Origin of the sequence: Primorskyibacter sp. S187A (assembly GCF_049800955.1) — a bacterium.
GTDB lineage: Bacteria > Pseudomonadota > Alphaproteobacteria > Rhodobacterales > Rhodobacteraceae > JAKVBH01.
On sequence record NZ_JBNAGA010000002.1, the window covers coordinates 114705 to 169001 of the forward strand.

58 protein-coding genes (2 of these 58 running past the window's edge) are annotated in these 54297 nt (G+C 60.9%); 25 read left to right on the forward strand and 33 right to left on the reverse strand.

Going from position 1 to position 54297, the window contains the following annotated elements; all coding sequences use genetic code 11:
* The 4 genes in view from ACP15S_RS11525 to recR are tightly spaced (at most 60 nt apart) and all read left to right on the forward strand, a layout consistent with a single transcriptional unit that may run on beyond the window.
* Window positions 1–177, forward strand: partial view of a DNA polymerase III subunit gamma/tau gene (locus ACP15S_RS11525; RefSeq protein ID WP_425039788.1) — the 3' end only. The gene continues 1578 nt to the left of window position 1, outside the view; the window shows 177 of its 1755 coding nt (coding positions 1579–1755); its start codon lies off the left edge, out of view; the stop codon is at window positions 175–177.
* Window positions 174–569, forward strand: a complete 396-nt coding sequence (locus ACP15S_RS11530) for a hypothetical protein (RefSeq protein ID WP_425039789.1) — start codon at window positions 174–176, stop codon at window positions 567–569. The genes ACP15S_RS11525 and ACP15S_RS11530 overlap by 4 nt, the downstream gene beginning before the upstream one ends.
* Window positions 570–586: 17 nt before the next feature.
* On the forward strand, window positions 587–931 hold the full coding sequence (locus ACP15S_RS11535; RefSeq protein WP_425039790.1) for a YbaB/EbfC family nucleoid-associated protein: 345 nt from the start codon (window positions 587–589) through the stop codon (window positions 929–931).
* A gap of 60 nt (window positions 932–991) precedes the next feature.
* Window positions 992–1585: a recombination mediator RecR gene (gene recR / locus ACP15S_RS11540; protein WP_425039791.1), complete on the forward strand. Its 594-nt coding sequence runs from the start codon at window positions 992–994 to the stop codon at window positions 1583–1585.
* A 53-nt stretch (window positions 1586–1638) separates the two neighbouring features.
* On the opposite strand, the gene ACP15S_RS11545 is transcribed toward recR, so the two are convergent.
* A complete protein-coding gene (locus tag ACP15S_RS11545; protein ID WP_425039792.1) occupies window positions 1639–2394 on the reverse strand; it encodes a DUF1013 domain-containing protein in 756 nt (251 codons plus the stop codon).
* Window positions 2395–2533: 139 nt separating this feature from the next.
* Between ACP15S_RS11545 and ACP15S_RS11550 the strand changes: the two genes are divergently transcribed.
* Window positions 2534–3166 carry a ribonuclease T2 family protein gene (locus tag ACP15S_RS11550; RefSeq protein WP_425039793.1) on the forward strand — a complete coding sequence of 211 codons (633 nt, stop codon included), beginning with the start codon at window positions 2534–2536 and terminating at the stop codon, window positions 3164–3166.
* On the opposite strand, the gene ACP15S_RS11555 is transcribed toward ACP15S_RS11550, so the two are convergent.
* The 3 genes from ACP15S_RS11555 to ACP15S_RS11565 form a co-directional block, all read right to left on the reverse strand.
* On the reverse strand, window positions 3163–3837 hold the full coding sequence (locus ACP15S_RS11555) for a class I SAM-dependent methyltransferase (RefSeq protein WP_425039794.1): 675 nt from the start codon (window positions 3835–3837) through the stop codon (window positions 3163–3165). The genes ACP15S_RS11550 and ACP15S_RS11555 overlap by 4 nt on opposite strands.
* Window positions 3834–4805, reverse strand: coding sequence for an NAD(P)H-quinone oxidoreductase (locus tag ACP15S_RS11560; protein WP_425039795.1), 972 nt, complete (start codon window positions 4803–4805; stop codon window positions 3834–3836). The genes ACP15S_RS11555 and ACP15S_RS11560 overlap by 4 nt, the downstream gene beginning before the upstream one ends.
* A 110-nt stretch (window positions 4806–4915) precedes the next feature.
* Entirely contained in the window at window positions 4916–5602 is a 687-nt protein-coding gene (locus ACP15S_RS11565; RefSeq protein ID WP_425039796.1) for a COQ9 family protein, read from the reverse strand.
* Between the two features lie 111 nt (window positions 5603–5713).
* Between ACP15S_RS11565 and rpsU the strand changes: the two genes are divergently transcribed.
* Complete coding sequence (gene rpsU / locus ACP15S_RS11570) at window positions 5714–5920, forward strand: 30S ribosomal protein S21 (RefSeq protein WP_007818122.1); 207 nt, start codon at window positions 5714–5716, stop codon at window positions 5918–5920.
* A 76-nt stretch (window positions 5921–5996) separates the two neighbouring features.
* Here the strand turns inward: rpsU and ACP15S_RS11575 are convergent, their stop codons facing one another.
* The 3 genes from ACP15S_RS11575 to ACP15S_RS11585 form a co-directional block, all read right to left on the reverse strand.
* Window positions 5997–6407: a DUF1801 domain-containing protein gene (locus ACP15S_RS11575; RefSeq protein ID WP_425039797.1), complete on the reverse strand. Its 411-nt coding sequence runs from the start codon at window positions 6405–6407 to the stop codon at window positions 5997–5999.
* A 55-nt stretch (window positions 6408–6462) separates the two neighbouring features.
* Window positions 6463–7209 carry an N-acetyltransferase gene (locus ACP15S_RS11580; RefSeq protein WP_425039798.1) on the reverse strand — a complete coding sequence of 249 codons (747 nt, stop codon included), beginning with the start codon at window positions 7207–7209 and terminating at the stop codon, window positions 6463–6465.
* A 199-nt stretch (window positions 7210–7408) separates the two neighbouring features.
* On the reverse strand, window positions 7409–7885 hold the full coding sequence (locus tag ACP15S_RS11585) for an Lrp/AsnC family transcriptional regulator (RefSeq protein ID WP_425039799.1): 477 nt from the start codon (window positions 7883–7885) through the stop codon (window positions 7409–7411).
* Between the two features lie 114 nt (window positions 7886–7999).
* Between ACP15S_RS11585 and ald the strand changes: the two genes are divergently transcribed.
* Entirely contained in the window at window positions 8000–9115 is a 1116-nt protein-coding gene (ald, locus tag ACP15S_RS11590; protein ID WP_425039800.1) for an alanine dehydrogenase, read from the forward strand.
* On the opposite strand, the gene ACP15S_RS11595 is transcribed toward ald, so the two are convergent.
* Window positions 9108–10277: an MFS transporter gene (locus tag ACP15S_RS11595; protein WP_425039801.1), complete on the reverse strand. Its 1170-nt coding sequence runs from the start codon at window positions 10275–10277 to the stop codon at window positions 9108–9110. The genes ald and ACP15S_RS11595 overlap by 8 nt on opposite strands.
* Window positions 10278–10369: 92 nt before the next feature.
* Window positions 10370–10798, reverse strand: coding sequence for a large conductance mechanosensitive channel protein MscL (gene mscL, locus ACP15S_RS11600; RefSeq protein WP_425039802.1), 429 nt, complete (start codon window positions 10796–10798; stop codon window positions 10370–10372).
* Window positions 10799–10965: 167 nt separating this feature from the next.
* On the opposite strand from mscL, the gene ACP15S_RS11605 reads away from it, so the two are divergent.
* Entirely contained in the window at window positions 10966–11664 is a 699-nt protein-coding gene (locus ACP15S_RS11605; RefSeq protein ID WP_425039803.1) for a glutathione S-transferase N-terminal domain-containing protein, read from the forward strand.
* A 71-nt stretch (window positions 11665–11735) separates the two neighbouring features.
* Here the strand turns inward: ACP15S_RS11605 and ACP15S_RS11610 are convergent, their stop codons facing one another.
* The 7 genes from ACP15S_RS11610 to ACP15S_RS11640 all read right to left on the reverse strand — a co-directional run bounded on the left by ACP15S_RS11610 (window position 11736) and on the right by ACP15S_RS11640 (window position 18338).
* The gene (locus ACP15S_RS11610) at window positions 11736–12182 is read right to left on the reverse strand and encodes a YtoQ family protein (RefSeq protein ID WP_425039804.1); all 447 of its coding nucleotides are present in this window, start codon (window positions 12180–12182) and stop codon (window positions 11736–11738) included.
* Window positions 12183–12282: 100 nt separating this feature from the next.
* Window positions 12283–14682 carry a phenylalanine--tRNA ligase subunit beta gene (gene pheT / locus ACP15S_RS11615; RefSeq protein ID WP_425039805.1) on the reverse strand — a complete coding sequence of 800 codons (2400 nt, stop codon included), beginning with the start codon at window positions 14680–14682 and terminating at the stop codon, window positions 12283–12285.
* Window positions 14683–14780: 98 nt separating this feature from the next.
* On the reverse strand, window positions 14781–15404 hold the full coding sequence (locus ACP15S_RS11620) for a hypothetical protein (protein ID WP_425039806.1): 624 nt from the start codon (window positions 15402–15404) through the stop codon (window positions 14781–14783).
* Window positions 15352–15849, reverse strand: a complete 498-nt coding sequence (locus ACP15S_RS11625; RefSeq protein ID WP_425039807.1) for a hypothetical protein — start codon at window positions 15847–15849, stop codon at window positions 15352–15354. The genes ACP15S_RS11620 and ACP15S_RS11625 overlap by 53 nt, the downstream gene beginning before the upstream one ends.
* 105 nt (window positions 15850–15954) lie before the next feature.
* Window positions 15955–16686: an amino acid ABC transporter ATP-binding protein gene (locus tag ACP15S_RS11630; RefSeq protein ID WP_425039808.1), complete on the reverse strand. Its 732-nt coding sequence runs from the start codon at window positions 16684–16686 to the stop codon at window positions 15955–15957.
* On the reverse strand, window positions 16686–17519 hold the full coding sequence (locus ACP15S_RS11635) for an amino acid ABC transporter permease (RefSeq protein WP_425039809.1): 834 nt from the start codon (window positions 17517–17519) through the stop codon (window positions 16686–16688). Before ACP15S_RS11635 ends, ACP15S_RS11630 begins: the two co-directional genes overlap by 1 nt.
* Before the next feature lie 3 nt (window positions 17520–17522).
* Window positions 17523–18338 carry an ABC transporter substrate-binding protein gene (locus ACP15S_RS11640; RefSeq protein WP_425039810.1) on the reverse strand — a complete coding sequence of 272 codons (816 nt, stop codon included), beginning with the start codon at window positions 18336–18338 and terminating at the stop codon, window positions 17523–17525.
* Between the two features lie 189 nt (window positions 18339–18527).
* On the opposite strand from ACP15S_RS11640, the gene ACP15S_RS11645 reads away from it, so the two are divergent.
* The gene (locus ACP15S_RS11645; protein ID WP_425039811.1) at window positions 18528–19097 is read left to right on the forward strand and encodes a hypothetical protein; all 570 of its coding nucleotides are present in this window, start codon (window positions 18528–18530) and stop codon (window positions 19095–19097) included.
* Between the two features lie 3 nt (window positions 19098–19100).
* Here the strand turns inward: ACP15S_RS11645 and ACP15S_RS11650 are convergent, their stop codons facing one another.
* The 3 genes from ACP15S_RS11650 to ACP15S_RS11660 form a co-directional block, all read right to left on the reverse strand.
* Window positions 19101–22115 carry a DNA translocase FtsK gene (locus ACP15S_RS11650; protein WP_425040885.1) on the reverse strand — a complete coding sequence of 1005 codons (3015 nt, stop codon included), beginning with the start codon at window positions 22113–22115 and terminating at the stop codon, window positions 19101–19103.
* 7 nt (window positions 22116–22122) lie between these two features.
* Entirely contained in the window at window positions 22123–23322 is a 1200-nt protein-coding gene (locus tag ACP15S_RS11655) for an aminotransferase class I/II-fold pyridoxal phosphate-dependent enzyme (protein ID WP_425039812.1), read from the reverse strand.
* A gap of 222 nt (window positions 23323–23544) precedes the next feature.
* Window positions 23545–24864, reverse strand: a complete 1320-nt coding sequence (locus tag ACP15S_RS11660; protein ID WP_425040886.1) for an amidase — start codon at window positions 24862–24864, stop codon at window positions 23545–23547.
* A 46-nt stretch (window positions 24865–24910) separates the two neighbouring features.
* On the opposite strand from ACP15S_RS11660, the gene ACP15S_RS11665 reads away from it, so the two are divergent.
* Both ACP15S_RS11665 and ACP15S_RS11670 read left to right on the forward strand, forming a co-directional pair.
* A complete protein-coding gene (locus ACP15S_RS11665; RefSeq protein ID WP_425039813.1) occupies window positions 24911–26170 on the forward strand; it encodes an FAD-dependent monooxygenase in 1260 nt (419 codons plus the stop codon).
* A gap of 282 nt (window positions 26171–26452) precedes the next feature.
* Window positions 26453–27010, forward strand: coding sequence for a VPLPA-CTERM sorting domain-containing protein (locus tag ACP15S_RS11670; RefSeq protein WP_425039814.1), 558 nt, complete (start codon window positions 26453–26455; stop codon window positions 27008–27010).
* Here ACP15S_RS11670 and zapE read toward each other — a convergent pair.
* The gene (gene zapE, locus ACP15S_RS11675; RefSeq protein ID WP_425039815.1) at window positions 27007–28068 is read right to left on the reverse strand and encodes a cell division protein ZapE; all 1062 of its coding nucleotides are present in this window, start codon (window positions 28066–28068) and stop codon (window positions 27007–27009) included. The two genes, ACP15S_RS11670 and zapE, sit on opposite strands and share 4 nt — an antisense overlap.
* 118 nt (window positions 28069–28186) lie before the next feature.
* Between zapE and ACP15S_RS11680 the strand changes: the two genes are divergently transcribed.
* On the forward strand, window positions 28187–29422 hold the full coding sequence (locus ACP15S_RS11680; protein WP_425039816.1) for an MFS transporter: 1236 nt from the start codon (window positions 28187–28189) through the stop codon (window positions 29420–29422).
* 16 nt (window positions 29423–29438) lie between these two features.
* On the opposite strand, the gene ACP15S_RS11685 is transcribed toward ACP15S_RS11680, so the two are convergent.
* Genes ACP15S_RS11685 through ACP15S_RS11700 form a run of 4 tightly spaced genes read right to left on the reverse strand, consistent with a single transcriptional unit; the run spans window position 29439 to window position 32858 of the window.
* Complete coding sequence (locus ACP15S_RS11685) at window positions 29439–30347, reverse strand: alpha/beta hydrolase (RefSeq protein ID WP_425039817.1); 909 nt, start codon at window positions 30345–30347, stop codon at window positions 29439–29441.
* The gene (locus ACP15S_RS11690; protein WP_425039818.1) at window positions 30338–31240 is read right to left on the reverse strand and encodes an ornithine cyclodeaminase family protein; all 903 of its coding nucleotides are present in this window, start codon (window positions 31238–31240) and stop codon (window positions 30338–30340) included. The genes ACP15S_RS11685 and ACP15S_RS11690 overlap by 10 nt, the downstream gene beginning before the upstream one ends.
* On the reverse strand, window positions 31237–31857 hold the full coding sequence (locus ACP15S_RS11695; RefSeq protein WP_425039819.1) for an HAD family hydrolase: 621 nt from the start codon (window positions 31855–31857) through the stop codon (window positions 31237–31239). Before ACP15S_RS11695 ends, ACP15S_RS11690 begins: the two co-directional genes overlap by 4 nt.
* The gene (locus tag ACP15S_RS11700) at window positions 31854–32858 is read right to left on the reverse strand and encodes an asparaginase (RefSeq protein ID WP_425039820.1); all 1005 of its coding nucleotides are present in this window, start codon (window positions 32856–32858) and stop codon (window positions 31854–31856) included. The genes ACP15S_RS11695 and ACP15S_RS11700 overlap by 4 nt, the downstream gene beginning before the upstream one ends.
* A gap of 168 nt (window positions 32859–33026) precedes the next feature.
* Between ACP15S_RS11700 and ACP15S_RS11705 the strand changes: the two genes are divergently transcribed.
* The 3 genes from ACP15S_RS11705 (at window position 33027) to ACP15S_RS11715 (ending at window position 36338) form a co-directional block, all read left to right on the forward strand.
* A complete protein-coding gene (locus ACP15S_RS11705) occupies window positions 33027–33554 on the forward strand; it encodes an invasion associated locus B family protein (RefSeq protein WP_425039821.1) in 528 nt (175 codons plus the stop codon).
* A gap of 204 nt (window positions 33555–33758) precedes the next feature.
* Window positions 33759–34931, forward strand: coding sequence for a 23S rRNA (adenine(2503)-C(2))-methyltransferase RlmN (gene rlmN / locus ACP15S_RS11710; protein WP_425039822.1), 1173 nt, complete (start codon window positions 33759–33761; stop codon window positions 34929–34931).
* A gap of 147 nt (window positions 34932–35078) precedes the next feature.
* Complete coding sequence (locus tag ACP15S_RS11715; RefSeq protein ID WP_425039823.1) at window positions 35079–36338, forward strand: DUF2254 domain-containing protein; 1260 nt, start codon at window positions 35079–35081, stop codon at window positions 36336–36338.
* A gap of 125 nt (window positions 36339–36463) precedes the next feature.
* On the opposite strand, the gene pnp is transcribed toward ACP15S_RS11715, so the two are convergent.
* On the reverse strand, window positions 36464–38596 hold the full coding sequence (gene pnp, locus ACP15S_RS11720; protein WP_425039824.1) for a polyribonucleotide nucleotidyltransferase: 2133 nt from the start codon (window positions 38594–38596) through the stop codon (window positions 36464–36466).
* A gap of 456 nt (window positions 38597–39052) precedes the next feature.
* Here pnp and ACP15S_RS11725 point away from each other — a divergent pair, with 456 nt between their 5' ends.
* Together ACP15S_RS11725 and ACP15S_RS11730 are read left to right on the forward strand one after the other, a co-directional pair.
* A complete protein-coding gene (locus ACP15S_RS11725) occupies window positions 39053–39871 on the forward strand; it encodes a spondin domain-containing protein (protein ID WP_425039825.1) in 819 nt (272 codons plus the stop codon).
* A 169-nt stretch (window positions 39872–40040) separates the two neighbouring features.
* On the forward strand, window positions 40041–41105 hold the full coding sequence (locus tag ACP15S_RS11730; RefSeq protein WP_425039826.1) for a sodium-dependent bicarbonate transport family permease: 1065 nt from the start codon (window positions 40041–40043) through the stop codon (window positions 41103–41105).
* A 39-nt stretch (window positions 41106–41144) separates the two neighbouring features.
* Here ACP15S_RS11730 and ACP15S_RS11735 read toward each other — a convergent pair whose 3' ends face one another.
* From ACP15S_RS11735 to rbfA, 7 genes are all read right to left on the reverse strand, one after another.
* Window positions 41145–41417: a DUF5665 domain-containing protein gene (locus ACP15S_RS11735; RefSeq protein ID WP_425039827.1), complete on the reverse strand. Its 273-nt coding sequence runs from the start codon at window positions 41415–41417 to the stop codon at window positions 41145–41147.
* Window positions 41418–41530: 113 nt separating this feature from the next.
* Window positions 41531–41800, reverse strand: a complete 270-nt coding sequence (gene rpsO, locus ACP15S_RS11740) for a 30S ribosomal protein S15 (protein ID WP_425039828.1) — start codon at window positions 41798–41800, stop codon at window positions 41531–41533.
* A 168-nt stretch (window positions 41801–41968) separates the two neighbouring features.
* Window positions 41969–42970, reverse strand: coding sequence for a calcium-binding protein (locus ACP15S_RS11745; protein ID WP_425039829.1), 1002 nt, complete (start codon window positions 42968–42970; stop codon window positions 41969–41971).
* 73 nt (window positions 42971–43043) lie between these two features.
* Window positions 43044–43571 (reverse strand): DUF1643 domain-containing protein, encoded by a 528-nt coding sequence (locus ACP15S_RS11750; protein WP_425039830.1) that lies wholly within the window; start codon window positions 43569–43571, stop codon window positions 43044–43046.
* Complete coding sequence (gene truB / locus ACP15S_RS11755; RefSeq protein WP_425039831.1) at window positions 43561–44472, reverse strand: tRNA pseudouridine(55) synthase TruB; 912 nt, start codon at window positions 44470–44472, stop codon at window positions 43561–43563. Before truB ends, ACP15S_RS11750 begins: the two co-directional genes overlap by 11 nt.
* Window positions 44473–44551: 79 nt before the next feature.
* Window positions 44552–45289: a phosphodiester glycosidase family protein gene (locus ACP15S_RS11760; protein ID WP_425040887.1), complete on the reverse strand. Its 738-nt coding sequence runs from the start codon at window positions 45287–45289 to the stop codon at window positions 44552–44554.
* The gene (rbfA, locus tag ACP15S_RS11765) at window positions 45276–45671 is read right to left on the reverse strand and encodes a 30S ribosome-binding factor RbfA (RefSeq protein WP_425039832.1); all 396 of its coding nucleotides are present in this window, start codon (window positions 45669–45671) and stop codon (window positions 45276–45278) included. The genes ACP15S_RS11760 and rbfA overlap by 14 nt, the downstream gene beginning before the upstream one ends.
* Window positions 45672–45752: 81 nt before the next feature.
* Between rbfA and dapB the strand changes: the two genes are divergently transcribed.
* Together dapB and ACP15S_RS11775 are read left to right on the forward strand one after the other, a co-directional pair.
* Complete coding sequence (gene dapB, locus ACP15S_RS11770) at window positions 45753–46565, forward strand: 4-hydroxy-tetrahydrodipicolinate reductase (RefSeq protein ID WP_425039833.1); 813 nt, start codon at window positions 45753–45755, stop codon at window positions 46563–46565.
* Between the two features lie 129 nt (window positions 46566–46694).
* Window positions 46695–47000, forward strand: coding sequence for a dihydrodipicolinate reductase (locus ACP15S_RS11775; protein WP_425040888.1), 306 nt, complete (start codon window positions 46695–46697; stop codon window positions 46998–47000).
* A gap of 8 nt (window positions 47001–47008) precedes the next feature.
* Here ACP15S_RS11775 and ACP15S_RS11780 read toward each other — a convergent pair whose 3' ends face one another.
* Complete coding sequence (locus tag ACP15S_RS11780; RefSeq protein ID WP_425039834.1) at window positions 47009–47218, reverse strand: DUF1674 domain-containing protein; 210 nt, start codon at window positions 47216–47218, stop codon at window positions 47009–47011.
* A gap of 57 nt (window positions 47219–47275) precedes the next feature.
* On the opposite strand from ACP15S_RS11780, the gene ACP15S_RS11785 reads away from it, so the two are divergent.
* The 6 genes from ACP15S_RS11785 to ACP15S_RS11810 all read left to right on the forward strand — a co-directional run.
* On the forward strand, window positions 47276–48544 hold the full coding sequence (locus ACP15S_RS11785) for an RsmB/NOP family class I SAM-dependent RNA methyltransferase (RefSeq protein ID WP_425039835.1): 1269 nt from the start codon (window positions 47276–47278) through the stop codon (window positions 48542–48544).
* Between the two features lie 76 nt (window positions 48545–48620).
* On the forward strand, window positions 48621–50369 hold the full coding sequence (locus tag ACP15S_RS11790; RefSeq protein WP_425039836.1) for a heparinase II/III family protein: 1749 nt from the start codon (window positions 48621–48623) through the stop codon (window positions 50367–50369).
* Window positions 50370–50384: 15 nt separating this feature from the next.
* On the forward strand, window positions 50385–51983 hold the full coding sequence (purH, locus tag ACP15S_RS11795; protein ID WP_425039837.1) for a bifunctional phosphoribosylaminoimidazolecarboxamide formyltransferase/IMP cyclohydrolase: 1599 nt from the start codon (window positions 50385–50387) through the stop codon (window positions 51981–51983).
* Window positions 51984–52073: 90 nt separating this feature from the next.
* Complete coding sequence (lspA, locus tag ACP15S_RS11800) at window positions 52074–52562, forward strand: signal peptidase II (protein ID WP_425039838.1); 489 nt, start codon at window positions 52074–52076, stop codon at window positions 52560–52562.
* Complete coding sequence (locus tag ACP15S_RS11805) at window positions 52528–53151, forward strand: DUF3035 domain-containing protein (RefSeq protein WP_425039839.1); 624 nt, start codon at window positions 52528–52530, stop codon at window positions 53149–53151. Before lspA ends, ACP15S_RS11805 begins: the two co-directional genes overlap by 35 nt.
* 89 nt (window positions 53152–53240) lie before the next feature.
* On the forward strand, window positions 53241–54297 hold the 5' portion of the coding sequence (locus ACP15S_RS11810) for a M16 family metallopeptidase (RefSeq protein ID WP_425039840.1). It continues 296 nt past the right edge of the window; the window shows 1057 of its 1353 coding nt (coding positions 1–1057); it begins with the start codon at window positions 53241–53243; its stop codon lies beyond the right edge, outside the window.

A 54297-nucleotide genomic window follows, 5' to 3' on the forward strand; every position in this document is an offset into this window, starting at 1 on the left:
GCCGACAAGCTCAAGCGCGAAGAAGAGGCCAATGCACATCCCCTCGTGCAAGCCGCCTTTGCCGCCTTTCCAAAAGCCCGCATCACAGACATTCGCACCGCAGAAGATCTCGCGCAGGATGCCAGCCTCGACGCGCTTCCCGAAGTTGAAGACGAATGGGACCCGTTCGAAGAATGAGCGCCCGCATTTTGGCATGCACGACACTTGCGGTTGCAGGGCTTCCGACTGTGCTGCGGGCCGAGGTCTGCGACAAAGAACGTCCCGGCTGGGACGGCACACCAGCCACGATGCTCTCTGAGGCCATCGGCCTCTTTTCATCGCCGATGGGTCTCTTTCTGTCCGCCGCGCTGGTGGTGGCCGTCCTGTTCCGCCACGCTCTTGGCGTCACGATTGTGAGCGTGCTCTGGGCCTTTTTCGTCTACGCTCTGATCGCGCCAGACCCCACCGGCATCCAGCAACAGGCCATAATCGAAGGCTGTATCGCGCAGCCTACCTTGTTCATTGGCCTGTCCACTGCGATATGTGCAGCAGCAGTCTATTACACCATGCGCCGCGAACCGCGGCTCTGACCTCTAGGGAGACACCCATGTTCAAAGGACTAGGCCAACTCGGCGATATGGCCGGGATGATGAAAAAAGCCCAGGAGATGCAAACCAAAATGGCCGAGATGCAAGAGCAGCTCGAGATCATGACGGTTGTGGGCGAAAGCGGCGCGGGCCTTGTGAAAGCCACGGCAACGGCCAAAGGGGAGCTTACGGCGCTCGATATCGATCCGTCGATCTTCAACGGCGATGACAAGGAAGTCGTCGAAGACCTGATCCTCGCGGCCATCAAAGATGCCCAGCAAAAAGCCTCGGACAAATCCGCCGAAGAGATGGGCAAGCTGACCGAAGGTCTGGGCCTGCCCCCCGGCATGAAGATGCCCTTCTGATCGGGCTTCTGCCTTGCCCGTTTCTTCTGGCCAAAAATACGCTTATCCCAAGGCCCGCCCATGAGCTCGACCAAGGACATTGAAGCGCTGATCGAGCTGATGGCGAAAATGCCGGGACTTGGGCCGCGTTCTGCGCGCCGCGCCGTGCTGCACCTCATCCGAAAGCGTGCGCTACAGATGACGCCGCTGGCTGATCTCATGACTCATGTCGCGGCAACCGCGCGGGAATGTCTCAATTGCGGCAATATCGGAACCAGCGATATCTGCGATATCTGCAACAGCGAGAAACGCGCGAACGGGCAGATTTGCGTCGTCGAGGACGTGTCTGATCTTTGGGCCATGGAGCGTACGGGCGCGTTCCGGGGCCGCTATCATGTGCTGGGTGGCACGCTCTCTGCCCTCGATGGGATCGGCCCGGAAGATCTCGCCATTCCACGCCTCAAAGACAGGATCTCCGCCGAGGACGTCACCGAGGTCATTCTGGCCCTCAACGCCACAATCGACGGCCAGACTACAGCGCATTACATCGCCGATGTACTGGGGCCGTCCGTATCGCTCACGTCGCTGGCGCAAGGCGTGCCGATTGGCGGCGAGCTGGATTACCTCGATGACGGGACAATCTCCGCCGCCTTGTCTGCGCGCAAAAGCCTCTAAAGCAAAACGCCGCCCCCCGGGGAGCGGCGCCTCGTTTCAGGATACGTATGTGATCACGGCTGTTCGGTGTCTTCATCATCCGTGTCAGGAAGATTGAAGAAGCTATCCGCATCCACGTAATCGCGCTCGTCTTCCTTCTCGTCGTCGGCACTGTCGCCAAGGGTGAAGGTCTCAAGCCCCTCGATGGCCGATGGAATGCGCGGCTCGGCAGGTGCTTCGAGCGATTGCTCTGTCGACAACAGTTTGCGACGCTCGTCATCGGACATCGCTTCGCCATCCGCAGCTTTCTTGGCCGCCGCTTTCTGGACCGCTGCGTCCAGTTCGGATTGTTTGCAAAGCCCAAGCGCCACGGGATCAATCGGTTGAATGTTTGCAATGTTCCAATGAGTCCGCTCGCGGATCGCCTGGATCGTTGGCTTTGTCGTCCCCACAAGTTTCGAGATCTGCCCGTCAGACAATTCCGGGTGAAACTTTACAAGCCAAAGGATCGATGCCGGACGGTCCTGACGTTTGGAGAGCGGCGTGTAGCGCGGGCCCCGGCGCTTTTCCTCGCCAACGGCAGCAGGGTTGAACTTCAGCTTGAGCTTGTGGAGCGGGTTTTTCTCGCCCGCCGTGATCTCATCCTGCGTGAGCTGATTGTTGGCAATCGGGTCAAACCCTTTGACGCCTGCCGCCACATCCCCGTCAGCAATGCCCTGGACTTCCAGCTCATGCATACCGGTAAAATCGGCAACCTGCTTGAACGTCAGCGTTGTGTTATCCACGAGCCAGACAGCTGTCGCCTTGGCCATAATCGGTTTGCCAGTCATCTCTTTCTCCTATGCGTCAGACAAAGGTCTCTCCTGCTCTGGCTTTCGCCGGAGCGGCCGCGGAATGTCCGGGGCGGGTTACCGTTGTCGGGGAACTTGGCGCGTATATAGTAGCGCAAGACGTTCAAGGAAAGCCCCAATGCGAGTTCTGATCTTTCTGTTGCTGTGCCTGCCTGCCCTTGCCGCCGCACGCGGCGAGAAATCCGGCGTGTTTGATTACTACGTGCTCAGCCTGAGTTGGTCGCCCAGCTGGTGTGCCATCGAAGGAGATGCGCGCGAGGCCGAGCAATGCGAAGACAGGTTCGATTACGGCTGGACGCTGCATGGTCTCTGGCCGCAGTTTCACAAGGGCTGGCCCTCTTATTGCCCCACGTCAGAGCGCGCGCCCTCGCGCGGCATGACAGGCGAGATGGTCGATATCATGGGATCCTCCGGCCTTGCCTGGCATCAATGGCGCAAACATGGGGTCTGCGCTGGTCTGTCTGCCCGGGCCTATTTCGATCTCTCGCGCGAAGCCTATGAGAGCGTGACCCGGCCGCCTGTTTTTCGCCGCCTGAAAGACCCTGTCAAACTGCCCGCCAAGGTTGTCGAGGAGGCCTTTCTGGAGGCCAATCCATCGCTGGAGCCCGATATGATCACGATCACATGCCGGGACGGCCGCATTCAGGAGGCCCGCATCTGTCTGTCGAAATCCCTGACACCAGTGCCCTGCGGATCGGATGTCATCCGCGATTGCCGCGCCCGTGACGCGCTCTTTGACCCGATCCGTTAGGCATCCAAAGCGCGCGTCATCCGAAGTGCCACGGCTTGCTCCGAAAACGCGATGAAATCGTAGCTGTCCTCCGGCAATGTCTCTGTCAGGGCCCGGTATTCGTGGCGCCGCCAGCCGGGATATCCATAGAGCTCGTCAAAGAGCAGGATTGTGCCCGGCACCAATCGCGCCCGGACCGCCTCCAAAACAAACCGGGTGGGCGTGTATGTATCAAGATCAAAATGCAGGAAACTTGCCGCCATGTCCGGGCAGCTGTCCAACCACTGCGGCACGCTGTCTTGCACCCACCCTTTCACAAGCTGCACATTGCTGCGCACATCGGGCAAGACACCATCAAGATTGAAACGCCCCGCCTGCGCGCCCTTGCTCTGACCGGTCCAGTCTTCTTCCAGACCCTCAAAACTGTCAAAGCCCCAGATTGTGACGTCTTCCTTCTTCAACAATTTCCCGAAGAGATTGACCCCATGGCCGCGCCAGACGCCAAACTCGGCATAGAGCCCCGTGCCGCCGAATTGTGACTGGGCCTGCAAACAGGCCCATTTGCGCAAAGAGGCCTTGCGCGGGAACAGCATCGCGCCGGTCATGTGGTCTCGAAACGTCTCGAAACTGTCCTGAACAGCCCAATCGCGCAGAAGCGTCAGGGGCGTGGTGTCCTGCGCGCCGTCACTCATGCAACCCTCAGAACAATCTTGCCGATATGCCCTGAGCTTTCCATGCGCGTATGCGCCGCTGCTGCCTCGGCCAGGTCAAACTCGCTGTCCATGACAGGGCCCACGGTGCCCGCGCTCAGGAGCGGCCAGACGTCACGGCGCAGCTGTCGCGCGATCTCGGCCTTGGCCTCATCCGATTGCGGGCGCAATGTAGATCCGGTGATCGTGAGCCGTCGCATCATCAAAGGCGCAAAGTTGATCTCCGTCTTGGGGCCTTGCAGAAACGCGATCTGAACCAGCCGCCCTTCCATGGCCAAAGACTTCAGGTTGCGCGCGATGTATTCTCCACCGACCATGTCGAGGATGAGGTTGGCGCCCCCTTCGGACTTCATGACCTCGACGAAGTCCTCCTCCCGGTAATTGATCGCCCGCTCTGCGCCAAGCTCCAGACAGGCCGCACATTTCGCGTCAGACCCCGCCGTGGTGAAGACACGCGCGCCCTTGGCATGGGCCAGCTGAATCGCTGTGGTTCCAATCCCGGACGAGCCACCATGGACCAAAAAACGCTCCCCGGCCTGCAAATTTCCGCGCATGAACACATTGGACCAGACCGTGAAGAACGTCTCGGGAAGACAGGCCGCCTCTTTGAGCCCCATGCCCGCCGGGACCGGCAGGCAATGCGCGGCTGGGGTGGCCGCGAATTCGGCATATCCGCCTCCGGGCAAAAGCGCGCAAACCTCATCGCCCACAGACCAATCCGTGACACCGCCGCCTACGGCCACAATCTCGCCCGCCGCTTCCAAACCGGGCAGATCCGATGCAGTGGGTGGCGGCGCATAGAGCCCTGCCCGTTGCAGCGCGTCCGGGCGGTTAACCCCGGCATAGGCAATCTTGATGACAACTTCATCGGCCCTGGGCTCCGGACGCGGACGATCCGTCATTTGCAAGACCTGCGGCCCACCCGGCTCAGTGATTTCAATTGCGCGCATCGAGCTCTCCTTGTTCTTCCCGCACAGTCAACCATGCGATACGAGGGAAGACCAGCAGGAGTGACGCTTGGCGTCCAAAGGCCCGGAAAACAAGGAAGGAGGCGTTGCCCCTATTCGCCGCGCCACATACCGGGCAGATCCGCATCAGGCATGCGCGCCGGTGCCTTGATCCGCGACAGGATCATCTCCGGCCCCGCCATGAGCTTGGACAGGACAGGGTTCTTGCGCACTTGGGCCTTCATGCCCTCGATCTGCATGACATTGTCGATCCGGCGATCCAGAAAGGCCCATGTCGCCTGATGATCAGCAGAATCGTCGCCCAGCCAGAACAGGACCGTCGCAGCATAGACCCCCGAGAGCGTGGCCCGCTTGGTGTACCAATTGTAATCCGAGGACGTATCGCCCAGGCCATCCCAGATCACATCCGCCGTATTCCACACCAGCTTCGCACCGTCGCCGGCGTATTGCGGCAGCGCGAAAAGCGTTGTGCCACGACGCACGACTTCCTTGTCCTCAATGGCTTCCAGACGCCAGCGCACAGCCTGCGCGACGCGGTCTCTGAACTTCATTTCCGTCAGCTCAGCGCCGCGCAATTGTCGCGCCAGCGCCTTGTCCCCGCGCATGTGAAACGCCACAGCCAGATCCACAGCGCCGCGCGGACACACAGCCTTGGCCACGGTCGGGTCAATGCCACTGTCGTCAACAGCCGCCTTGAATGTCGCCTCAGACCAGCCATCAAAAGGGACGTGCGGGAGGGCGGCATCAAGAAGCTTGGCTTTGGGATCAGGCTGGGTCATTGGGGTATCCTCGTTGCTGGTCACTAGACTAGACAAGATAGGGAGGCTTTGCTATACGGCCACCTCCTGCAAATCCTTGCAACTTCAAACTAGAAAGGTGGTGAAAACCACATGCAGGTTAGTGTTCGCGATAACAACGTGGATCAGGCGCTTCGTGCCCTGAAGAAAAAGCTGCAGCGTGAAGGCGTTTTCCGCGAAATGAAGCTTCGGCAGCATTTCGAGAAACCGTCCGAGAAAAAAGCGCGCGAAAAGGCCGAGGCCATTCGCCGGGCTCGCAAGCTGGCACGGAAGAAAGCACAGCGTGAAGGATTGCTCTAAGAGCATTCTGAATGTCTGAAGGAGGAGCCTCGCATCTGCGGGGCTTTTCTGTTTTTAGGGCCCGCGACATGCAACCCTAGCCGCGCAAATGGTAGGTCAACGCCGCGGCAATTGCGATGCCAAGCGCGTCAGGCGCGGCCAGACCTTTCTCATCCAGCAGGATCGCACGGTTCTTCTCATACGTGAGCTCTGTGCCAAAACGCACGCGCATCTCCTCCACAATCCTGGTTTGGCAGTTGAAAAAGAGCGCAGGCGTGCCGCTGGCCTTCGCCACCCCGAGCCTGATCGTGCTGCCCGTCTTTTTGCGCGTGGTGACATAGGCCGGCTCGCCCCATCGCAGCGTCTCTTCCAGAGCGCCGATTCTGGGATCAGACGCGGCCACATCAAAGATGAGCTTGCGTGTGTCCATGAGGACATCTCGGTACGGTGTCTCGATCTGCGCGAAGACATCGGCCACCATTGCTGGCGGCTGCGGTGTTTGTGCCATGATCCGGCCCTTCCCTGTCGGTCAGATCACCTTAGCACCTTTCGAACGCTCCGGGTTATTTCGTCATCCGGCCCGAGCTTAGCGAGGCGGGATCGGCACATCCAATGATGTTGTAGGCGCCCGGCTCCAGCCCCATGCGCGTGCAGACCGTTTCCGAGGCGAGATTGCCCGGTTCGACCCCTGTCATGAAACTGCGGAAGCCGAAGCGCGCCTCCATATCCAGCAATGCATGCGCGCCAAGGATCAGCGACAGGCGCTGGCCGCGATGGGACTTTGCCGTGGCCAGCATCCCCCACCACGCCTGATCGGCCAGAGATGCATGTTTGGCATGGGCGAAGGCAGAGGCCGCCGCGCAAGAGACCACCCGGCCACTTTCCTCCACCGCCGCGACACAGACCGCTTGCTTGATCATGCCCCGCAAGGCTTCTCCGCAGGAGGGCAGCACGCCGCATGTCAGCGCCATCTGCGCAAGTGAGGCCAGTGTCTTGTCCGGCGTTGATGCATCCACCCGGAGCAAAGAGAGATCGCCCGGCAACGGGGTCTTGCCAACGATGGTGCGGGCCATGGCCACGGCATGGGACGTCCCTTCCCATTTTCGGTAAACGAGCGGGGTCAGCCCACGCGTCTCAAGGGCGCATTTGATATGCGTTGTCTCGTTGAGCGACACGGCTGCGTAGTTGGAATTGCCCTGCACCCGCGTGAGCGCCGCCAATTGGTCGATCCCGCCATCTGAGGGGGAGACGAGCCCAACGGTTCGGCCATAGTAGCTGTAGCGCGGATCAAGTGCGAGCAGGTCAGACATCGCTCTGCCACGTCGCAAGACCGCCCGCTGGTCGTCACTGCCGAAAAACTCTTCTCTCACCTCAGCATGCCTCCGCCACTCAACCGCAAATTGCACAGACGACTGTGTAAGATCAAATCCAAATCTGACGGAGCCTTGGCCGGGGCCTTGGCACCAACACCGAGATCGATTTCGGCGCGCAAGCTGGCAACATTCGGGATCAGACGGGCAAGGCCGTGGTCTTGAACACCGTACGCAGCGCGAAGCTCGATTGCATCTGCGTCACACCGGGCAGGCGCGTGAGGTATTGGCGGTGGATCCGGGCGAAATCCTCGGTATCCTCTGCCACGCATTTCAGAATGTAATCGGCCGTTCCCGCCATCAGATGGCATTCCAGCACGTTGGGGATGCGGGCCACGGCCTTCTCGAAGGCCTCCAAAATTTCGTCAGATTGGCCCGACAACGTGATCTCGACAAACACGGTCGTCGGCAGACCCATTTTCCGAGCATCCAGCATCGCGACATAATTCTTGATCAGCCCGTCGCTTTCGAGCCGCTGCACCCGGCGGTGGCAGGCAGACGGCGACAGGTTCACGCGTTCGGACAATTCGGCATTCGACATCCGGCCCTGCTTTTGCAGAACCATAAGTATACGACGATCCGTAGGATCCAGATGTAAGGGAACATTCTTGCTCATTGCAGATAGTCTTTCGAAGATTCTTCGCAAAGATGCCCGATCCACAGGCAATAACTCAAGAAATCTCTTCGCAAAGCGCGCAAAACTCAATGCAGCAAGTGGAGGAGTTGCGCGATGCTTATAGGGTGCCCAAAAGAGATTAAACCCCAGGAATTCCGCGTTGGCCTGACGCCCAATGCCGCCCGCGAGGCAATTGCCCACGGACACGAGGTCATCATTGAGAGTTCTGCGGGCATAGGTGCGGGTTTTGACGATGCCACCTACGCCGATGCGGGCGCCCAGATCGTTGAGAGCGCCGAGGAGGTCTTTGCCCAGGCTGATATGATCGTCAAGGTCAAGGAACCACAGGCGGCCGAACGCAAGATGCTACGGGAAGGCCAGTTGCTCTTTACCTATTTGCACCTCGCCCCGGACCCCGATCAGACCCGCGATCTGCTGGAAAGCGGTTGCACGGCGATTGCCTATGAGACCGTGACGGATGCCGCGGGCGGCCTGCCGCTCCTTGCGCCGATGTCGGAAGTGGCCGGGCGGCTGGCGCCACAAACAGGCGCCTGGACCTTGCAAAAGGCCAATGGGGGGCGCGGCGTTCTGCTGGGTGGCGTGCCCGGCGTGCGCCCTGCAAATGTCGCCATCATCGGCGGCGGCGTGGTCGGCACCGCTGCCGCGCGCGTGGCCGTGGGCATGGGGGCGAATGTTACAGTGCTGGACCGCTCCGTGCCGCGATTGTCGTATCTCGACGATGTCTTCATGGGGCGCTTGACCACGCAATATTCCGACGCAGGCGCCATCGCCGAGCTTCTCCCGGAGATGGACATGGTGGTCGGCGCGGTTCTGATCCCGGGCGCCGCTGCGCCCAAGCTGATCTCAAAAGAACAACTGGGCCAGATGAAATCCGGCGCTGCGCTCGTCGACGTCGCCATCGACCAGGGCGGATGTTTCGAGACGTCCAGGCCCACAACCCATCAAGACCCGATCTATGAGGTCGACGGGATCATGCATTACTGCGTCGCCAATATGCCGGGTGCCGTTGCGCGCACCTCCACAATGGCGCTCAGCAATGCAACGATGCCCTTCATGCTGGCGCTGGCAGACAAAGGTTGGAAGCAGGCATGTGCCGATGATCCGCATCTGCTCAACGGCTTGAACGTGCATGCCGGCAAACTGACCTATTACGCCGTGGGCAAAGCTCTGGGGATTGATGTCGTCTCGCCGCAAATCGTCATCAAGTAGCGCGGCGGCGGCGGTGGGCCTGTAGCAGATGCAGGCCCAACCCGGCCCCATAGGCGAACACAAGCCCAACGAAGATCGCACGCGCGCCGGCCCATGCGACAAGCGACAGCATGAGCGGCGTGCCCAACAGGTTCCCCAGATTGCCCATCTGTGCCATGGCGCCATTGGCTTCCGCTTGATCGGCGGGGTTCGGCGCCAATTGCGGGATGGCGGCAAAACTGCCCGATTGCACAAGGCCAAGACAGCCCATCAGCGCCACTGCGAGAAGCGCGCTGGAGGGAGCAGCAGACAGGACAAGTGCCGTGGCAATTGCCAATGTGAAACCCAAAACGCACAGGCGCACACCGTCGAACCAGCGCAACAGAACGATACCCAAAGTCAGTGACACGCCCAGCCCAGCCAAGGGCATGATTGCGCTGGCCCAATCGCGGCTGTTCTCGGGCAACTGCGCAGGCAACACCGTCAGCAAGGCGACATAAGTCAGCGTATAACACAGCCAGCCGAGAGCCGGTGCGGACAGGAAGGGCGAGCGGTAAGCTGAGGCATGCGCCCGCAGGATTGGCCCTGGTAACAGGCCGCCCTCCCGTCGCGCTGTCTTGGGCAGCGGTTTGAGCATGACGGTGAGAAGCGTGGCCACGATGGCCGTGAACACACCATGGGCCAACAGCAGGGCCCAAATTCCCTCGCGCACCACGAGAGGCATGCCGAGAAAGGCCGTCAAGGCAAACGCAACGCCAAAAAACGTGCTCCAGATTGTCATCACGGCACCGCGCGCCTGATCGGTCGCCAATTGCGCCATGAGGGTTGGCGCGGCGACAACGATAATGAGATGCGAAATGCCTTCGACGAAACGCAGCGCCATCATAGCAGGCCAGGAGGGCAGAGCTGCCTGGGCGATGGATAGCCCCGCCCCGAGCCAAAGCGCGCCCAACAAGAGGGTTCGATACCCCAAACGCGAGACGAGCATACCCGCGAAAAACCCGCAGATCACCCCCATCGCAGAGAGGATGGACACCATGAACCCCAGGTATGGGCCCGCATCCGGATACGCCGCGGCGAATGCGTCAAAGGGGACAGAAAGCTTGGCAAATTGCCCACCTGCGCTCAATCCGGCGCACCAAAGCGCCACAAGGATCAGGACAGGATTTCGCACATCAGGCATGGTCCTATGTCGCAAGACACATACCATTTCGCAAATGAAAACGGCCCGCACAGTAAGCGGGCCGTAAACAAGACAGTGTTTGGTGCAATCGCTTAAGACTGTGCCTTGAGCTGATCGCGGATTTCCATGAGGATATCGAGCTCGGTGGGGCCTGCCTCTTCCTCAACGGCTTCCTCAGCCGGGCCTTCCGCTGCGGCTTTGACCCGGTTGACCATTTTGACCAGCATGAAAACAACCCATGCCACGATCAGGAAATTGATCACGGCCATGATGAAGTTCCCGATGGCAAAGACAGGCGCGCCCGCATCTTGCGCCGCCGCGAGGGACGCATAGGTTTCCCCATCCAGCGAGTAGAACCAGCCGGAGAAATCAATGCCGCCTGTAAAGAGCGCGATGATCGGGTTGATCAAGTCGCCCACAAGGGATGTCACGATCGCTGTGAACGCCGCACCAATAATGATGCCAACGGCCATGTCCATGACATTGCCCTTGGCGATAAAATCTTTAAATTCCTGTATCATAGCTCGCTCTCCCTGCGAATTGGATCCCTGCGCCACGCGTTAACACTTTGTTAACCTTTCAGGCGCGCACAGTCATTGTGCGTATTCGCGAAACAATTGGAAGTGCGAAACAGGGAAAAATTCCTATCTATTCTCCATCGACCTCAAAAAAGAAAAGTGCCTTGGCCATGACCCAACTCGACGCCTTCCCAATCACGCAACGCTGGCCTGCGAAAGACCCCAGTGTTCTGCAACTCTATTCCTTCCCGACGCCGAATGGCGTGAAGGTGTCCATCGCCCTGGAAGAGATGGGGCTGGCCTATGAGGCGCATAAAGTCACGCTGTCGGATGCAGATGTAAAAAGCCCCGAATTCCTCTCGCTCAACCCCAACAACAAGATCCCCGCCATCATCGATCCAGACGGGCCGGGCGGTACGCCAATTGGTCTTTTTGAGAGCGGGGCAATCCTGCTCTATCTCGCGGAGAAAACAGGGCAGTTCGGCGGGACAGACGCGGCCAATACCGCCGAGGTTCGCCAATGGCTGATGTGGCAGATGGGCGGCCTCGGCCCGATGACAGGTCAGCTTGGCTTTTTCCTGAAATTTGCCGGTCGCGAGATCGAAGATCCGCGCCCACGAGAGCGCTACGTGACTGAAGTCAAACGATTGTTTGGTGTGTTGGAGCGGCACATGGACGGGAAAGACTGGGTCGCGGGGGATTACAGCATTGCGGATATGGCCATCGCGCCCTGGGTGCGCATGCTGGATTACTACGGCGCGCGCGAGGTCGTCGGATGGGAGGATCACAAGAACCTTGTGGCCTATCTCGACCGCTTCCTTGCCCGGGATGCCGTGCAGACAGGGCTGGTCACTCCCCCGCGCGACTGATCCGACAAAACGCAAAAGAGGCCGCTGAATATCTCAGCGGCCTCCCGAAAAAAAGCAACGTATCCTGGGGGTTACCCCGGCAGCGTGCCTTCGAGCACGTAGCGCAGGATTTCGACGACCTCTTGTGGGGTACGCGCCACAGCCTGCGCTGCCGCATCCACTTCCTTGAGCGCGTGGTCATGCTCCGGCGGTTGCAGAATGATCAGCGATTTGCCCAATGCCGCCGCATAGCCGGCATCGAAAGCGGCATTCCATTGCTTGTATTTGTCACCAAAGCGGACAACGACGACATCCGCCTCTTCAATGCCCTTGCGCGTGCGGATCGCATTGACCAAAGCGCCTTTGCGATCATGCCAGAACTTATTGTCCTCCGCGCCGAGGATGACCACGCCGCAATCGTCAGACGCGGCATGATCGGTCACCGGGGCATCGAAGCTGACGCCGAGATCTTTGGCGCCCTCCACAATCTGGTCTCGCCAGTCCGTATGGATTTCGCCGGAGAGATAAACGCGCAGCATGGGCATGTCCTTTCAATGACAGGTCTTGTTTTCGCCGTTGGACCGGGGCGCTGCCCCGGACCTCGGAACATTTAGGGCAAGAGGCAAGTGAGGCGAGCGCCTAGCCCCGCAGCGTCCCGCCAGTGGCCTTGGAGACTTTCTCAAGCACCTTGGCCGCAACGGCCTCAATATCCTCATCCGTCAGCGTCTTGTCCGTGGGCTGCAGTCGAACCGTGATGGCAAGGCTCTTTTTGCCCTCGCCAAGACTGCCGCCGATGAACTCGTCAAAGACGCGCACCTCTTCGATGAGCGCCTTGTCGGCACCAGCGGCCGCATTGACCAGATCAAGCGCCGCGACATCTGCATCCACTACGAAGGCGAAATCACGCTCGACGGCCTGCAGATCGTTGAGCTCCAACGCGCCACGTGTCGTTTTGACAGATTTGGGCAAAGGAATTTCCCCCGGCCAGAGCGTGAAGGCCATCGCGGGCCCTTTCACGTCCAGCGCCTCAAGCACGCGCGGATGCAACTCACCAAAGACGCCCAGCACTTTCTTCGGACCCAGACAGATCATGCCGTGCCGCCCCGGGTGCCACCAGCCCGCCGCGCCGCGCCGGATCTGGACCTTGGCAGGCGCGCCCATGGCGGCGAGTACGGCTTCGGCATCAGCTTTGACGTCGTAGAGATCGACAGGGCGGCTGGCTCCGTGGGTGTCCTTGGCGCCAGTCCGACCCACAAGAAGTCCGCTGGCCAGTAGATGCTGTTCTTCGGGCTCGCCACCGTGGAAGGCGTGACCCAGCTCAAACAGCGCCAGATCCATGAAGCCGCGTGCCTGATTGCGAGCCGCCGCTTGCAGGAGGCCCGGCAGGAGCGCGGGGCGCATATGGCTCATCTCGGAGCTGATCGGATTGGCGAGACGTGTCGTGTCATCACCGCCGCCAAAGAGCTTGGCCGCCGCTTCATCGATGAAGCTGTAGGTCACACATTCGTTGTAACCCAGAGCCGCCATCGTGCGCCGCGCCGCGCCCTCGCGCTTTTGCTGCGGCGAGAGAACGGGGCGGGGAATGCCTGCGGACAAACGCGGCAAGGGTTTGGCCTCCAGCTTGGTGAGCGAGGCCACGCGGGCCACCTCTTCCACCAGATCGGCCTGACCCTGCACATCGGGTCGCCATGTCGGGACATGCGCCATGTCGCCATCCATGACGAAGCCAAGTGACGTCAGGATCTGGCGTTGTTCACTCTCGGGAATGTCCATGCCCACGAGCGACGACAACCGGGCGGCATCGAGCTTATAGGCCCGGGCATGATCAGGCACTGCGCCCGCCATGACCATCTCAGAGGCCTCGCCGCCTGCGTGATCCAGAATCATCCGCACTGCGTGATCGAGCCCCACGGGCGTGAAGGCCGGATCAACGCCCCGCTCGAACCGATACCGCGCGTCGGAATTGATCTTGAGCGCGCGGCCTGTGTAGGCAATCTGGATCGGATCCCAGAACGCGCTCTCGACGAATACATCAACCGTCTCCTCGGAGCAGCCTGTCTCCTCGCCGCCCATGATGCCCGCAATGCTTTCGGGCCCGGCGTCATCAGAGATGATCATCTGGCCTTCAAGAAAGGCATAGTCCTTGCCATCCAAAGCCAAAATCTGCTCGCCACCGGCGGCGCGATGCACCCGCAGATTGCCTTTGACCTTCGCCATGTCGAAGACGTGCAGGGGCCGGTTGCGATCGTAGGTGAAGAAATTCGTCACATCGACGAGGAAGTTGATCGGGCGCAGGCCGATGGCGCGCAGCAGGTCCTGCAACCAAGCGGGCGACGGCCCGTTTTTGACGCCACGGATCACCCGGCCTGCAAAAAGCGGGCATCCATCGCGTGTGTCTTCATCAATTGTCACCGAGATGGGGCACGGGAAGGCCGCCTCAATCGGCGCCTCCAGATCGCGGGCGATCAGCGTGCCCAGACCGCGCGCGGCAAGGTCTCGGGCGATGCCCTGCACGCCCAGCGCATCTGGCCGGTTTGGCGTAATGGCAATATCAATCACCGGATCGACCTTGGCGGGGTCATTGGCCGCCAACCAATCGACAAACCGCTCGCCCACCTCGCCGGAGGGCAGCTCGATGATGCCGTCATGCTCTTCCGACAGCTCCATCTCGCGCTCGGAACACATCATGCCATAGCTCTCGATCCCACGGATCTTGCCGACGCCGATGGTCGTGTCGATGCCGGGCACATAGACGCCGGGTTTGGCGATGACGACGGTGATCCCCTCGCGCGCATTGGGCGCACCACAGATGATCTGCGTCTCGCCCTCGTCGGTGGCCACCTGACAAACGCGCAGCTTGTCGGCATCGGGATGCTTCTCAGCCTTCAGCACCTTGCCGATGGTAAAATCCTTGAGACGGTCACCAGGATTTGTGACCTCCTCCACCTCCAGACCGAGGTCTGTGAGGGCGTAGAGGATCTCGTCCAGCGTGGCGGTGGTCTCAAGGTGGTGCTTGAGCCAGGACAGCGTGAATTTCATCGGCGGGCGCTCCGGCAATCGAGGTTTTGCGCGGTTTATCTCACCGGGCCTGCAAGGGAAAGGGCCACATGGGCGCTGCAACACGCGGGCCGCTGCCGCTATTGCGCACGGCTCACATCAAACCAGCAATTGGTCGCGTATATCTGTCCGCTCGCGGCATCGACGACGACGTTGATCCGCGGATTGAGAACGGCATTGGTCTGCACATTCAGAAAACCCGCGCAATTGGCGGATGCCGTGAATGCGTTGAAATACTGAAACTCCAGCTTCATGGAAAACGGCTGCTGGGCCTCCGCAACCTTGACTGTGCCAAATTCGAACTGATCGACGAAATCATTGCGAAAGACGTCATCGCCAATTTCCACGCGAAACTGGCTCGCCTGAAAATTCACCATGTTGGGGTAGAATTGAAACGGCATGAAGCCGCCAAAGCCATTGGGCTGCCACAGGGAAATGGCTGGAACGCCGGAGTGGATAATCAGCGTTTTGCTGGCTTTTTCGGGCGTTTTTTCCTGTTCCCCGGGGGCGCCGCAATAGACATTGATGACATTGGACGAGCCACCAGACACAGTCGCATTGCAATTGCCCTGCACATTGACCTCCGGCTTGGGCGATTGCGCCCAAAGACCCGTGCCGAAGGCCATCAAGGCGAGCGCGGTGAGGCCCGCTCTAGTTGCAAGTAACTGAAACGGATGCGCCATCTGATCCCACCACTGTGCCACCGCAATCGCCTGTGACCGTCACACTGCCACCCGCTTTCTCGGCGCCCACCATCATGCCCTGCTTCATCCATTCCTGCACCAGCGGGCTGTAATGGCTGAACACCGTAAGACGGCAATCCTGCACCGATTGAATTTGCGATGCGAGATCGCCATCGCGCAGCGCATTCACGTGATCGACCTGTTTGTCGACATATTCCGCCGACGCACCCGCACCGATGAGCTTTTTGAGCACGTTGGACAATTTGACCTCTGCATCCGCCCGAATGAAGCTTTCCGAGCGGCTTCCTGTATCCTGCACATCCACGCACACCACATCTGTCAGCTGGGCAATCACAGCAATGGGATCCGGTGTGTTTTGGGCCTGCGCCTGGGTCAGGCTCAACACAAGGCCCAGGGAGGGCACGAGATGACAGGTCCGGGCGCGGATCATTTTGGGGACAGGCATCGCAATCCTCACAACAAAAGAGTTCGTTCAATGGGGAGAGCCTAGCAGGGCCAAAGTGGTGCGTATAGTTTTTTGATCATGCTGGGGTTGTGTGCCCCTGTCATCTCATTTCAAAGCGCGCGCGAGGAAGTCACGGGTCTGTGGCTGTTGCGGCGCATCAAAGAGCGCCTCCGGCGGGCCTTCCTCGATGATCTGGCCGTCTTTGAGAAAGCAAACCTTGTCGGCGGCTTCACGGGCAAAACCCATCTCATGGGTGGCCAGCACCATCGTCATGCCCTCGGCCTTGACCAGCCGCAATACGTCCAGCACCTCGCCCACAAGTTGGGGATCAAGCGCGGAGGTGATCTCGTCAAAAAGCATGACCTCAGGCTTCATCGCCAGAGCGCGCACGATGGCCACGCGCTGTTGCTGCCCGCCTGACAGTTGATCCGGGTAATGCGTCATCCGATCGGCCAGACCGAACCGCTCAAAAAGCGCCGTGACCTCCGGGCGCAGGGCCTCGCGCGTTTCGCCCCGGCGCAGGCGTGGGGCCAGCATCACGTTTTCCTCCGCCGTCATATGCGGGAAGAGGTTGTAGCTCTGAAAGACCATGCCGATACGCTGGCGGATCGGCTGGGGATCAAACCCGGGCACGGAGATATCCTCCCCATCGAGGAAGATCTCACCGTCTTCAATGGGCTCCAGCAGGTTGATGCAGCGCAGAAGCGTGGACTTTCCCGCCCCTGACGCACCGATGAGGCAGACCATTTGGCCTTCCTCGACATCCAGATCAATCCCGTTGCAGACGACGTTCGCGCCAAACTCTTTGACGACCCCGCGCAGGCGCAACTTGGCCATCAGCTGCGCTCCCGGTTTTGCTTGGCCATGAGGTAATCCGCGTAGCGCGTCGCGGGAATTGTCACCGCGAGGAAGATCAGCGCGGCGCCGACATAGGGCGTGAAATTGGCCAGCAGGGATTTGAAGACGCCCGCCTGCCGAAAGATCTCCACCGGGCCGATGAAGGAGAGCAGCGAGACATCCTTTTGCAGCGCGATCAGCATATTCATCTGCGCGGGCACCACGCGGCGGATCGCTTGCGGCAGGACCACATGGCGCATCGTCTCACGCTCCGAGAGCCCCAGCGATTGCGCCGCTGCGCGCTGGCTCTGGTGCACGCTGTCTATCCCTGAGCGGAAAATCTCCGCCACATAGGCCGAATAGGTCAGGATCAGCGCCAGCGAGCCCCAGATGTAGGGCGAATTCCAAGGGCGCGGCAGGCCAAGGCCGGGGATGCCGAAGCCAATGAGATAGACCGTCAGGATCACTGGCACGCCGCGAAAGACATCCGTATAGGCCGCGCCAAAGATGCGCAGCGGAAAGAGTGCGGGCGCGCGCACATCCCGCGTCAGCGCGATGAGCAGGCCCAGAATGGCAATCGCAGGCGCGCACCATGCAAAGATCATCACGTTGATCGTGAAGGCCTCAAGCAGCTTTGGGAAGCTCTTGGCCAGCACCTCGCCATTGAAGAAGCTTTTTTGTACCTTCTCCCATCCCGGCGCCATGGGGATCAGGACAAAGAGCGCCGCAAAGACCGCGACCGTACTGGCCGCGGCCACACGCAGGGAACGCCTGCGCTGTGCATCCTCATAGGCTTGTCGGCGGGTCCGCCCCGCCGAATTGCGCGCGCTCATGGCTTACTTGATCAGCGGCACGCCCGTGGCGCTTTGCAGCCATTCCGCCTCAATCGCGGCCAGTTGCCCGCTGTCCTTGAGGCTCGTGAGAGCCGCGTCGATGCATTCCTTGAGCGGGTTGCCCTCTTCCATCAGCATGCCGAACTCGTCGGGGTTCTCCTCGCGATCTGCCGGGAACTGACCCACAACGCTGGCGCCTTCGATCATGACGGCACTCAGGAACAGCGCCGTCGGCAGGTCAAAAAGTGCTGCATCAATCTGGCGGGCGCTCATGGCGGCGTTGATATCGGCATTGTCACCGTAGAGCAGGAGATCCTGCGTCGGTTGGATCGTCTCGGTCAGCTTCGGCACAGCCGTCGTCGTGCCCACGGCGCCCCATTTCAACTCGCGTAGAGCCTCCAACGTAGCCTCTGTCTCAACGCCGGGCGCCAACAGAACGGCCATCGGTGCCGCGTAATAGGCCTCGGAGAAATCAACCACCTGATCACGCTCGGGCGTGATGGAATATTGCTGCATGTTGACGTCGAAATTCTTCGGCCCCGGCTGGATCGCCTCGTCAAAGCTGGAGCGGACCCAGACGACATTCTCCGCCTCGATCCCCATCTCGGCAGCCACCGCATAGGCCACAGCCGCTTCAAACCCTTTGCCGCTCTCGGGCGCATCATCCATCACCCAGGGGTAGTAGGCCGGATTGCCCGTGGCGATGGTGAGCTTGCCCTCTTCGAGCGTCTTGCCCTCATAGCACAGGTGGCCGCCTGCAAGGGCGGTTGTGGCGCTGAAGGCAAAGGCGAGTGCGGTTACTGTGGTTGTCTTGATCATGGGCCTCTTGGCTCCTTTGATGTCATCCCTGATGTCGCGCGACATTATGGAGCGCGGGCGCGCACTGTCCAGCCTAGAAGCTCCCCCAGCTCAAGCCATCCGCCCGGTTTGCACAAAATCGCCCCAGAGGTGCCGCGCGGGAGCCAAATGCGCCCATCAGACTTCCCGCACGCGACCCGGAGGAGCCTCATGAACACATTGCTGAGCTATGCCGCCCTCTTCGCCGGGCTCGTCTTTGTCTATGTGAGCCTGCCTGAGCCGCGCGATAAGGGGCCGTTGGAGACTGAAGCCTCAGAGACGCAGATGGTCGTGCGCGGGGCGCAATCGCGTTTTGAATACAGCCTCGGCGCGCGGCGGGAGATCTCGATCACCATGACGCTGGCCTCCCCGCCTCATGGCGCGCGCGAAAGCGGTGTGCTGCAGGCGGTGTCTTATTTCACGCCCAAAGCGCGCGATGCCTTCGTAGAAAAATACGGCCCGGGCAAGCCCTGCCCCGCGCCGTTTTATCGCCGCCATGCACAGCACAAGATGCTCTTTGCCGACACGCCCCAGATCGCCGAACGCCTGCGCGCGCTGCCCCAGGGCTCCATGCGTGACACCGGCAAATGGCATCAGGTGACGCTCACGGGCCGCTGCATCACCGATCTGGACTATGCCGAGATCCGGGACCAGCAGGTCGCCCTGCCCCGCGAGATGACGCGCCGCTGCATGTCATTCGTCGTGGAAGACTTCGAACTCAGCGCGCCGGGCGCAATCTAGGCTCTACTGCTCCGGGACGAGGATTTCACGCTTGCCCACATGGTTGGCCGCGGACACGACGCCTTGATCTTCCATCTGCTCCACAAGCCGCGCGGCCTTGTTGTAGCCAATGGCCAGCTTGCGCTGGATATAAGACGTCGAGCACTTTCGATCCCGGATGACGATGGCCACCGCCTGATCATAGAGCGCATCTTCGCCATCCGTGTTGCCGCCCAGACCAAGGACAAGATCGATATCGCTTTCCTTGTCCTCATCGGGCCCTTCGACCACACCGCCGACATATTCGGGCGGACCGAAGGCCTTGAGATGGTTCACGATTTCCTCGACTTCCTCGTCAGAGACAAAAGGCCCATGGCACCGCGTGATCTTGGCGCCACCGGCCATGTAGAGCATGTCGCCCATGCCCAGAAGCTGCTCGGCGCCCATTTCACCAAGGATCGTGCGGCTGTCGATCTTGGAGGTCACCTGGAAGGAAATCCGCGTGGGGAAGTTGGCCTTGATCGTGCCTGTGATGACATCGACGGACGGTCTTTGCGTGGCCATGATCAGGTGGATTCCGGAGGCCCGCGCCATCTGCGCCAGACGCTGGATACAGGCCTCGATCTCCTTGCCCGCGACCATCATGAGGTCCGCCATCTCATCGACGATCACGACGATGTAAGGCATCTTTTCGGGCGCGAATTCCTCGGTCTCAAAGACGGGCTCGCCGGTCTCATCGTCAAACCCCGTCTGCACGGTGCGCGAGAACATCTCCTGCTTGGCCAGCGCATCAGCGACGCGGGAATTGTAGCCATCAATGTTGCGCACGCCCATCTTGGACATCTTGCGATAGCGTTCCTCCATCTCACCCACGACCCATTTGAGCGCGACCACGGCTTTCTTGGGGTCCGTCACAACGGGGGAAAGGAGATGCGGAATCCCGTCATAGACGCTGAGTTCCAGCATCTTGGGATCAATCATCACCATACGCAGATCCTCGGGCGTGAGCTTGTAGAGCAGCGACAGGATCATCGTGTTGATCGCCACGGATTTACCCGAGCCGGTCGTCCCGGCAATCAGCAGGTGAGGCATCTTGGCGAGGTTGGCCACAACCGGATCGCCACCAATATCCTTGCCCAGCGCGAGGGGCAGTTTCTGGTTGCCATCGCCATAATCGCGCGTCGAAAGGATTTCGCGGAAGCTCACCATCTCGCGCTTGTCATTGGGCAGTTCGATCCCGATGACCGACCGGCCCGGCACGGTCGAAACCCGGGCAGAGAGTGCGGACATGGAGCGCGCAATGTCATCAGAGAGACCAATCACGCGCGACGCCTTGAGGCCCGGCGCAGGCTCCAGCTCATACATCGTCACAACCGGACCCGGACGCACCGAGACAATCTCACCTTTTACCCCGTAGTCATCGAGCACACTTTCGAGCATGCGCGCATTTTCCTCGAGCGCCTCATCAGACAGGTGATGACGTTCGACCGTGGCGGGATCAGACAAAAGCGCCAGCGGCGGCAAATCGTAGTCGGCCTTGGTATCGTCAAAGGAGAAGGACGGCTGCGCCTCCGCCTTGGCCCGGCTTGAAGGCTGCACGGGCTTGCGTGTCGGCTGTTGGACGACCTTCTTGGGCGCAGGTGTCGTGACGCGTGCCTCCATCGGCGCGGCGGGTGGAACAGCCGCGGCATCTGCTGCGGGTACGTCCATGGACGGTGCGTCCCAGACCGCATCGTGCACCTGATGATCCACGTCCACTTCTGCCGCTGGTGCCACGGCAGCCTCAACCGGCACATCCATAACAGGCACAGATGCTGTCAGGGGCGCAGTCATGGGTGCAGTCAGAGGCGGCTCGGGCGGCAGGGCCGCGCCCGCAGACAGCGGCGGTTCCGGGGGCAGGCCCACGGATTGGCTAACGGGTTGGCTTGTGTCCAGGACCAGCGGCTGTGGACCACGGCCCCGCCCTTTCGTCAAAGGTGCGACTGTCTCAATCTTGGCATTTTGCTGACCGGGCACCGGCGCGCGGCGCACACGATCCTTGATGGCGCCTGCGATCTTGGCGCGGATGCGATCATCGCTCGGCATATCTGCATCGCCTGCGAATGTCGGCTGCTCCACAAGCTCCGGCTCAGGCATCGCCTGTTCAGGCCGACGGATGAGCGATGGCACCATTGACAGGATCGACGGCTTGGCCTGTGGTGCAGGCTCGGCGACAAATCCCGCATCCGCCTGAGGCGCCGCAGGTGCAATCGGAGCGGCCTTTTGGGCTGCGGCCTCGGCGGCAAGCTGATTGGCCTCCCATGTCGCGGCCTCTGCGCGTTCCTGCGCGCGGGCTTCACGCCGTTGGACCTGTTTCGCCTGCAAGGCGCGCGCCGTTGAGACCGCGCCCGTCGCACTCCGGCCCAGAACATTCATCAATGTCGCATAGGCCAGGATCAGCCCGACCATCAGGAAGCGCCCGATCCGACGCAGCTCAGGCATGGTAAAGCCCAGCACGAATACACCTGTGACCAGCACGAGAACAGCCATCAGGAACGACGCGAGTTTTGTCGTCAGCGCCGCACCAACAGGCAAGCCCGTGAGCAACGCGCCCAACACCGTATCCCCGAAGAGACCACCCAGACCAAAGCTGTGGGACCACCCTGCACCGGGCACAAGCGTCGCGGCATAAATCGCAGCCAGCGCAATCACGATCGGCGCAAAGACGATACGCCCGACAATGCGCTCGCTTCCCTGATGCAGCGCAAAGCGCAAACCCCAGACCAGCGCCACGGCAGCAAAGCCCCAGGAGGCATATCCCACGATCATCATGACCGGCGCGGCAATCGCAGCACCCAGCCGACCCATCCAGTTCTGAACAGGCGCATCGGTTGCGCTCATCCAGCTGGGATCTTCGGCGGCGTAGGACAGAACCATCGCTCCGATGGCCAGCCCCAGAAGCACCAGAACGATACCAAAAAGCTCACGGCCTCTTTTCTCAACCGCCGCAGCGGTATCACTGTCCAAAAGCGGGTCACGTCCTCGGGCGGGATAAGCCATTTTGCTCTTACCTCTCATACTTTTGAAGCACATCACGCAAGCGGGTCAGGCCACGCGCGCACTCTTCTTTTGGGGCGACCAGAGCCACCCGGATATAGGATTTGCCCGGGCTCTCGCCCGATACGCTGCGCGACAGGTAATCCCCAGGCAGGACGCGCACGGCGGCCTCTTGCCAGGCCCACAGCGCGGCCTGTTCCCCGTCTTCGACAGGCAACCACAGAAAGAAGCCGGCTTGCGGGCTCTGATAGCCCGGGTAGCTCGCGAATATCTCATCGGCCAGGGCGTATTTCTCGCGATAAAGCGCACGATTGTCTTCGACATGGGCCTCATCCGCCCAAACAGCTTCCGAGACGCGCTGGATCGGCAGCGGCAAGGGCGTTCCGGCATAGGCGCGTAATTGTTTGATGCGCGCGATGCTCTCGGGCCCTCCGGCCACGAAGCCCGACCGGAGCCCCGGCAGGTTCGAGCGTTTGGAAAGCGAATGAAAAATCACGACCCGCTCTGGATCCGCGCCGAGCTTTGTCGCGACTTCCAGCGCGCCCGCAGGCGGCGTGTCCCGGTAGATCTCGGAATAGCATTCATCCGCAAGAATTTTGAAATCGTGCTTTTCCGCCAAGGCAATCAACGCCGCCCAATAGGCCTCATCAGCCACAGCCCCCTGCGGGTTCGCGGGCGAACAGATGTAGGCCATGGCCACACGGTCCAAAAGCTCCGGCGAGAGCGACAGGTAGTCCGGCAGATGGCCCGAGGCCTGCGTCGCAGGTACAAAGACCGGCTCGGCATTCACCGACATCGTGGCGATCATATAGACCTGATAGAACGGATTGGGCATCAGGATCACCGGATGCTGACCGTTCTTCAACTCCGGGCACAGCGCCATCGTGACATTGTAGAGCCCTTCGCGCGTCCCGTTGAGCGCCATGATCTGACGGTCAGCGTCCAGCGTCACGCCGTAGCGCCGCGCCACCCAATCAGCGATGGCAGATCTCAACTCCGGCGTGCCGTCATTGGGGGGATATTTGGCAAAGCCCGCAACCTCGGCGGCCAACACCTGCGCAACGCTCTCCGGGAAAGGATGGCGCGGCTCGCCAATGGTCATGTTGACGATGTCATCTGCATAGGCAGGCGCGGGATCATGCACGTCCAAAAGAGCGCGCAGACGCGGGAACGCATAAGCCGGTAGGTTCGAAAACCGCTCGGGGAACATCAAAACTGCCTCATGGGTTCGGGATCATTAGCGTCCCGTTTGACAGGCAAGATAGCTAGGGCATTGCGCGCCGTCCAGAAAAAGGCGCGTCGGCTCAGGCTTTTGTGGCTTTTGCGCCGCGCCGTGACTCAAGCGATTGCGGCTGGCCGCGTTCCCGCCAGCACAGGATGTGTGTCAGGCCAAGTCTCGCGCTCGAAAACAGGCCAGCAATCAGGCCAGAAATCAGGCCAGCGCCTGCTCCACCGCTGCCCCCAAACGCAACAGCGCCGCTTCGCCCCGCGCCCGCCCCAGAACCTGCAAGCCGCAAGACCGCTCGCTTGTCGGCAGCGACAGGGCGCACAGCCCCATCAAGTTGCCCACCCGGGTGTTGCGCAGGGCCAACAGGTTGGAGCGCACGTAATAGTCGCTGTCCGTTTGCAGCCGCGCCTTGTTGGGGGGAACGATCGCCGCCGTCGGCGTTAGAACCGCGTGGAAGGGCGCCACGGCGTCCGCCCATGCAGCGCGAGCTTGATCTACCGTTTGCCATGCGGCCACATAGTCCGCTGCGTTTTGATCCTTGCCCGCGCGGAAGCGGTTCAGGATTTCGGGGAACATCTTGTCGGGATTTGCCTCAATCTCTTTGCCCCAGGTTCCATAGGCCTCGGATGTAAAGAGAATGCCTGACAGGGCCATGGGCGCTGCAAGCTCAGGCACGTCGATCTCCGTGATCTGCGCACCTGCGTCCTGCAGTCGGGCCAGCGCTTCGGCAAACGCGGCTGCGGGGCGCTCTTCGATATCGTCTTGCACGATGGTGTCGAGAACGGCGAAATGGACTCCCTTGAGCGATACCCCCTTGAGATCCGGCGCAGCGCCCCCGCCCATGGCCGCGTGCAAAAGCGCGGCATCCTCGACGGAGCGCGCAAGCGGGCCCACCGTGTCAAACTGCGCGCAGAGCGGCACCACGCCTTCAAGGCTGAGTGCGCCGGAGGTTGTTTTGAGGCCCACGAGATCGTTCCAGGCCGACGGGATACGCACGGAGCCACCCGTGTCCGAACCGATCCCTGCAGACGCCGTGCCAAAGGCCACCGACGCGGCAGCCCCCGAGGAGGACCCGCCCGGAACCGCGCCGTCATCATTGATGTTGGGCGGCGTGCCCGTCATCGGGTTGAGGCCCAGCCCGGAGAACGCCAATTCGCTCATATGGGTCTTGCCCAAACAGACAAGGCCTTGAGCGGTCGCGGCGCGCAGCACCTCCGCATCCCGCTCCGGCACCCGGCCTTCAAGCAGCTTGCTGCCGGCTTCTGTCGCGTCTCCGGCCGTATCGAAAAGGTCTTTCCAGGAGATCGGCACACCGTCAAGCGGCCCAACCCTGCGATTTTCACGCGCGCGCCGTGCGGCGGCTTCGGCTTCGCGCCGGGCGCGGGCCTCGGTCAGGCGCGCATAGATGTCCCCGCGGGGACGGGCTTTCTCAAGGTAAGCATCTGTTAACGCTTGCGGATCCAGCTCACCGCGGCCAATGGCACGGCCCTGTTCTGCTGCTGTTTTTGTGAGCCAATCCTGCATGTCGATCTCCCTCGTCAGGCTTTTGACGGTAGCGTCAGCGAAGCGCATGGACAATCCCGCTCGACCCGCCATATCCAGAAGTATGAACTTTGACAGCGATCTCCTCATCGTCGGCGGCGGGCTCAATGGTCCGACGCTTGCTCTGGCCGCCGCACAAGTGGGGCTGAGCTCGACCATTATCGACGCCCTGCCCCCCGAAACACAGGACGCGCCCGGCTTTGACGGACGCTCCTATGCCTTGGCGCTCGCCTCGCAAAAGCTCCTTGAGGCGCTGGGGCTTTGGGACGGTCTGGAGGCGCAAGCCCAACCGATGCTTGAGATCAAGGTCACCGATGGGCGCGCAGGCGAAGGCCCTGCGCCTTTCTTCATGCATTTTGACCATGCCGAGATCGAGGAAGGCCCCATGGGGTTCATGGTCGAGGATCGTCACCTGCGCGCAGCGCTTCTGGCCGCCACGCGGGCCGACCCGGCCATCTCACGCGTTCAGGACAGGGTCGTGGCGCAGTCGACGGATCACCTGGGCGTAGAGGTCACCCTTGCCTCCGGCAAGACGCTGCGCGGACGCCTGCTGATCGGGTGTGACGGACGGCAGAGCGGGACCGCCGAGCGCGCGGGCATCCGGCGCACGGGATGGGACTACGGACAGACCGCTTTGGTCTGCGCCATCGCCCATGAGCGGCCCCATCACGGTATTGCGCATCAATTCTTCATGCCGCCCGGACCGCTGGCCATCCTGCCGCTCACAGGCAATCGCTCCTCAATCGTGTGGTCCGAAACCCATGCAAATGCGGCCGCTATTCAAGCGCTGTCCGATGAGGATTACCTGACGGTGCTGCGCCCACGTTTTGGCGATTTTCTGGGCGAGATCGCCTTGGGCGGCGCACGATATACCTACCCGCTCAACCTGACGGTCGCGCAGCGCTTTATCGCGGAACGTCTGGCCCTCGTCGGCGATGCGGCCCATGGGGTGCATCCCATCGCGGGTCAGGGGCTGAACGCGGGATTTCGCGATATCGGCGCCTTGATCGAAGTGCTGTCGGACGCGCGCAAACGCGGTGAAGACATCGCCGCGCCACTGGTGCTTGAGCGTTACGCGCAATGGCGCGGCTTTGATGTGGCGACGCTGGCCATGGCGACGGATACGTTCAACAAGCTGTTTTCCAACGATAATCCCGTGCTGCGCGGTATACGCGATCTGGGCCTGGGCGTTGTGAATGCCGTGCCTGCCTTCCGACGCAGCTTCATTCGGGAAGCCGCCGGATTGACCGGCGACGTGCCGAAATTGCTCAAAGGCCAACCGCTCTAGCGGGCGGTGGCGCTCAGCACACAAGCGCTTTTCCAAGTCACTTCGACCTTGTGACGACCGCTCTCCACGCGGGGCGTAACGGCTGTCTGTTTACGCTGACACCCGGCTGTAAGTTGACTCACTTCGTGGGCCGCATTAACTCAAGTTAACAAATTATTAACGAGACATCGCAGCGTGAGTATTATGGTCCAGCGTTCCAACGTCTTTCGTTCCGGATTTATCCCTTTCACATTCGCTTTGTGCACGGCCGCTTTTGCCCAGACGGCGCACGCCAGCACAATCTTGCACGACATTGAGGTACGCCAGGAAGGTGCGACCCGCGTCGATCAGGTTCTCGAATATGACCCCGAGACGTTCGAGCCGCGCTTTCGCGAAGTCACGGTTGGCCCCGGGCCCATAACCATCTCGTGGAAAGGGCGCGATCTGAATGACGATGGCATTCTGACGATGACCGATTGCAACGAAGGCAAAAACGACTGCGTCTCCGAAATTTCTTACTTCTTTGCGACAGGTATCTACTCGGGCGGCGCTTGGAGCATCACTCCGAACTACCGCAAAAGCATGACCTATGATCTGACAACTGGCGCGTTCGAGATGTGGTCCGAGCGGTTTGGCGACTTGCGAACCACCTTCACGGCCTCATGGGACGGCACAACAGGCGCAAGCTCCTTTGACGAAGACACTATGGATGGTGGCCTCAGTCTGGGCAGCTCCTCCGGTGCGTTCCAATTCGTACGCGGCGGGCCCACGACCGCCCCGGTGCCGCTGCCTGCGTCTGTTCTGGCTTTGATGGCGGGTCTCGGTGCTCTGGGATGGGCTGCGCGGCGCCGTCAAGCTTAGGCGTCACGCCCCCAATTTGCATCCTGCATCTCCCGCAGGCGTGATGCCGTGCGCTCAAATTCGAACGCACCCACACCTTCGAGATACAGCATTTCAGGCTGCGCTGCCGCTGTGGCGATGACCTTGACCTGCGCCTCGTAGAGCGCATCCACCAGTGTCACAAAGCGCTTGGCGGCGTTGAAATTCTCGGAGCTGAGCTGAGGGATGTCTTCAAGGATGAGCACCCGCGCGGCTTCCGCCAGAGCCAGGTAATCTGCGGGGCCGAGGGCTTTGCCGCAAAGGTCATAAAAACTCGCCCGCGCGACGCCATTGACAAAGGCAGGTATCTCAACCTCGCGCTTGTTGACCGTGAGCACAAGCGGGCGCGCCGTGGCACCCCCGAAATCTGCCCAGATCGTGCCAATCGCGGCGCGCGCGGCAGCGTCTGCGGGCGCAAAATAGACCTGTTCACCGGACAGACGATCCTGCCTGTAATCCGTGTCAGACGCCAGCTCCCAGACCGTCATATGCTCTTTGATGAAGTCAATGAACGGCAGGAAGAGCTGACGGTTCAGCCCATCCTTGTAGAGATCATCCAGCACGCGATTCGATGTCGTGACAACTGTGACGCCCGCGTCAAACAGCATCTCGAACAAACGCCCAACAACCATGGCATCGGTGATGTCGGTGATCTGCATTTCGTCAAACGCGAGACAGCGGATACCCTCACTGACCTCTTTGGCAACGGGCACAAGCGCATCCTCGACGCCCCGCGCGCGCGCCGCATGCAAACCTTTGTGCACCTCCTGCATGAAGGCATGAAAATGCACGCGCCGGACCCCCTCGCCCACGGCCTCCACGAAAAGGTCCATCAACATGGACTTGCCACGCCCGACACCGCCCCAGAGATAAATACCCTTGGGCGCCTCGGCTTTCTTGCGGAAGAGCCCCCGTTTCACCGGAGTTTGCAGGGCATTCGCAAGGCGCGAAAACTCCGGCAGCACAGCTTCCTGAACCGGGTCCGGCTTCAAGGCACCGCTGGCGACCCTGTCTGCGTAGATCTCGATCACTCGTGTCATGGCTCCGCCATGGCCCGACGCGCGCGCGCAGTCAAGATGGGCTTATGCGACGCATCACAATTTCGCATTTGACCTTTCCGGCGGCCATGGGACATGTGAGGCCTCAAGGAGCGCCTGCATGACAAAGACCTCAATCGTCACACCCGTTCTGCTCGTCGGCTGTGCCATCATCATCGTGAATTTCTCGATCCGGGCCAGTTTCGGCGTATTTCAGATCCCCATTGCCGATGAGTTTGGCTGGTTGCGATCAGAATTTTCGCTGGCCATCGCCATCCAGAACCTCGCCTGGGGGTTTGGCCAGCCGGTCTTTGGCGCACTGGCCGAGAAGATCGGAGATCGCAAAGCGATTGTCATCGGGGCCATCATCTATGCGCTGGGGCTGCTGTTTTCTTCCGTCGCCACGACCCCGGGCGCGCATCAGATGCTCGAAATTCTTGTTGGTTTCGGGATTGCGGGCACCGGCTTTGGCGTGATCCTCGCGGTTGTGGGGCGCGCCAGTTCGGATGAAAACCGCTCCATGAGCCTTGCGATTGTCACGGCGGCGGGCTCTGGCGGTCAGGTCATCGGGCCGCCCGTCGCGGAATGGCTGCTGACGATGATGCCCTGGCAGATGGTCTTTGTGGTGTTTGCAATAGCAATCCTGGCGACGCTGGCGCTTTTGCCCGCGATGCGTGCGCCTGCGGTGAGCAAGGCCGAGCTGCAAGAAAGCATGGGCACCATCCTGAAACGGGCCTTTCGGGATCCCTCTTACACCATGATCTTTCTGGGCTTTTTCGCTTGTGGCTATCAGCTCTCCTTCGTCACCGCCCATTTCCCGGCCATGGTGACGGAATTCTGTGGCCCGATCAGCCCCGGCGGCACGCTGCATTCGCTGGGGATCACGACGACAAGCGCATTAGGCGCCATCGCGATCTCGCTCATTGGTCTCTTCAACATTGCGGGCACTTTGGCCGCAGGATGGGCGGGCAAGCGGTATTCGAAGAAATACCTGCTATCAGGCATTTACTTTGCTCGGACAATCATCGGCGCGGCGTTCATTCTCTTCCCGATCACGCCGGAGACGGTGATCCTGTTCTCGGCCGCCATGGGCGCGCTCTGGCTGGCAACGGTTCCGCTGACGGCGGGCCTCGTCGCGCATCTCTACGGGGTGCGCTACATGGGTACGCTTTATGGGGTGGTCTTCTTCTCGCACCAACTGGGCTCGTTTCTGGGCGTCTGGCTCGGCGGGCGGCTCTATGACGTGACAGGTGACTACACAGCCGTTTGGTGGGTTGGTGTGGCGGTGGGGGCCTTCTCGGCCATTGTGCATTTGCCTATTCGCGAGAACCGTAGCGCGGCACCAGCGGCGGCGTGACCCGGCGCTAGAGGTGCTATCCGCGCTCAGGGATCGCGGCGATCACCGCCTCTGCATGCGTATAGGCCAACCCGTGGCCCGCATCCGCGATTACGACATGGGCAACCGCGCTGTTCCATTCGCTCAGCATGTCCTTGCAGGACAATGGGATCACCTCATCGCGCGCGCCCCAGATTGCCGTCACGGGCAGGTCCATTGCGGCAATCTTGCTGTGCTCTTTGCGCAGAGGGCTGGCCATGATGCCCCGCACGGAAGAGAGGACCGCCGGAACAAAGCCCCGGTAGTTCAGCTCATCCTGTTGCCGGTCGATGATGGCATCGACCTGCAGCTCAAGCGACCGTTCGGCCTCGGTGCCCGCGCGGTGGGCGCGGGGGTAAAAGGCGTGCATCATCCAGTCGCCCAGCAGCGGCACCTGCATCACCTGTCGCGTCAGCCCGCCCAGATCGGCACGCATCCCGCCCGGCGCGAGCAACACCAGCTCCGAGACCTGATCGGGATGACGGGCGGCGTAATCCGTGACGATGGCACCGCCCATGGAATAGCCCAGCATGGGGATCTTGCCCTTGATCCCCAGCGCCGCACGCAGCTCGTTGATGTGGCTGCTATAGAAGCGGCCATCCTGCAATCCGCGCGGACGGTCGGAATACCCGCGCCCGAAATGGTCATAGGTGATGACACGGTGCCCGCGCGCGACCAGCGCAGGCACGATGGCGTCAAAAACAAAAGAGGGCGTGGTGAGCCCATGGACCAACAGATAGGGCGCGCCGTCCTCGGGCCCAAACTCCCGCACATAGGTCAGACCGCGCGAGAGCGGCAGCAGACGCCCCGGCAGCCCCGCACGCCTGCCTGCGACATCCAGCCGGAAGAGCTCCACCGCGAAGGGTGCAACCGCCACCAGCGCGATTAGGCCAAGCGCTACGAACATGCGTCCAGCACATAGCGCGCGACCATCAGGTCGAGATGCGCGCCGCCCCCGTTTTTAAACAGCGTGATCTCATCGGCGCTCTCGCGGCGCATCGCGTCGGGCTCATAGAAGCTCGCAAGCAGATCGTTTCGCGTGATGGTGCCGGCCTGTAGCGGGATCTCGATCTCGCCGATATGGCCGATGGTCGTCTCGCGGCTATCGACGAAGATGCGCGCACGGCGCAGGGCGGTATCGTCCACCTCGCGCATATCGGGGCGGTAGGCGCCGATGAGGTCCACATGCTGGCCCGGTTGCAGCCAATCGCCCTTGAGGATCGGCTCTATCGTCATCGTGGCGGAGGTGATGATGTCGGCCCCGCGCACGGCCTCCTCCAGATCGCCCGCCACCTGAGCGCCCATCTCGGCCGCCAGCGCCTCTGCCTTGGAGGCCGTGCGATTCCAGATGGTGAATTCCGCGCCGGGAAAGCCTGCGCTGTAGGCCTCGATCAGAGCGCGGGCCACGGTCCCTGCCCCCAGAACGAGGATCCTGCGGCTGTCAGGGCGCGCCAGGCTGAGCGCCCCCAGCAGGGAATCCCCAGCGGTTTTCCACTTGGTCACGAGGTGAAAATCGACCATGGCGGAGAGCTGGCCCGTCTCATTGTCAAACAGGCTCACCGCGCCGTTGACAGTGGGCAGATCAAAGCGCGCATTGCCCGGGTGGATCGTCGCGGTCTTGACCAGCGCGCCCAGCCCATCGATCCAGGCCGCGCGGCTCAGGATCGTATCGTCGCCGCGATAGAGGAACGTGTCTCCAATCTCGGCGCGGGGGCGTTTGTGACCCGCCTTCAGGGCTTCCGTCAGCGCCAGCCAATCGAGCTTGGTCTCGGCCTCGCGGGTGATGAAAGGAGGCGTCATTGCGCTTCCTCCTCGGTGAGAAGGCCCTCGGAGATGAGCCTTTCGGCAAAGCCATCCGGCCCCTTAAAGAGATGCACCTGCCAGCCGCGCGCGGCGGCGGCGTCGATATTCTCGGGCTTGTCATCGGTGAAGAGCAGGCGCGCAGGCGCGACACCGCTGTCCTTCTCGACAATCTCGTAGATAGCCGGATCAGGCTTCATGACCTTGAGACGCCCCGAGACGTAGCGGCGGTCAAAATCGGCAAAGAAAGGATACATCTTCTGGGCGATATCGAAGGTTTCATCCCCGAAGTTCGACAGCGCAAAGACCGGTACGCGCTTGGCTTTCAGCGCATGCAGGAGCCGCACGGAGCGGTCGATGCGTGGGGTGACCATCTGGTGCCAATGCTCGGGCCAGAGCATGATCTCGCGGGCGTATTCGGGATGTTTTGCGGCGAGCTCCGCGAAGCTCTGGCGGAAGGGCGCGCCAAGATCAATTGCATCATTGACCTCCAGCATGGGCACGGCGTCAAAGAGCGCGCGTCGGCGGTCCTCGCCGATCAGCTCGTCAAAGACCGCCTCTGGCCGCCACTCGATGAAAATCCAGCCAATATCAAAGACAACTGCGTCAACACTCATGGGGCAAATCCTTCTGCGGGGCGGGTCGCGCCGGTTTCTATGCCGCGCGAGTTTTTGATCGGAGCGTTGATGTAATCCTGTGCTGCAGCGTCGAGCACGCCGAGCGACACCAGCACATGGGCGATGGCAGCCTCGGCAGCGCGGGTCGCACCATCAGCAATCTTGAGGGCGACACCAAGCCCCTGTTTGGGCAGGATGGCCACGAAATAGCCCTCCGCCCCGGTCTTGATGGCAACGCCGTCCATTGCGCGCATCAGGTTGGTGCAGGCCCGGCGTTCGCCCGCCACATAGTCTGGATGGGTGTGCATCGCCTCAACAAGCTGCGCCGCGGCGCGGCTCATCACATCCGACCGCGTGCCAGCGGCAGCAAACCATGCCATGGCCCGGGCCATGCCCTCCATGCTGGCCGCGTGATTAGGGGCGGAACAGCCGTCGATGCCATAGCCCGGCGAGGTCTCCTGCGTGACCTCCTCAAACGCCTCCAGCACGGCCTTTTGCACGGGATGATCGATCTCGAGATATTCCAATTCACCGCCCAGATGCTGCGCCAGCATCAAAAAGCCCGTGTGCTTGCCAGAACAATTGTTGTGCTCCTGCCCTGGTGTGCCGTGGGCGCGGATCATGGCGAACTTGGCATCGCGGTCCCATGGGGCTTGTGGGCCACAGCGCAGATCATCCGGGGAGAGGCCCAGTTCGCCTAGCCACATGGTGACTTCATCGGTATGGATCGCGCCACCCTGATGCGACGCGCAAGCCAGCGCCAGACGATGTTTGGGCAAGGTTTGCCCGACCCCGGAGGTCAGCAGAGGCAGGGCCTGGATCATCTTGGCAGACGAGCGCGGATAGACCAAAGCCTTGGGATCGCCCCAGCTGGCGACCAGGCCCTTGGCATCGCAGATCGCGACATGTCCGAGGTGTTGGCTTTCCAAGCGGCCTCCCCGCCATATATCCACCAGAGGCTGGGCCTTCGCATGAGGCGCGTCGGGGGATGGGTTGCACATGTCTCACCTCTTGATATTGGGCGGTTTTTTGCCACTTGGGCCTTTCGCCCATCGCGCGTTTCAGGCTAATGTGCTTTCGTCGAGAAGAAAATGGGCGCTGGCAAAGAACCCCGTCGAGAGGGTAGCAGTGTCTGAATTGAGGCCAGGACAGCTTGGAGGCTGGACAAAATGAATTTTCGTTTTGCTGCGGCATGGATTGCAGCGGGCACGTTGGCGGCAAGCGCCGCCATCGCGCAGGAAGAAAGCACCAATCGCGTATCCACGAATACGGATTGGAGCGTTTTTGTCGAAGACAATCCGACAGAATGCTGGGCCGTGTCGCGCCCCAAAGAGACGGTCAATACGCGCGATGGGCGCGTCGTGGCGGTGCGCCGGGGCGATATTCTTTTGTTTGTCTTCTACCGGCCCAGTGCCAACGTAAAAGGGCAAGTCAGCTTCACGGGCGGATATCCGTTCGCCAGCGGCTCTACCGTCAGCCTTGAGATCAGCGGCAACAATTTTGAGCTCTATACCGATGGGGAATGGGCCTGGCCTGCAACGCCTGCGGATGATGCCCGTATTGTCGCGGCGATGAAAGCCGGCGCAGAAGCCACGTTGACCGCACGGTCCTCCCGGGGCACGCAGACCAAGGACACCTTCTCGCTCCTGGGCTTTACTGCGGCATCTGAGGACGCGGACAAACGCTGTTCGAATTAATCCGGCAGGATTGGGGGGCAGCCCCCAATCGCACGTATATTTGGGAGCCAGCCCCCAAACGCAGGTATATTTGGGGGCCAGCCCCCAAACCCCCGGAGTTTATTGGCAAGATGAAGACACGGCCTTGGACTTTCATGGCCGATTTTCTTTTGAATTGCACAGCGAATCCTATATTGGGCGGCATCCATCGCAGAGGCTGAGATTATGAGCGCGCCAATTACGCAGGACGTTTTGACGATCCCCCGCAAATTGCCTGAGGGCCCTATCAACCTCGTCGGGCTGACACGGGCCCAGCTCCGTGAGACGCTGATCAACGCAGGCACGCCTGAAAAGCAGGCGAAGATGCGGGTGGGCCAGATTTGGCAATGGATTTATCAATGGGGCGTGCGTGATTTCGCGGAGATGACCAATCTCTCCAAAGCCTACCGCGCAGAGTTGGCTGAAACTTTCGTGATCGAGGTGCCTGAGGTGGTCTCCAAACAGGTGTCGGCGGATGGCACGCGGAAGTACCTTGTGCGGATCGCAGGCGGCCATGAAGTTGAGGTTGTCTATATCCCCGAGGAGAACCGGGGCACCTTGTGTATTTCCAGTCAGGTGGGCTGTACGCTGACCTGTTCGTTCTGCCACACGGGCACACAAAAGCTTGTCCGCAATCTGACGGCGGGTGAGATCATCGGGCAGGTCATGGTCGCGCGCGACGATCTGGGCGAATGGCCCGAACGCGGCGCGCCCAAGGATGAGACGCGGCTGTTGTCGAACATCGTGCTGATGGGGATGGGCGAGCCGCTCTACAATTTCGAGGGCGTGCGCGACGCGATGCAGATTGCGATGGATGCCGAGGGCATTCAACTCTCACGGCGCCGGATCACGCTCTCGACCTCGGGCGTCGTGCCCGAGATTGCCAAGACCGCCGAGGAGATCGGTTGCCTGCTGGCGGTTTCGTTCCATGCGACAACCGATGAGGTGCGCGACAAACTCGTGCCGATCAACAAGAAGTGGAACATCGCCGAGCTGCTCGACGCGCTGCGCGCTTACCCCCGGCTCAGCAATTCGGAGCGGATCACCTTTGAATATGTGATGCTCAAGGATGTGAACGACAGCGATGCTGACGCGCGGCGGCTCGTCAAACTCATTCAGGGCATTCCCGCCAAGATCAACCTGATCCCCTTCAACGAATGGCCCGGCGCGCCGTATGAGCGCTCGGATTGGGACCGGATCCAGAGCTTCGCCGATATTATCCACAAGGCGGGCTACGCCTCTCCGATCCGCACACCGCGCGGCGAGGACATCATGGCGGCCTGTGGCCAGTTGAAATCCGCGACCGAGCGTGCGCGCAAGAGCCGCAAGCAGATTGAAGCGGAGACGCGGGCGGGGTGAGGCCCGAAGCAGATACCTCTAGCCGGAACGATGGGCGAATGATTTCGCCAGCGCGGCGGCATAGTCGCGACAGATGTCATCTTCGCGGTAGCTGACTATGCTTTGGCACGATAAGTATCGTGTCGTCCAATCGGCCCTGGGGTACACATGAACCGACTTAATTGGCTGAAGCTCATATTTCTGCGGCATTATCGGAGTATGGGGTTGCGCGTCCTGCTCTATGCGCTCCTGTCTGTTGCCGCGACCCTCGCAAGCCCCTTCGTCAACGCGCTCCTTGGCTATAATGAAAATACTAGTCTCGACTTCACCTCGGTAACGCCAGTTCTCACGATTTTGGCGAGTACGATGCTGGCGGTCTCAACATTTTCACTCAGCATCATGGTGTCCGCCCATCGGGCGGCGGCCAACACTGCCACACCGCGCGTGCATCACATTTTGCTTGAAGACACGACAACGCAATCTGTGCTGTCGGTTTTCATCGGAGCCTTCGTGTATTCACTTAGCTCATTGGTCTTGTATCGCTTGGGGTTTTATCCAACTGAAGCTGCGCTCATTGTCATGGGCATTACAACCATCGTGGTGGTTGCCGTGATCTTATCGCTGTTGCGATGGATCAATCATCTGACAACACTGGGCAGCCTTCATGACAGTTTGCAGGCTGCAAAAGGGCGCGCCGAGGCATCACTTCTCGCTCTAGCACGCCATCCAGGGTTTGGCGCACAGGAATTGACTGAAGACATCGTTTTGCCAACGAAAACAACGCCCTTGCACGCCCCGCAATCTGGGTATCTGCAGTTGATCGATATGGCGATGTTGCAGAAGTGTCTTCCTGACAAAAGCACAGTTTATCTCGATGCGACCCCAGGCGATCACATCCTGATGGGCGAGGTCATTGGACACATCTCAGGTTCGGTCGACGATGCTGGCTGTCTGAAGTTAATGAAAGCGTTCACCTTTGGCGATCTCCGAACCCATGAACAAGACGCGGAGTTTGGTTTGGTCGTCGTTTCAGAGATCGGCCTGAAAGCCCTCTCTCCGGGCCTCAATGATCCGGGCACAGCAATAGAAGCCATTTTCGTTCTCAAAGCGTTGCTCTGGCGATATGCGAATGAAAAACCGAACCCTTCAGCGCCGGTCGTCCGGAATGTCTTCGCGCGGTTTCCCGGATGTGCCGAGTTCGTGGAGGCCTCATTTGCACAGATTTCGAGAGAATGCACCGCAAGCTATCGAGTATTGGAGCAGCTATTGACCAGCTTGGCGACGTTGTCTCGCTCCGAGAATGCCGAGCTCTCCCGAGCCGCTCAGGGCCTTGCAAAACAAACCATCGACAGAGCAGCGAGGGCCGGATTGCCAGATGAAGATTTGGCAAGACTTCGGGCGGCAAATTCGGTGCTAAGGCTCCCTTAGCCTGCCTCCTTTAACCGTAACAATACGCTGTAGCGCACGCTCGCTGACGGGCCTGGAACACTTCCCTAGCAATAAAAAAGGCCAGCCCGGAGGCTGGCCTTGATCTTTGCGAAAGAGGGACAGACCTAGTCCGCCTTCTCTTCCTTCTTGATCTCTTCGCCGGTTTCCTGATCGACGACCTTCATCGACAGGCGGACCTTGCCGCGATCGTCGAAGCCCAAGAGCTTGACCTTCACTTCCTGGCCCTCTTTGAGGACGTCGGAGGGGTGGTTCAAACGGCGGTTCTCGATCTGGGAGACGTGCACGAGGCCGTCGCGCTTGCCGAAGAAGTTCACGAAGGCGCCGAAATCGACGATCTTGACGACTGTGCCGGTGTAGATCGCGCCCTCCTCAGGCTCTGCCACGATCGAATGGATCATGTCATAGGCCTTCTGGATGGCTTCGCCGTTGGGCGAGGCAATCTTGATCACACCGTCGTCGTTGATGTCGACCTTGGCACCGGACACTTCCACGATCTCGCGGATGACCTTGCCGCCCGAGCCGATCACTTCACGGATCTTGTCGGTCGGGATATTCATCGTCTCGATGCGTGGGGCGTGGACGGAGAAGTCACCCGCGCCGGACAGCGCCTTGTTCATCTCGCCCAGGATATGCAGACGGCCCGCCTTGGCTTGTGCCAGGGCTTTCTGCATGATCTCGGGCGTGATGCCTGCGACCTTGATGTCCATCTGCAGCGACGTGATGCCCGCTTCTGTCCCAGCCACTTTGAAGTCCATATCGCCAAGGTGATCTTCATCACCCAAGATGTCCGTCAGGATCGCATAGGAGCCATCATCTTCCAGCACGAGGCCCATAGCCACACCGGCCACAGCAGCCTTGAGCGGAACGCCCGCATCCATCATCGCCAGCGAGCCACCACAGACGGACGCCATGGAAGACGACCCGTTGGATTCGGTGATCTCGGAGACCAGCCGCACTGTGTAGGGGAAGTCCGTGGGCGCGGGCAGAACGGCCTGAAGGGCGCGCCATGCCAATTTCCCGTGGCCGATTTCGCGGCGGCCGGGAGGGCCCACGCGACCCGCTTCACCGACCGAATAGGGCGGGAAGTTGTAGTGCAGCAGGAAGTTGGATTTGAAATTGCCGTGCAGCGCGTCGATGAATTGCTCATCATCGCCGGTGCCCAGCGTGGTGACGACCAAGCCTTGCGTCTCACCGCGGGTGAAGAGCGCCGAGCCATGGGTCCGGGGCAGCAGGCCTGTTTCACAGACGATGTCACGGACCTCATCGAGCGCACGCCCGTCGATCCGTTTGCCTTCTTTCACGACCGTGCCGCGCAAAACGCTGGATTCGAGCTTCTTGAGCGCGGAGCCGAGATTGGCGTCTTCCTGCTGTTCCTCGGTCAGAGCGGCAATGATCGCCTCTTTGGCTGCGGACACCGCTGCTGTGCGCTCTTGCTTGTCGAGGATGGCATAGGCCGCGCGCATCTGCTCTTCGCCTGCCGCTGCAACAGCTGCATAGAGCTCGGAGTAGTCAGGCGCTTCGAAGGGAAAGGGTTCTTTCGCGGCATCTTCGGCCAGATCGATGATCAAGTCGATGACGGGCTGGATTTGCTCATGGGCGAAATTCACTGCGCCGAGCATTTCTTCCTCGGTCAGCTCATAGGCTTCCGACTCCACCATCATGACGGCGTCTTTGGTGCCGGCGACGACCAGATCAAGGCGCTGATCAGGGTTCAGGCGCAGATCCTGCATATCGTCGATCTCGGGGTTCAGGATGTATTCGCCATCCTCAAAGCCCACGCGACAGCCCGCAATCGGGCCACGGAACGGCGCGCCGGAAATCGTCAGTGCGGCGGAGGTCGCGATCATCGCGACCATATCGGGGTCATTGACCAGATCGTGGCTGAGCACAGTGCACATCACGAGCACTTCGTGTTTGAAGCCCGGCACGAAGAGCGGGCGGATCGGACGGTCGATCAGACGCGCGGTCAGCGTTTCTTTCTCGGTGGGGCGCGCCTCACGTTTGAAGAAGCCGCCGGGGATCTTGCCCGCGGCGTAGTATTTCTCTTGGTAATGCACCGTCAGCGGGAAGAAGTCCTGTCCCGGCTTGGGGCTTTTGGCGAAGGTCACGTTCGCCATGACGCGGGTCTCGCCCAGCGTGGCGATGACGGAACCATCTGCCTGACGGGCAACCTTGCCCGTTTCCAGTGTGAGCGTCTCCTCGCCCCACTGCATCTCTTTTTTCACAATGTTGAACATCTAGGTATCCTATATGGGAGCACTCCCGGGCGGTCCCGGGTCTCCCGTTCCAATGGCGGCCCCATTGCCGCCGACCCCTCCATCCATGTCATGCGCCGGGGTCAGAGCGTCACGTCTCAGATGGGCGCGGCATACACGGTTTTCAGGCCTTTGAAAAGCGCGCAGATTTTAGGCTTGTTGCAGCTGCATCAGTCGCGTTTCACGGCCCTAGGGGAGGCGCGCCCTCAGTGCCCCCCGCACAAGTGGTTCAACCGCGTGCGCTGCCGGATGGTTTGACGTCCGGGCAGCCGCGGCGCGCGCATGCGCGAAGCACAGATCCTGTTCACTTGAAAATCACGAGCTGGCGAGCACACGGCGCTGTCTCAGCCATGTGATTTCCAAAATACCAAGCCTTGCCGGAGTGATGGTGCACACCCGGGCAATGATCCGGGCGATCACAACGGACAGGAGACACATATGTTCCAACACAGATTCAAACGCACGGGACTCACGGCGCTCGCGCTCGTTTTGTCGGCGGCGGCCGCGCAGGCGACGACGCTCAATATCACCGTGACCAATCTGCAAAGTGAGGGCGGGCTGTCTGCCACGCCGCTTTATCTGGGATTTCACAACGGCTCTTTTGACGCCTTTGATAACGGCGGCGTTGCATCAGCGGGGCTCAAGGAGATCGCGGAGACTGGCTCGCCTGCCGCTATTGCCGCGCAACGACGCGCGACGGATCCCAACAGCCAAGGCCTTGTGCTGGCCAGCCCGGATGGCCCGCCCCCGATCCAACCCGGTGAGACCGTCTCGGGACAGATCACGCTGGAGCAGACCGGCGCAACGTTCCTGTCATTCCTCTCCATGGTCCTGCCTTCAAACGACACGTTTATCGGCAATGATGACGCTTATGCCTATCAGGTTCTCGATGATTCAGGCAGCTTTGTCGGCCCCTTCACAATCGATGTCACAGGCAACCATTTCTATGATGCCGGCACAGAAGCCAACGGCCTGTTGGGCTCGGCGTTTGTGCGTGATCAGGACATCAGCCTGAACCCCGCAGGCGAGGGCACGATCTCATTGGCCACGACGCTTGCCGAATTCGCAGGCGCAACTCTGGCCACAGGCGACGTGCTGGGCGATGCCGCACAGCTTGATTTTGCGTCAGACCGCGCGGCGTTTGGATTGTTGTCCATCGCCGTGACGGAAGTCGCCGCGCCCGTTCCTTTGCCGGCCTCCGGGCTGTTGCTGGGGCTGGGCCTTGGTCTCTTTGGTTGGGTCCGCCGCAAAGCCTGACGCCAGCAAGGATTGGCCCATCACAGGGCCAATCCACTCTCAGGGCGAGTTGCAACCGCTGGCCTATTCGTTCTGTTTTTCAGATCGAACTCATATAAATGTAGTATTTTTTATTTCCCCGCCGCATCGCTACACCCGTCGGAACACGCATCACGGGGTTTTACATGCTATGGATCTGATACTCGACATATTGAGCACCATGCTCTCGCAGCTGCAAAAGCCAACGCTGGCTTTCCTGATTGGTGGCATGGTTCTGGCGGCTTTGGGGTCCAAACTTGAAGTGCCGCAGCCCGTCTATTCTTTCGTTGTCCTGCTTCTGCTCCTGAAGATCGGGATTGGCGCTGGTATCTCTGTCCGAGAGGCGGATCTTGTGGCGCTGGCTGTGCCTGCCATCGGTGCGGCCATAGCCGGTATTCTGATTGTGCTTTTGGGCAGTGTTACTTTGGCAAAATGGCGCGGTGTCTCGAATATGGATGGCATGGCGACGGTTGGATTGTTCGGCGCCGTGTCGGCCTCGACGCTTGCAGCCAGTATGGCCGTGCTCGATGGCGAAGGCATTGCCTACGAAGGCTTCATTGGCGCGCTTTATCCCTTCATGGATATCGCAGCCCTTGTCACAGCCATCGTTCTCGCCCGGATGAGTGCTGTACGGCAAACCGCCGGATCCGTTCAAGCGAGCGGCACGATGACCTTGGGTGGCGGCGCGAAGTCGGCAGGCGGCGGCGCGTGGGATGGTGCCATGGTCAAGGGCATTCTCATCGACACATTCCGCAGCCCGGCCATTTCCGCACTCATCCTCGGGATCATGTTGGGCCTGTTTGCGCGGCCTGACGCTGTCTATGCAAGCTTCTATGAACCGCTCTTCCGGGGATTGCTCTCGATCCTTATGCTCGTCATGGGCATGGAAGCCTGGTCACGGCTCTCCGAGATGAGGAAGGTGGCGCATGCCTACGTTCTGTACGGTCTGACGGCGCCCATCGTGCACGGGTTGATTGGCTTCGGCATCGGGCTGGCTGCACATCATCTGACAGGGTTTTCAGCGGGCGGCGCCGTGTTGCTGTCTGTCATGGCGGCCTCCAGCTCGGACATTTCCGGCCCGCCCACGATGCGCGCTGCGCTGCCAGAGGCCAATCCGTCCGCTTATGTCGGCACGTCGACAGGCCTGGGAACGCCCGTCGCCATCCTCTCGATCCCGCTGTTCATGGCGCTGGCCGACAGGTTCATCGGTTTCTAGGGGCCACGGGGCAGCCAAAGTGATGGGAGCGGCGCGAAGTCAATTCGCGCCGTTTTCCTGTACGATCTCTGCAATCTGGCGCGCCCAATCGCCGATGATCGGAATGAATTCTACCTGACTGAGAGACCAGACCAGAAGCGACAGCAGAACAGTCGCGCCAATGACACCCCCGAGGCCAACCATGAGGCCCCGCGCGAAGGAAAAGGCCATCAAACGCGGGAAGCTGTCATAGGTGCGCAAAAAGCGGTGCGCCCGTAACTTGGACACTTCCTCTTTCAACGCACGGACTTCTTCACGCAATTCGTCTGACATGCAGGGGCTCCCATTGCTTCGATGTCATCATAGGGTGGCGAGACCGACGCGCCAATCGGGGCAAAGAAAAAGGGGCCCGCAAAGGCCCCTTTGTCGGTCGGTTGCGGCACGATTTAGCGGCGCAGACCAAGACGCCCGATGAGCGACGTGTAGCGCGCTTCATCTTTGGCTTTGAGATAGTCCAACAGCTTCCGACGCTGGGCCACAAGCTTGAGCAGACCACGACGGGAGTGGTTGTCTTTCTTGTGCGTCTTGAAGTGCTCTGTGAGAGTCGCGATGCGCGAGGACAATACGGCAACCTGAACTTCGGGCGAACCTGTGTCGCCGTCTTTGGTCGCGTATTCTTTCATCACGCGGGCTTTGTCTTCAGCAGTAATCGACATCGGGGTCTCCTTTGAAGTTAGAGTGAATGGCGCGAGCCGGGATGTCGTCCAGCAAGGCCCATGGAGAACCGCACACAGCGGATCGCGCACATCAGCGCGATGCGCGCGTATAGGATGATTCTGCGCTACGGGAAAGTGGTTTTGTTTACAGGGTGCTTTAGGAGAAACTTAGGCTGCAGCAACCAACGTCACATCTGAGGGCTGCAAGGCCACCTCACCATCCAGCGCAGCCGTTGCAACGCCATTCACGCGGATGATCGTGATGTCGGTTTCCTCATCGTAACTGACATCAATCTCCGCGTCGGTCTGGTCCTGACCAACTGCAATCTGCAACTGGTCTTCGCCGCTGGTAAAATCGATCAGGTCGATCAGCGTACCGCCCTCGATCATCACGCGGTCGGCGCCGCTCCCGGTGTGAACAACATCGCCGTCTCCGGCTTCGATCACATCGTTGCCATGGCCTCCGTTGAGGAAATCCTGCGCCGTGTCATCCGCGCCATGCAACGTGTCGTCGCCGTCATCGCCGTTCAACGTATCCTGACCCGCTCCGCCGCGCAGCACATCCGCGCCTTCGCCACCGAGCAGCACATCGTTCCCGTTCCCGCCTTCCAACGTGTCGTCACCCGCGCCATCCTCGATCAGATCATCACCGGCACCGCCTTGCGACAAGTCATCACCGATGTGGCCACGCAAGGTGTCGTCGCCAGCACCGCCGATCAGCGTGTCGTCATCCTGCCAGCCCTCCAGCCGATCATCGCCAGCACCGCCGGACAGCAGGTCATCGCCGCTTCCGCCTTCGAGCGTGTCGTTCCCGTCTTCACCCTCAAGCGTGTCATTCCCGCCTGCGCCGGTGGCCAGATCGTTGCCTGCACCGAGTGTGATCGTGCTGTCGCCCTCGCCACCGGAAAGGAGATCGGACCCATCAGTACCCTCAAGATTGTCAGCAGCCGGTGGCACATCCGGATCATCCGACGACGCAGGATCCGTGGGCGCGCCATCATCAAGTTCTGACACAGCATCAGCGACCAAATCCCCTTCGCCGATACCATCGCCCTGAGCCGTAGTGTCGTCCCGCTGATCACCCACCGCGTCGTCATCCGTGCTTTCGTTGCCCAGCAACACCAGCGAACCGACCATGGCGGCGCTTAACAGACCTGCAAACAATAACATTGGACCCTACTCCATCAATTGGCTGAGGGTATCACAAGATTGCCTTTTCAGCAAATTTTGAGAGGTTAATAGGTTAACGATTTCGGGCACTTGCGCCGTCCCAAGGCATGGGGCGCGCCGCGTAGCTTACGTAGAGCGGATGGCGCGGCAACCCCTGCCGCGTCAGGCCAAGCACGTGCAGACTATATTGCGACAGCCATGACAATGCCTTGGCGTCTTGACCCAGATGCGCCCCGTGCACCCCCCAGGCCGCAAGCACCATGCCCGCGCGTTCCGCGGCTCTTCGCACAAAATGCGCATTCTCCGGGCCTTCGGGGGCCTCTGCGCGGGCCAAATCGGCTGGGTCTGTCGCGCAAAACGCAAATAGGTTTACGATCTCTATGCCACCAAAATTGAGCAGCTGCGCCCGTTTCTGACAGCGCGCAATCGTCGGATCATTGGCTTTCTCGTTCGCTTTCGAGGGATTCAGCATCACGAAGGCAAGCGCGGGCCGGTCAGACCAGCGCCGCGACAAGGCGTAGCGATAGGTGCCGCAGTCGGAAAAGACCGCTTCGGAGACAACCTGATCTTCGCTGACGTGATGCCGCCACTCAAGCGCCATGATCGAGGATCACCCGTTGAGGCTGTACCAGACCGCCGCGATATTCACCCACGGCAATCGCCCGCCCGTCATGGCTCACCCACACCGTCTCGCCGAATTCGGCATGACCAATGGCTTCCGCGGGATTGCCGTTGCGCAGCCGTGTGACTGCCCCCTCGGTCGCCCGCAACTCCGGCAGATCGGCAAGAGCCACTTCCAGCGGCTGAACATGTGTGTCCAGCTCTGGCGTTCGCGCCAATGTCTCGATGGTCTCAAGCGTGATCCCGCTTTCCACATCAAAGGGCCCGGACCAGACACGCCGCAAGCGCACGACATGGCCCAGACATCCCAGAGCTTCACCCAGATCACGCGCAATCGAGCGGACATAGCCTCCTTTGCCACACGTCATTTCGAACACGGCGTGATCGGCATCGGGCACGTCTGTCATGAGCAATTCCTCAACCCAAAGTGGCCGGGCGGACAGGACGACATCCTCGCCATCGCGGGCTTTCTTGTAGGCCCGCACACCGTCAATCTTCACAGCGGAAAACGCGGGCGGCACTTGTTCGATATCGCCCAGAAACGCTGGCAACGCAGCCTTGATCGCGGCCTCATCCGGGCGCGCCGTGCGTTCGGCAATGATTTCGCCATCCGCATCGTCGGTATTGGTGGCCTGCCCCCAACGCACGGTGAAAGTATAGGCCTTAAGCGCGTCGGTCACGTAGGGAACGGTCTTCGTCGCCTCGCCCAGAGCAACCGCAAGCACTCCGGTGGCGTCAGGATCGAGCGTACCCGCGTGGCCCGCTTTCTTCGCATCAAGCGCCCAGCGAACCTTGTTGACCACCGCCGTCGACGTCATGCCTGCCGGTTTATCCACGATGAGCCAGCCGGATATATCCCGGCCCTTGCGTTTGCGCCCCATGGGCCCCTCCGTCTTGGAATGAGGCGGCGGGGTAGCGGAGGGACGCCTTGCTCGTCAAGAGCGCAGCTGATGCTGCGGCCTATCCGTTTGGATCCACAACGCCGAGAATGGGCCCCATCGTGCGCCCGAAATCTGACCGTCCCGCCTCGGCATCGTAGAGGCGGGAGACATTGCCATCGAGAAAGAGTGCATTCGGCACGCCAAGCGCATCCCGAAACAATCGTGCGAAGGTATGGAATGTGACAGGCGCGTTGGAAATCGCAAAGACGACACGCCGCCCATCGGCACTGGAGCCAACGCCGTTACGCACAAAGGTTGAGGTTGAGTCGGGCAAGAACCTCGGGTGAAGCTCCCCGTCAATTACCAACATCGGCCCCGATTGCGTCGCATACCGGCACTCCGGCGCAGCGGCAACAAAGGCCATCGTCTCGAAGACATCCGCCCGATTGTCCCGCATGCAGAACACGCCATTGGGCAGCATGCCGAAATTGCCCGGCCCCGCATTGGGGATCACACGCATCACCTCCACGCCGTCCTCGACATAATGGCCCACCGGCGCGCGATCGTCGTGATACATGCCGCCATTCATCGCAAAACGCAGTGCGAGCCCGTCGCCCGCCAATTCCGCGTCCACCGATCCGAAGCTGCCATGAACCGCGCCGTCTTCATCGCGCAGAAAAAGGCGAATAGAATCGGTCTGAGCATCCGCCTCACAAATTGTGAAGGGCACCTCTTCAAACGTCATGTCTTCACAGGCGAGGGCCGGGCTCGTCGCCGTCAGAAGCAGCGCGGCCAGAAATGTCTCATTCTTCCACATCACGGCGCACCGTCTCCTGAGCAAACATCGCGCGAGTCTCATCCATCCGGTCATAGGTTTCATCCAGACGAAAGCGCAGATCGGGCGCATATTTCAATGTCAGCTGCTTTGAAACGGCGCGGCGCAGCTCTGATTTGTTGCGCGCGAGAAGCTCAATGATCTGATCCTGACCCTCGCCCCCCAAGGGCGCCACATACACTGTGGCCACTTTGAGGTCAGGCGAAGTGCGCACTTCTCCGACCGTAACCGAGATCCGGTTGAGATCGGGGTCATGCACATCGCCGCGCAGCAACACGTCAGACAGGGTTCTGCGAATGAGTTCGCCGACGCGAAGTTGGCGTTGCGAGGGCCCGGGGCCGTCATGAAACTTATTGTATGCCATAAATGTGCAATATGCCCTCTTCTCCCTTTTGCCAAGCGCCGCCGCGCGGGCTAGAAGCAACAAAACGCCAAAGGAGCCCTCATGAGCGATCAGACCCCCGGCATAGTTGTCACAGGCGCTTCGGGCCGGATGGGCCAGATGTTGGTCCAGACGGTCAACGAGAGCAGCCGCGCCCATCTTCATGGCGCACTGGAGCGTTCCGGACACCCATGGGTGGGGCAGGATATCGGCGAAGCCATGGGCGGTGCCGCATCAGGCGTCATCGTCAGCGATGATCCGCTGGAGGTCTTTGCCAGAGCACAGGCTGTCATCGACTTTACCGCCCCTGACGCCAGCGTTGCCTTCGGCGATCTCGCCGCGCAGGCGCGCTTGGTGCATGTCATTGGGACAACAGGCTTCGACGAGCGGCATCTGGCCCGCCTCGATGCCGCCGCGCGCCATGCCACGATCGTGCGCGCAGGCAACATGTCTCTGGGCGTAAACCTGCTGACGAAGCTGACGGAACAGGTCGCGCGCGCGTTGGACCCCGATTACGACATCGAGATCATCGAAAGTCACCACAATCAGAAGGTTGATGCGCCCTCGGGCACCGCGTTGATGCTCGGAGAAGCCGCAGCTGCGGGGCGCGGCGTCTCGCTTGCGGACGTGTCGGACCGGGGCCGCGATGGCATCACAGGCGCGCGCAAAACGGGTGATATCGGATTTGCTGTCGTGCGCGGCGGCGACATCGTTGGCGAGCATGATGTGATGTTTGCCGCTGCCGGTGAGCGCATCGTCCTGCGCCACATCGCCTCCGATCGGCGGGTTTTCGCGCGTGGCGCCCTGAAAGCCGCGCTTTGGGGCCAGGATCGGGCGCCCGGGGCCTATGACATGATGGATGTTTTGGGTTTATAAAGAAAACGTGAGTAAACCAGATCCGTCTCTCACACGTATGAGTCGCAAATGCTGATGTAAAAAGCACTTGGGGACCAAACCATGTTTAGAATATCTATTGTTGCCACCGCCCTGACTGTCCTGCCTCTAATGGCGCAGGCGGAACTGGCGACCGTCAAAACCAAACAGCAATTCGTCGAGCTTATTGCCGGCAAGACCCTGTCGCGGCCTTTCGTGAAATTGCAAGTGACACCCAATGGGTCGATCAGCGGGCGTGGCGCGCGCTGGGATGTCGAAGGCAATTGGACATGGCAAGACGGATACTTCTGCCGTGATCTGTTCTGGGGTGGCGATCCGCTCGGGTACAATTGCCAGGAGGTCCGTGCCAACGGCAATCGCGTGCGCTTTACCTCTGATCGCGGCGCAGGCGATTCTGCGGAGTTCAGACTGAGGTAAGCTCGCGATCAAAAATCGATCGCGATGCCTTTCTTCTCCCAATCACCGTAGCGCACAGGCTCTGGCCCATCGCGTCCACCAAGCTCCAACGGCAAGGCATCCCCAGACGCCTTCTCGCGGCGCGCATCTGCCTCCGCCAAAGCGCGCTGCGCGGCCTCGGGAAGCGCGGCGCGACGATCTTCTTCGCTGATCGGTTTAGTCTGCTTTTCCTGATCCATAGCTCCTGATATACGGCGCCACCCGGCGCAGGCAAGCGCCATGATGAAAGGCAGCCCATGGCGGACAAACGCACTCTCACTGCACGCGGCGCGGCGTTGTGGCTGTTGTCACAGGTCCTGCGTGAAGGGCGCCTCTTGTCCGAGGTTCAGGGCGCACCGCGCCTCGCGAACCTGCCCGCTGCCGAACGGGCGCGCGCTGGACGCTTGGCCACCGACACATTGCGCCATCTGGAGCGCACCAACCGCGTTCTGAAACCCTTTCTGCGCAAACCGCCCCCCCCGCCAGTTCTCGAGATTCTTCAGTTATCGACCTGTGAGCTTTGTCTGGGAGGGGATGCCCATGGCGTCGTGAACGAAGCGGTATCGCTGACCCGCGCCACGAAACGTCACAGTGCCCTGTCGGGTCTTGTGAATGCCGTCCTGCGCAAGGTTGCAGCGGAGGGACCCGCCAAATGGGCAGAGCTGCGCGCGCCGCATCTGCCAAAATGGTTGCGCCGCCCGCTCGCGGACGCCTGGGGCGCCGATAGCGTGGCCGCCATGGAGCGCGTATTTGCCGAGCGCCCACCGCTGGATCTCACACTGAAATCCAGTGACGCAAACCAACCCGACGGCATAGTTTTGCCCACAGGCACGCTGCGCCTCACCGATCCGGGGCAGGTGTCGGCCCTGCCCGGCTTTGCAAACGGGGCCTGGTGGGTTCAGGACGCGGCGGCCGCGCTGCCCGTGCGCGGTCTGGGCGATGTAACAGGTCTGAACGTGCTGGATATGTGCGCGGCCCCGGGTGGCAAGACGATGCAGCTGGCCGCGCGCGGCGCAAAGGTCACGGCCCTTGATGCCTCCGAAAGCCGGCTTGCGCGGGTCCATGAAAACCTGGAGCGCACAGGCCTGAAGGCCGACATCGTCTGCGCGGATGCATTGAGCTACGATCAGACAGGCTTCGATGCCATCCTTCTTGACGCCCCCTGCTCCGCCACGGGCACAATCCGACGCCATCCTGACTTGCCGCATGCCAAGACCGGCGAGGAAATCGGGGCGTTGATCGAGATGCAAGCCCGGATGCTTGACCATGCTCTCAGCCTTCTCAAGCCCGGCGGGAAACTCGTTTTTTGCACCTGTTCTCTCCTGCCTGACGAGGGCGAATGCCAGATCGATGACGCCCTCGCCCGACATGATGTTTTGCGGGTTGTGCGTGAGGCCTTTGACATACACGGAGTGGACCCGGCATGGCGCTCAAGCGAGGGTGGTTTGCGCCTGCGTCCTGACCTGTGGGCCGAACATGGCGGCATGGACGGCTTTTACATGGCGTGTCTGCAAACTTCCGCCTAAGCGGACGTGACTTGGATGCCTGAAAGCGTTAACATACGCAAAGAAAACGCCGCAAAGAGCGCCCTGAGGCAGAGAAATGTCCCGAAAAGATCGCTGGTCCGCCCTGCGGACACGATATGTGCAGAGTTGGCACGCCCGCCGAACCGCTTCTGTGGCTCCGGCCAAAGGTTTTGTGTCCAGCCCTGAGCCGCGAACCATTGGTAGTTTTGCCCGCGGACGACAGCTCTGTGCGGGCAACCTGATGTTTGCCGGGCATCTAATCGAGGCGCGCGATGCCGATTTGTGGAGCCTGACGCCGCCGGACATCGCCTTCATCGAAGAAACGCACGGCTTTGGCTGGCTGGACGATCTGGCCGCCGTGGGAGACCTGCCCGCGCGAGACGTGGCGCAGCGGTGGCTGGGGGCCTGGGTTGCGGCCTATGGCAACGGGTCCGGCCCGGGCTGGACGCCGGATCTGACCGGCCGGCGCATCATTCGCTGGATCCATCACGCGATTTTCCTGATTGGCGGCGTCGACAAAGACAGCTCGAAGGCTTTCTTTGCCTCGCTCTCCCATCAAGCGGCGTTTCTGTCCAAGACCTGGCGCATGACACTTCCCGGCTTGCCGCGATTTGAAGCGCTCACGGGGCTCATCTATGCCGGGCTGTCACTTGAGGGCCGCGAAGAGCTGGCAAGCCCTGCCATTGATGCTCTGGCGCAGGAATGCGCGCGAGAAATCAGTGATCAGGGCGGCATCCCGACGCGCAATCCAGAAGAGCTTTTGGAAGTCTTCACCCTTTTGATCTGGGCCGCGATGGCGCTGCGCGAAACAGGCCGCACTGTGCCAGAGGCACACCAGGCCGCGATTGAGCGGATCGCGCCAACCCTGCGGGCGTTGCGGCATGCAGATGGCGGTCTGGCGCGGTTTCATGGCGGCGGCAAGGGGGTCGATGGCAGGCTGGATCTTGCGCTGGCCGAAGCGGGCATTCGCAAAAATGCGGACGGTCTCGCCATGGGATTTGCGCGTCTGAGCGCCGGGCGCAGCACGATCATTGTCGATGCGTCCTCGCCGCCCAAAGGCACCGCCTCCTTCAACGGCCATGCCTCGACCTTGGCGTTTGAGCTCACCTCCGGGCGACGCCCGCTCATCGTGAACTGCGGGTCGGGCGCTTTCTTTGGCGAGGACTGGCGCCGCGCCGGGCGGGCGAGCCCGTCTCATTCGGTTCTGTCGCTTGAGGGGTATTCGTCGGCGCGGCTGGGGCGGGAGAATGCACGAAGCGGTTTGCGCCGGGAGATGTTGGCGGATGTGCCCGAGGAGGTGCCAGTCGAGATGTCCTCCGCGCCCGACGGGTTGCGGTTTGAGGGCGGGCACAATGGCTATGTCGTCACCCATGGCCTAACCCATGCGCGCACGCTGGAGGTTACATTTGATGGCCGCGGCATCGTGGGCGAGGATCTGTTGATCGCGATCGAGAAAGCGGATCAGGCGCTTTTCGATGCACGGATGAACGAAGCGAAGCTGGGCGGCATCCCCTTCCACATCCGGTTTCACCTGCACCCAGATGTGGATGCGGCGATTGATCTTGGCGGCGCTGCTGTTTCGCTCGCGTTGAAATCCGGCGAGATCTGGGTGTTCCGGCATGAAGGCGAGGCGGACATGACGCTTGAGCCTTCTGTCTATCTCGAGACGGGGCGCTTGCGGCCGCGCGCGACAAAACAGATCGTTTTAACTCATCGCGCGATGGGCTATGCGACGCGCCTAAGGTGGTCCTTTGCCAAGGCGCAGGAGACCGCGATTGCCGTCCGCGACCTCGCGCGCGACGAGATACAATTCGAAGAGACCTGAAGGATCGCTGCTCCGATGAAAGATGCCGCCACACCCGTTGCGCTGAAACGCGCGTTGATTTCCGTGTCCGACAAGACAGGCCTGATTGATCTGGGCAAGGCTCTGGCCACACGGGGCGTTGAGATTTTATCCACGGGCGGTTCCGCCAAAACGCTGCGCGATGCGGGGCTCGAGGTTGTCGATGTTGCGGATGTGACGGGATTTCCCGAGATGATGGATGGCCGCGTTAAGACATTGCACCCGGCCGTGCATGGCGGATTGCTGGCCTTGCGGGACAACCCCGACCATGTGGCCGCGATGCAGGCCCATGGCATTGGCGCGATCGATCTTCTCGTGGTCAATCTCTATCCGTTTGAGGCCGCTCTGGCGCGCGGCGCAGGCTACGACGAGATGATTGAGAACATTGACATCGGTGGCCCGGCGATGATCCGCGCCGCAGCCAAGAACCATGGGGATGTCTGCACGATTGTCGATGTTGAAGACTACGACGCGCTGCTTTCAGAGCTCGACAGCAACGCGGGTGCGACCACCTATGCGTTCCGGCAGCGTCAGGCGCAGATCGCCTATGCGCGGACCGCCGCCTATGACGCGGTTGTGTCCACATGGATGGCCGACAGCATCGGGGCGCAGGCCCCGCGCCGCGTCAGCTTTTCGGGCGAGATCGCACAGACATTGCGCTACGGCGAAAACCCGCACCAATCTGCAGCTTTCTACCGGGATGGCTCAGCCCGACCCGGCGTGGCCACGGCGAAGCAACACCAGGGCAAAGAGCTGAGCTACAACAACATCAATGACACCGATGCCGCCTTTGAACTCGTGGCGGAGTTTGACCCCGGCGAAGGCGCGGCCTGTGCGATCATCAAACATGCCAACCCCTGCGGTGTGGCGCGCGGGGCGAGCTTGCTGGAGGCCTATAAAGCAGCTTTTGATTGCGATCGTACGTCCGCATTTGGCGGGATCGTTGCGCTCAATCAGCCGCTTGATGCGGAGACCGCGCAAGAGATTACCGGGATCTTTACAGAAGTCGTGATCGCGCCCGGGGCCAGCGATGAGGCCATGCGTATTTTTGGCCAGAAGAAGAACCTGCGTCTTTTGACGACGGACGGGCTGCCGGATGTGCGGGCCGTTGGCAAAACCGTGCGTCAGGTTGCCGGGGGTCTCTTGGTTCAGGACAAAGACACGGGTTTCATTGGCATGGATGACCTGCGTGTCGTCACCAAGCGCGCGCCCGACGATGCACAAATGCGGGACCTGCTGTTTGCCTGGAAGGTCGCCAAACACGTGAAGTCCAACGCGATTGTCTATGTGAAGGATCAAGCCACCGTGGGCGTGGGTGCCGGACAGATGAGCCGTGTCGACAGTGCTTTGATTGCGGCCAAGAAGGCGGAGCGCATGGCGGAGGCATGCGGATATGAGACGCCGCTCACCATTGGCTCTGCCGTCGCCTCGGACGCGTTTTTCCCCTTCCCGGACGGATTGCTGGAAGCGGCTGCCGCGGGCGCCACATGTGTCATCCAGCCCGGCGGCTCGATGCGCGATGACGACGTGATCCGGGCCGCCGATGAGGCTGGTTTGGCGATGGTGTTTACGGGCATGCGCCACTTCCGACACTAGGGCTTTCGGGACACCGCGTCTCGCGGGCTTTCAATTTGAACCTGTGCACATTAGGTGCACGGAAACATGTCAGATGAAAGGAGACGCGGCATGCGCCTGTTGGGTTGGGCCGCTTTCTGGATTTTCCTGCTGGACCAGGCCACGAAATATTTCGTGGTCTATTGGCTGGATTTACGACGTGTGGGGGAGATTGATGTCCTGCCGCCATTCTTGAATCTTCGTATGGCATGGAACTACGGGATCAACTTTGGGCTGTTCTCGGGCCAGAATGATCTCACGCGCTATATCCTGATCGCGGTGGCGTTGGCGATTGTGGCCTTTGTCCTGATCTGGATGAAGCGCGACCCGCCCGGGCGGTTGGGCTTCCTGTCTGCCGGTGTTTTGATTGGGGGTGCGTTCGGCAATATCGTGGATCGGGTGCTGTATGGCGCGGTTGCGGATTTTCTGAACATGTCGTGCTGCGGGATCGACAATCCGTTTGCGTTTAACGTCGCGGATGTTGCGATCTTTGCAGGGGCAATTGGGCTCGTGTTCTTCACGAGCCATGACAATGATCCTGCCGATGAAAACCGGGCGTGACGACGCTGCTAAGATGGGCTACACATCCCCAAAAGCCGAGCAGGAGACCCAGATGACATCGCGCCGCCCCGTGCTGACCCTGACAGCCCTTGGCCTTGCCGTTTTTCTGGCAGGGTGCGGCGAACGGGATATCTCCCTGCGCATGATCCGCAATGCGGGTGACGGTCCGGAGGAATTCGGGATCGTGCCCACGAAGCCTCTCGAGTTGCCTTCGGAACTGTCGAGCTTGCCACAACCCACACCCGGTGCGGCCAACCGGACGGATCAGCGGCCGGTGGAAGATGCTGTGGCGGCGTTGGGCGGAAATCCCGCGCGCGTGCGTCCTCAAGGTGGCGTGCCCACAGGCGACAGCGCATTGATTGCAAGCGTGAGCCGCTTTGGGCGCGACGGCAATATTCGTGCTGATCTGGCGGAAGAAGATCTGGAATTCCGCCGCCGAAAGTCGCTCTTCACGTGGAAGATCGTACCAGAAGACGAATACAACGAAGCCTACAGACGGCAGCGTCTGGACCCCTACAACGAGCTGAACCGGTTCCGCCGCGCGGGTGTTCGTACGCCTGCGGCCCCGCCCGAGGGCTTCGAATTCTAGGCAGCTCATGCTCACGAGCATGTCAGAATCCCTTGAAGCGGCGGGCTTCACGCCCATTTGATCACGAAACATCCGTGAAAGGAGTGCGCATGCGCCTTGCTCAATGGTTTGGCCTCGCGGCCCTGATCTGCACCTCAACAGAGGTCATGGCCGAACAACCGGTAACCACGACAACACTCGACAACGGGATGCAAGTGGTTGTTATCGAAGACAATCGCGCGCCGGTTGCCGTTCATATGGTGTGGTATCGAGCAGGGTCAGCCGATGAGCCTGCGGGCGCATCGGGCATCGCGCACTTTCTCGAACATCTGATGTTCAAACGCACGGACACACTCGAACCGGGCGAGTTCAGCAAGACGGTTGCGCAAAACGGCGGTTCCGACAATGCGTTTACGAGCTATGACTACACCGGCTATTTCCAACGCGTCGCCGCGGATCGCGTGGGCCTGATGATGCAGATGGAGGCCGACCGCATGGTCAATCTGCAGCTCAAAGAAGAAGACATCCTGACGGAGCGCGAAGTCATCATCGAAGAACGCAATCAGCGCACCGAGAATGACCCGGGCGCCTTGATGCGCGAACAGATGCGCGCTGCCCTCTATCTCAATCATCGCTATGGCGTACCCATCATTGGCTGGCGCCATGAGATGGTCTCGCTCGATATGGATGATGCTCTGGAGTTCTATGCAGACCACTACGCGCCCAACAATGCGATCCTGATCGTCGCCGGGGATGTGACACCTGACGAGATTGTGGCCCTAGCGGAAGAGCATTACGGGCCGATTCCGGCCAATCCCGAGATTGAGCCGCGCGCCCGCCCGCAAGAGCCGCCGCAAACTGCCGCGCGGCGCATGGTCTTTGAGGACCCTCGCGTGGCGCAGCCCTATGTGATGCGCAGCTATCTGGCGCCTGAGCGCGATCCGGGTGCACAACGCGAAGCTGCGGCGCTGTATCTGCTGAGCGAAGTGCTCGGAGGGTCTCAAACGTCCGTGCTGGCCGAAGCGCTTCAGTTTAAAACGTCAAAGGCCGTTTATGCAGGCGCCGGATATTCTGCAACGTCTCTGGATGACACCACGTTCACGCTGGTCATGGTGCCCTCTCAGGGTGTGAGCCTCGAAGACGGGGAAGCCGCAATGGACGCGGTCG

What these genes read in the sequence shown, in the direction of transcription:
- ACP15S_RS11530 (WP_425039789.1), top strand. Translation starts at nt 174, where the DNA reads ATGAGCGCCCGCATTTTGGCATGCACGACACTTGCGGTTGCAGGGCTT.
- ACP15S_RS11535 (WP_425039790.1), top strand. Translation starts at nt 587, where the DNA reads ATGTTCAAAGGACTAGGCCAACTCGGCGATATGGCCGGGATGATGAAA.
- recR (WP_425039791.1), top strand. Translation starts at nt 992, where the DNA reads ATGAGCTCGACCAAGGACATTGAAGCGCTGATCGAGCTGATGGCGAAA.
- ACP15S_RS11545 (WP_425039792.1), bottom strand. Translation starts at nt 2,394, where the DNA reads ATGACTGGCAAACCGATTATGGCCAAGGCGACAGCTGTCTGGCTCGTG.
- ACP15S_RS11550 (WP_425039793.1), top strand. Translation starts at nt 2,534, where the DNA reads ATGCGAGTTCTGATCTTTCTGTTGCTGTGCCTGCCTGCCCTTGCCGCC.
- ACP15S_RS11555 (WP_425039794.1), bottom strand. Translation starts at nt 3,837, where the DNA reads ATGAGTGACGGCGCGCAGGACACCACGCCCCTGACGCTTCTGCGCGAT.
- ACP15S_RS11560 (WP_425039795.1), bottom strand. Translation starts at nt 4,805, where the DNA reads ATGCGCGCAATTGAAATCACTGAGCCGGGTGGGCCGCAGGTCTTGCAA.
- ACP15S_RS11565 (WP_425039796.1), bottom strand. Translation starts at nt 5,602, where the DNA reads ATGACCCAGCCTGATCCCAAAGCCAAGCTTCTTGATGCCGCCCTCCCG.
- rpsU (WP_007818122.1), top strand. Translation starts at nt 5,714, where the DNA reads ATGCAGGTTAGTGTTCGCGATAACAACGTGGATCAGGCGCTTCGTGCC.
- ACP15S_RS11575 (WP_425039797.1), bottom strand. Translation starts at nt 6,407, where the DNA reads ATGGCACAAACACCGCAGCCGCCAGCAATGGTGGCCGATGTCTTCGCG.
- ACP15S_RS11580 (WP_425039798.1), bottom strand. Translation starts at nt 7,209, where the DNA reads ATGTCTGACCTGCTCGCACTTGATCCGCGCTACAGCTACTATGGCCGA.
- ACP15S_RS11585 (WP_425039799.1), bottom strand. Translation starts at nt 7,885, where the DNA reads ATGAGCAAGAATGTTCCCTTACATCTGGATCCTACGGATCGTCGTATA.
- ald (WP_425039800.1), top strand. Translation starts at nt 8,000, where the DNA reads ATGCTTATAGGGTGCCCAAAAGAGATTAAACCCCAGGAATTCCGCGTT.
- ACP15S_RS11595 (WP_425039801.1), bottom strand. Translation starts at nt 10,277, where the DNA reads ATGCCTGATGTGCGAAATCCTGTCCTGATCCTTGTGGCGCTTTGGTGC.
- mscL (WP_425039802.1), bottom strand. Translation starts at nt 10,798, where the DNA reads ATGATACAGGAATTTAAAGATTTTATCGCCAAGGGCAATGTCATGGAC.
- ACP15S_RS11605 (WP_425039803.1), top strand. Translation starts at nt 10,966, where the DNA reads ATGACCCAACTCGACGCCTTCCCAATCACGCAACGCTGGCCTGCGAAA.
- ACP15S_RS11610 (WP_425039804.1), bottom strand. Translation starts at nt 12,182, where the DNA reads ATGCTGCGCGTTTATCTCTCCGGCGAAATCCATACGGACTGGCGAGAC.
- pheT (WP_425039805.1), bottom strand. Translation starts at nt 14,682, where the DNA reads ATGAAATTCACGCTGTCCTGGCTCAAGCACCACCTTGAGACCACCGCC.
- ACP15S_RS11625 (WP_425039807.1), bottom strand. Translation starts at nt 15,849, where the DNA reads ATGCCTGTCCCCAAAATGATCCGCGCCCGGACCTGTCATCTCGTGCCC.
- ACP15S_RS11630 (WP_425039808.1), bottom strand. Translation starts at nt 16,686, where the DNA reads ATGGCCAAGTTGCGCCTGCGCGGGGTCGTCAAAGAGTTTGGCGCGAAC.
- ACP15S_RS11635 (WP_425039809.1), bottom strand. Translation starts at nt 17,519, where the DNA reads ATGAGCGCGCGCAATTCGGCGGGGCGGACCCGCCGACAAGCCTATGAG.
- ACP15S_RS11640 (WP_425039810.1), bottom strand. Translation starts at nt 18,338, where the DNA reads ATGATCAAGACAACCACAGTAACCGCACTCGCCTTTGCCTTCAGCGCC.
- ACP15S_RS11645 (WP_425039811.1), top strand. Translation starts at nt 18,528, where the DNA reads ATGAACACATTGCTGAGCTATGCCGCCCTCTTCGCCGGGCTCGTCTTT.
- ACP15S_RS11650 (WP_425040885.1), bottom strand. Translation starts at nt 22,115, where the DNA reads ATGGCTTATCCCGCCCGAGGACGTGACCCGCTTTTGGACAGTGATACC.
- ACP15S_RS11655 (WP_425039812.1), bottom strand. Translation starts at nt 23,322, where the DNA reads ATGTTCCCCGAGCGGTTTTCGAACCTACCGGCTTATGCGTTCCCGCGT.
- ACP15S_RS11660 (WP_425040886.1), bottom strand. Translation starts at nt 24,864, where the DNA reads ATGCAGGATTGGCTCACAAAAACAGCAGCAGAACAGGGCCGTGCCATT.
- ACP15S_RS11665 (WP_425039813.1), top strand. Translation starts at nt 24,911, where the DNA reads ATGGACAATCCCGCTCGACCCGCCATATCCAGAAGTATGAACTTTGAC.
- zapE (WP_425039815.1), bottom strand. Translation starts at nt 28,068, where the DNA reads ATGACACGAGTGATCGAGATCTACGCAGACAGGGTCGCCAGCGGTGCC.
- ACP15S_RS11680 (WP_425039816.1), top strand. Translation starts at nt 28,187, where the DNA reads ATGACAAAGACCTCAATCGTCACACCCGTTCTGCTCGTCGGCTGTGCC.
- ACP15S_RS11685 (WP_425039817.1), bottom strand. Translation starts at nt 30,347, where the DNA reads ATGTTCGTAGCGCTTGGCCTAATCGCGCTGGTGGCGGTTGCACCCTTC.
- ACP15S_RS11690 (WP_425039818.1), bottom strand. Translation starts at nt 31,240, where the DNA reads ATGACGCCTCCTTTCATCACCCGCGAGGCCGAGACCAAGCTCGATTGG.
- ACP15S_RS11695 (WP_425039819.1), bottom strand. Translation starts at nt 31,857, where the DNA reads ATGAGTGTTGACGCAGTTGTCTTTGATATTGGCTGGATTTTCATCGAG.
- ACP15S_RS11700 (WP_425039820.1), bottom strand. Translation starts at nt 32,858, where the DNA reads ATGTGCAACCCATCCCCCGACGCGCCTCATGCGAAGGCCCAGCCTCTG.
- ACP15S_RS11705 (WP_425039821.1), top strand. Translation starts at nt 33,027, where the DNA reads ATGAATTTTCGTTTTGCTGCGGCATGGATTGCAGCGGGCACGTTGGCG.
- rlmN (WP_425039822.1), top strand. Translation starts at nt 33,759, where the DNA reads ATGAGCGCGCCAATTACGCAGGACGTTTTGACGATCCCCCGCAAATTG.
- ACP15S_RS11715 (WP_425039823.1), top strand. Translation starts at nt 35,079, where the DNA reads ATGAACCGACTTAATTGGCTGAAGCTCATATTTCTGCGGCATTATCGG.
- pnp (WP_425039824.1), bottom strand. Translation starts at nt 38,596, where the DNA reads ATGTTCAACATTGTGAAAAAAGAGATGCAGTGGGGCGAGGAGACGCTC.
- ACP15S_RS11725 (WP_425039825.1), top strand. Translation starts at nt 39,053, where the DNA reads ATGTTCCAACACAGATTCAAACGCACGGGACTCACGGCGCTCGCGCTC.
- ACP15S_RS11730 (WP_425039826.1), top strand. Translation starts at nt 40,041, where the DNA reads ATGGATCTGATACTCGACATATTGAGCACCATGCTCTCGCAGCTGCAA.
- ACP15S_RS11735 (WP_425039827.1), bottom strand. Translation starts at nt 41,417, where the DNA reads ATGTCAGACGAATTGCGTGAAGAAGTCCGTGCGTTGAAAGAGGAAGTG.
- rpsO (WP_425039828.1), bottom strand. Translation starts at nt 41,800, where the DNA reads ATGTCGATTACTGCTGAAGACAAAGCCCGCGTGATGAAAGAATACGCG.
- ACP15S_RS11745 (WP_425039829.1), bottom strand. Translation starts at nt 42,970, where the DNA reads ATGTTATTGTTTGCAGGTCTGTTAAGCGCCGCCATGGTCGGTTCGCTG.
- ACP15S_RS11750 (WP_425039830.1), bottom strand. Translation starts at nt 43,571, where the DNA reads ATGGCGCTTGAGTGGCGGCATCACGTCAGCGAAGATCAGGTTGTCTCC.
- truB (WP_425039831.1), bottom strand. Translation starts at nt 44,472, where the DNA reads ATGGGGCGCAAACGCAAGGGCCGGGATATATCCGGCTGGCTCATCGTG.
- ACP15S_RS11760 (WP_425040887.1), bottom strand. Translation starts at nt 45,289, where the DNA reads ATGTGGAAGAATGAGACATTTCTGGCCGCGCTGCTTCTGACGGCGACG.
- rbfA (WP_425039832.1), bottom strand. Translation starts at nt 45,671, where the DNA reads ATGGCATACAATAAGTTTCATGACGGCCCCGGGCCCTCGCAACGCCAA.
- dapB (WP_425039833.1), top strand. Translation starts at nt 45,753, where the DNA reads ATGAGCGATCAGACCCCCGGCATAGTTGTCACAGGCGCTTCGGGCCGG.
- ACP15S_RS11775 (WP_425040888.1), top strand. Translation starts at nt 46,695, where the DNA reads ATGGCGCAGGCGGAACTGGCGACCGTCAAAACCAAACAGCAATTCGTC.
- ACP15S_RS11780 (WP_425039834.1), bottom strand. Translation starts at nt 47,218, where the DNA reads ATGGATCAGGAAAAGCAGACTAAACCGATCAGCGAAGAAGATCGTCGC.
- ACP15S_RS11785 (WP_425039835.1), top strand. Translation starts at nt 47,276, where the DNA reads ATGGCGGACAAACGCACTCTCACTGCACGCGGCGCGGCGTTGTGGCTG.
- ACP15S_RS11790 (WP_425039836.1), top strand. Translation starts at nt 48,621, where the DNA reads ATGTCCCGAAAAGATCGCTGGTCCGCCCTGCGGACACGATATGTGCAG.
- purH (WP_425039837.1), top strand. Translation starts at nt 50,385, where the DNA reads ATGAAAGATGCCGCCACACCCGTTGCGCTGAAACGCGCGTTGATTTCC.
- lspA (WP_425039838.1), top strand. Translation starts at nt 52,074, where the DNA reads ATGCGCCTGTTGGGTTGGGCCGCTTTCTGGATTTTCCTGCTGGACCAG.
- ACP15S_RS11805 (WP_425039839.1), top strand. Translation starts at nt 52,528, where the DNA reads ATGACAATGATCCTGCCGATGAAAACCGGGCGTGACGACGCTGCTAAG.